The following is a 57522-nucleotide window of genomic DNA, read 5'->3' as shown; positions in this document are numbered from 1 at the left end:
TTGGCAGGACTTCTACATGGGAAAAGCCCTCTGCCAGCCGCTGTGCACGCTGCTGTTCATGTATTGCACCCCACGGCAGCCTGATTTGCAGGCCGGTGGGCTGCAGCAGCCTGATCAGCTCACGCCAGTGCGCTTCCGGCCAGTGTTTATTGTCGCGGGTTGTGGCGTGCAGAAACACCAGCCAGGAGGGGGCTGCTTCGATCCGGGGGGTCAGAAAATGTGCCGCGATGGCGTAATCGCCCTGGGTGGCAGGCTTTTCATAGCCCAGACTTTTCGCAAACAGCTCACGCGTGCGCTCAACGGCGTGCTGCTGCTTGCTGACCTCATGGCGCCTGTCGTACCACCAGCTCGCAAAAGGCTCACGCGCGCTGCGGCTGTCCAGACCATGCTTCGTGCCGGTTGCCAGACGCGTCACCAGGGCTGCGCTTTTAATCAGGCTCTGTGCGTCAATAACCACATCATACTGGCGCGACTGCAAATTGCGCTTAAACGCGACGCGCTCTTCGCGCTGCTGACTGCCAAACCAGTGTTTGCGCCAGCGACGGATTGCAACCGGCAGGACTTTATCTACAGCAGGATGCCAGCCGGGGATCTGAGCAAAATTCTCTTCTACCACCCAGTCAAAGCGGATACCTGGCAGCGCCTGCATGGCGTCAGTAAGCGCGGGTAGCGTATGGAGAACATCTCCCATCGAAGAGGTTTTAACGATTAAAACGTGCATGTCTGCTCCTGCGCCGGCTGTAGCAGCGCGCTCAGGGTCTGATGCACGCGCGCAGGGGTAATGTCGATCAGGCTCTGATGATAACCCTCAGCGGCATCGCCTTTACGCACTTTGTGATAGCCGCTGATTAGCCGGATAACGCGGGCCTGACGGGAAAGCGGCGGCGTGAAATCCGGGCTGCTCGGGCCATACAGCGCGACCAGCGGCCGGTTGAGCGCTGCCGCAATGTGCATCAGACCGGAATCGTTGCTGACCACGGCGCGACAGTGGGCGAGCAGGATCACGGCCTGCTCCAGCTGCGTCTCACCCGCCAGATTTTTGCCGTGCGCACGCAACGGCTCAGGCAGCGCCTGCAGAATCGACTCGCCGGTGTCGCGATCTTTGGCTGAGCCAAACAGCACGACCTGGTAGCCTTCTGCGATCAGCTGTTCCGCCAGGGCAGCATAGTGATAATGCGGCCAGCGTTTCGCCGGTCCAAACTCTGCTCCCGGACAAAAGCCGATAACCGGACGATCGGTGGAGAGGCCAAACTGCGCAGCCGTCATGCGCTTTTCGTCGTCCTCTACGCGCAGCTGCGGCCATAGCAGCGGCTGTGGCAGCTGCTGAGCGGAGGTTACCGGCGTGTCATACGCCAGGGCAACATAGCGCTCTACCATTAGCGGAAACGCCGCTTTGTCCAGTACCCGCACATCATTGAGCACGCCGTAACGCATTTCACCGCGCCAGCCGGTGCGGCGCGGTATGCCGGCGAAAAAGGGGACCAGCGCCGATTTAAACGAGTTCGGCAATACATAAGCGCGATCGTAACCGCTGGCCTGCAGGGTTTTGCCGAGACGACGGCGTTCGCCCAACGCCAGCGCGCCGTGCCCCAGCGGCATCGCCAGCGCCTGATTCACTTCCGGCATGCGTGACAGCAGCGGGCGGCACCACGCGGGTGCCATCACATCAATGACCGCATCAGGATGCGCCACCTTGAGAGTGCGATAGAGACTTTGCGACATCATCATATCGCCGACCCAGGAAGGGCCAATAACCAGAATTTTCATCGCTGATGCGGGTGTCCTTATGCGTTGCGATTCAGCCAGGCCATATACTCGCCCACGCCCTGTGCGACAGTTTTAAATGGCTTGTCATAGCCCGCCTCACGCAGTTTTGTCAGATCGGCCTGGGTAAATGCCTGATAGCGTCCTTTGAGTTTATCCGGGAAAGGAATGTACTCAATCTGGCCCTGCTGATGGAATTTAAGCACGGCATCAGCCACTTCCTGGAACGATTCCGCGCGTCCGGTGCCGCAGTTATAGATACCGGATACGCCGTTCTCCCAGCACCACAGGTTTACAGCCACAACATCATCTACATGGATAAAATCACGGCGGAAGCTGTCGCTGCCTTCAAACAGCTTAGGGTTCTCGCCGTTGCTGATTTGCGTATTCAGATGAAACGCCACGCTGGCCATACTGCCTTTGTGCCCTTCGCGCGGACCATACACATTGAAATAGCGGAAACCGCACACCGGCGAATCCGCTTCAGGCAGAATCTGACGCACGTAGTGATCGAACAGCATTTTTGAATAGCCGTAGACGTTCAGCGGCTCTTCATACTGACGTTCTTCGATAAAGTTCTCATTGCGGCCACCATAGGTCGCGGCAGAGGAGGCGTAGAGAAACGGGATCTCGCGCTCAAGGCAGAAATGCAGCAGATCTTTAGAGTACTGATAGTTGTTATCCATCATGTACTTGCCATCCCACTCGGTGGTGGCGGAACAGGCACCTTGATGGAATACCGCTTCAATCGGCCCCAGATCTTCGCCTGACATGATGTAAGAGAGAAACTCCTCTTTATCCATATAATCAGCGATATCCAGATCCGCCAGATTGACGAATTTGGTGCCATCTTTCAGGTTATCCACGACCAGAATGTCGCTATGACCGCGATCGTTAAGCGCTTTAACGATGTTGCTGCCAATCATGCCAGCGCCGCCGGTAACGATAATCATATGCTTAGCCTTTAATCAGTTAGGGTGAAACAGAAGGTTTCACGCACGAATACTCATCATCATAACATTTCAGCCCTGTCCGGACAGCCAGATGCGTGAGGCGTATCGCACAAACGCTGACTACGGCGTGAACTATGCTGCAAAACGAACATTTAACTGGCTGAAATATCGTCTGCCTGCTATTTGCTCAGTAAGATGCTCCGGTAATTTGCGATCTAAGGAGCAGAATCATGTCCAATCAGTTTTATTCGCAAATCCGTCAGCAGCTTGAGACAACGCGTCAGGACGGATTGTTCAAACAGGAACGTCGCATTACGTCAGCCCAGCAGGCGGAGATCAGCGTTGATCACGGCACGCCGGTCATTAACTTTTGTGCCAATAACTATCTCGGTCTGGCGAATCATCCGGCGCTGATTCAGGCAGCGAAAGAGGGTATGGATTCCCACGGCTTTGGTATGGCGTCGGTGCGCTTTATCTGCGGTACGCAGGATACGCATCAGCAGCTGGAGCGTAAGCTGGCTGACTTTCTTGGTATGGAAGCGTCTATTCTTTTCTCCTCCTGTTTTGACGCTAACGGCGGTCTGTTTGAGGCGCTGCTGGGTCCGGAGGATGCCATTATTTCCGATGCGCTGAATCACGCCTCCATCATTGATGGCATACGCCTGTGTAAGGCGCAGCGCTATCGCTACGCCAATAACGATATGCAGGCACTGCGTACCTGTCTGCAGGAGGCGCGTGATAAAGGTGCCCGGCATATCGCGATCGCTACCGATGGCGTGTTCTCTATGGATGGCGTGATTGCCAATCTGCAGGGGATTTGCGACCTGGCGGAGGAGTTTGATGCGCTGGTCATCGTCGATGACTCTCATGCGGTGGGCGTTATCGGCGCAGCAGGGCGCGGCACGCATGAATACTGCGACGTGATGGATCGCGTTGATATCCTCACGGGAACGTTAGGTAAAGCGCTGGGCGGTGCCTCCGGCGGCTATGTAGCCGCGAAAAAAGAGGTCGTGGAGTGGCTGCGTCAGCGTGCTCGTCCCTATCTGTTTTCTAACTCGCTGGCTCCGGCAATTGTCGCGGCCTCGCTGCGGGTGCTGGATCTGCTGAGTGAGGGTGACGGTCTGCGCCAGCGGCTATGGGATAACGCGCGCTTCTTCCGGGAGAAGATGACCGCGGCAGGCTTCACGCTGGCCGGCGCCGATCACGCCATTATTCCGGTGATGCTGGGTGAGGCTAACGTGGCGCAGCAGTTTGCCACGCTGCTGCAGCAGGAAGGCATTTACGTCACCGGCTTTTTCTATCCGGTGGTGCCGCAGGGTCAGGCGCGCATCCGCACGCAGATGTCTGCCGCTCACACGCAGGCGCAGCTGGAACAGGCTATCGCCGCTTTTATCCGCGTCGGCCAGCGGCTGGGCGTGATTGCTGCAGGAGCAGAAAAATGAAAGCACTTGCCAAACTGAAAGCTGAAGAGGGGATCTGGATGGTGCAGGATGCACCGGTGCCGGAACCGGGTCATAACGATCTGCTGATTAAGATCCGTAAAACCGCTATTTGCGGTACGGATATCCACATCTACAACTGGGATGAGTGGTCGCGTAAAACCATTCCGGTCCCGATGATCACCGGACATGAGTATGTCGGTGAAGTGGTTAGCATGGGACAGGAGGTGAAAGGCTTCGCCATTGGCGATCGCGTTTCCGGAGAGGGGCATATTACCTGCGGCCACTGCCGTAACTGCCGGGCAGGGCGAACGCACCTGTGCCGCAATACGGTGGGCGTGGGGGTCAATCGCCAGGGCTGCTTCGCAGAGTATCTGGTTATCCCGGCATACAACGCGTTTAAAATTCCCGATAACATTTCTGACGAACTGGCAGCCATCTTCGATCCGTTCGGCAACGCCGTACATACCGCGCTGTCATTTGATCTGCCCGGTGAAGATGTCCTGATCTGCGGCGCCGGGCCAATTGGTATTATGGCTGCCGCCGTCTGCAGGCACGTAGGTGCCCGTCACGTTGTGATCACTGACGTGAATGAATACCGTCTGAGTCTGGCTCGCGAGATGGGCGTGACCCGTGCGGTTAACGTGGCGCAGGAAAATCTGCGCGACGTGATGCAGGATCTCGGTATGACCGAAGGATTTGATGTCGGACTGGAGATGTCAGGCGCACCGGCAGCTTTCCGCACGATGCTGGAAACCATGAACCACGGCGGACGCATTGCGCTGCTGGGCATTCCACCCGGCGATATGTCGATCGACTGGAATCTGGTCATCTTCAAAGGCCTGTTTATCAAAGGTATCTATGGCCGTGAGATGTTTGAAACCTGGTACAAGATGGCGGCGTTAATCCAGTCCGGACTGGATCTTACGCCGGTGATCACCCACCGCTATCACATCGACGCGTTTCAGCAGGGGTTCGATGACATGCGCTCCGGACGGTCAGGGAAAGTGGTGCTGAGCTGGGATTAAACGGACTCCGGCCCGCAGGCCGGAGTAGTATCAGCCGCGTTTTTTCTCTTCATCCGTCAGGTAGCGTACTTTGCGCGTATAGTCCTGACCTTTAAACTGCAGCGGCTGCGCCGGGTCCTGCAGATACTTCTGCCATTCGCTTAACGGAAAACCGCCGTGTGCGCCAATGACCTCAGGCGGAATGACCGCTGCCGTTCCGCCGATGCGCTTGGAGACCGGCCAGTTTGCCCACTCGCCCAGGTTAACCGTAACCAGATCGAGCATATCCAGCAGCGCAGAGAGCGGCAGCTGATCGGTGGGGGGCTGATTATCATTCATCAGCTCCCAGGTATCCTGAAACAGCGTCAGCCACAGCGGGCAGATACGCTTCCAGGTCTGACGCGTGGCGGCCAGATAAGCGCCGTTGACATGGTCAACCAGATAGGGCCGGATGGCGGGTTTATAGTAAGCCGGGATCTGCTCCTCAGCCGCATTTTCAAGTTTGGCAATCATTCTGCCTTCTCTGAAGCTGGAGTAAAGATGGCCTTCACGCAGGCTGAGGGCAGGATCTTTAAGCAGGTTGAGGTCAGAGTCGATCATCAGAACCGCGTCACCGCTGGCCTGCAAAGGCGCCTGCAGTTTGATCAGCCGGCTGCGGTAAATCTGTTTATAACGGTAGCTCTCTTCACGGTGCGGAATGGTCAGCGTGGCAACGCGGGTCTTTGCCGGCAGCTCACCAAATTGTGTCGCGGGCTGGTCGCTGACGATAACAATCTCCGTGACGCTGGTGGCAAAACGGCTGGCAAAGCAGGCGCTGAGCAGCGCTTCTTCAATATAGTCCTCACCCGCACACGGGATCACCACGGAGGTGACAGGAGTCTTGCCCTGCACGCGACTCTGGCTGTAGGGAATATTGTGCCGCGCGCGAATATGGCGGAAACGTTTATTAAAAAAATTAAGCATGACTCTTTTCCTGAATAACATTAGCCAGAACCGTTTCTACGCCCTGAATATAGTTTTCAATAGCGTAATGTTCGCGTACCTTTCCGGCAGCCGTGTCGGTTAATTTCTGACGTAATTCTCTGTTCTCCCACAGAGCGATCAGCTGCTGTGTCAGCTCTGCAATATCACCATATTCAAACAGCAGACCGGTCTGGTTGTGTTCAATCAGCTCAGCTGTCCCGGTTACCCGCGATCCGATAACGGCAGTATTGACCAGCATCGCTTCAAGCACCACGCGGGGTAAGCCTTCACTTTGCGAGGCCAGTATGAACGTGTCGAACGCGGCCAGAAAATCCAGCGCATTATTTTTAAAACCGGTGAAAACGATGCGGTCAGCAATCTGCTCTTTTTCTGCCAGCTGTGCAAGGTTAGCCTGTTCCGGACCGGTACCGACAATCAGCATTTTCCAGTCAGCGTGAGGGTAAAGGCGGTGAAACCGGCCCAGTGCGCTCAGCGTATGGTGATTGGCTTTACGCGCTATCAGTGACCCAATAGAGCCAAACACAAAGGTTTCCGGGGCAATCTGCAGCGCCTGACGAACCGCGGTACGATCGGGTAACGGCTGGTGGATATCGATGGCATTGCTGACGGTATGACAGAGATGCTGATGGACACCATGACGCTGCAGCGTATGACTGACACCGTGCGAAACGCAGATAATCGCCTCACAGTCCCGGTTCAGCATCGCGACCAGCTGGCGATTCAGTACCGGGTCAATACGGCAGTGCTGAACCACCGGAATATTAAGCGGGCGGGCTGCCAGATAGCCTTCAGTGTTGGTACTGGGCTGATTATTCATATAAAGCAGGTCAAACTGCCCGGATTGCAGAAGCGCGCCAATCTTGTGCGCGTTCGGGATAATACGCCATCGGCGATCCACAAAATGAATCGCTTTTTTTCTGCTCTCTTTGCTGAAAAAAAGCAGCGTGCGGACTATTTCTTTGCTGATTTTTGCCCAGAGAGGTTGTCTGCGCTGCGGAATAAACGTCACCGGAATCGTTAACGATCCAAGAATTTGCTCAATGGTTTCGTTATTGCCGCGCGAATAATTATGATAAAAGCAGCAGGTAATATCGAACTGGTTACGATCGATCCGCTTCAGTAATTCCAGCATGCTATTCGTGCCGCCGCCCCACTCGCGACCATTATCAAGCAGTAGAATTTTTCGTTTATGCGGCGTCATTCCTGCTGATGTCCTTGTTCTGTGCCGTGAGTTTTCCGGCAAGAGTATAAACTTTCTGGCTGCAATGTGAATGTCAGCGGTGCGGTGGCCCACACCGCTGCTTTAAAACAGCGCTTTCAGTTTGAGCATGAAAGGGTTCTGCATCAGGCCTTCGCCGATAATTTCCACTGCCCGCTGCTGCGGCACTGGCGCGGCACTGACTTTACAGATGGCAGGCGCGCGGAAGCGCACGCTGGCGGGTTTAGCCGGAGAGGCTGCAGCAGGTTTTGCGCTGTGACGCAGCGGCTCATTCAGCAGCTGTCCTGGCGTAACCAGCGTAATATCAGCCGGAAGGGAAGGCAGCATCTGCTGCAGCACGCGCACTGTTGTCGGGTGCGGATGGCCGATAGCGATAGCAAACCCGTCCCGCTGTGCCAGCTTAACCGCCCGGGTAAACTGCTGTCGTACCATCGCTTCATTTTGATTATCATCAAGAAACACGCGGCGTTTCACGACTTTGACCTGCGTGCCCTGCGCCGCTGCAACGGCCTGACTATTGCCGATGGTCATGCTGTCGAGAAAATAGTAGTTGTAGTGATTCAGCACCTGCATCACTTTCTGCATGCCAGGCAGGCTGGAGGTCATTTTACTGCCCATATGATTGTTCAGGCCAACCGCGTAGGGAACTTTACCGCTGGCTTCACGGATAATACGGGCGATTTCGTCGCTGCTCATCTCCGGCGTCAGGGTATCTTTTTCCAGCGGCTGTTTGCTGAGCGGCGCCATCGGCAGGTGAATCAATACTTCATGACCGCGCTGATGGGCTTTGGTTGCCATCTCACGCGCATGCGGGGCGTTGGGCAGTACGGCAACAGAGATGGCTGCCGGCATCGCCAGCACTTTGTTCTCTTCGGTGGGACGGTAGCCAAAATCATCAATGACAATCGCTAATTTTGCCGCCTGCACGCTGAAACTCAGAAGCGAGCCGCATAGCAGAGCGGGTAACGTTCGGGATAAAAACAGCACTTATCTTCCTAACCACGGTAGTGGGTTAACAGCTTTGCCCTGACGGCGGATCTCAAAATAGAGCGACGGCGTACCGCGGCCGCCACTGGTGCCTACCAGCGCCACCGGCTGACCAGCTTTGACCTGTGCACCGACGCTTACCAGTGCGCTCTGGTTATAGCCGTACAGGCTCATATCGCCTTTACCGTGCTCCAGTACCACAACCAGCCCGTAGCCCTGCAGCCAGTCGGCCATCAGTACCCGTCCATCCGCAATCGCTTTCACTTCGGTGCCTTCCGGTGCGTCGATTACCAGTCCTTTCCAGCGTAGCTCACCCTGCATCGCCTCACCGAAGCGGTGTTCAATTCTGCCGCGTACCGGCCAGAAAGCCTGGCCGCCTGCGCGCCCCAGTCCGCCGGTACGCGCCATCAGCTCACGCTCGCTCTGCGTGGGGGCATAGCTGGAGCCTTTCGCTTTGGCCTGCGCCTGACGCTGGCGCACCTTCTCGGCTTCACGCGCCTCGCGCTCGGCCCGCTGACGCGCTTCGCGCTCTGCTTTGGCAATTTTATCCTGCAGACGGCTTTCGTTCTGACGCATTTCAACCAGGTCTGCCTGATCTTTTTCCAGCGCATTCTCCAGCGCGGAGAGGGTCTTTTTGCGGGCGGCGCTGGCGTTTTCCAGTTTGCTTTGCTGCGCCTGCTGCTGAACGAGCAGATTTTTTTGCTGCTGCTGTTTGCTCTGCATGGTCAGACGCTGCTCAGCCAGCTGCTGCCGGGTCTGCCGCAGCTCATCGATATTTTTTTGCCGCGCGGCGTTGAGGTAACCAAAATAGGCCAGGATGCGTTCACTGCGCTGCGCTTCTGCGCCGCCCAGCAGCAGCTGTACACCATTATGCTGCCCCTGGCGAAAAGCGGCGTCGAGCTGCTGCGCCAGCAGGCTTTCCTGCTGCGTCTGCTGCTTTTCAAGGCGGGAGATAGAGGCGGTAAGCTGAGCAACCTCTTTGTCGAGCGTGCTTAAGCTATTGCGCGTTTCGCGTAGCTGACGGCTCGCCTGGGCAATAATCTTCTCCTGGCTTCGGAGCTGATCGAGCAGTTTACTGCGCTCGACTTTCTGAGCTTTAACGCTCTTCTCTTTTTCCGCGATACTTTGCTGAATGGTTTTTAGCTGCGCTTTATTGTCGTCAGCGCTGTAACCGGTAACAGGCAGCAAAAAAATACCCGCACACAGCAGGCTGAGGGAGAGGGGGGACCAGCGGAATACCAGCTGAGAAGCCGGGCCGTTGTAATGAGTCCTTGTAGGTGTAATGCGCGCTTTTCCCTTCATAGTTGATAATTATTCCACGATGAACAGCCGCTTACCAGTTATCCCGGCCAGCTTTTAGATTACGAAACGTGTCGCTTTAAAGCTTAGCGCGATAAACATTGTCTGAATTTTGCGATTAAAACATTTTTTTTGGAAAATGACGCACAAATCGTATCTCTGCCCGCATCGCGACTGTACATGCGAAGTGGCGCAGGTATACTCAGAACCCTTGTTTTAGCTTATAAGCCCGGTCTGGAGTCGTTACCTCTCATGCAAGAAATCATGCAGTTTGCAAGCAATCACCCCATCCTTAGTCTGGCATGGGTCGTTTTACTTATTCTGGTGATTGTGACCACCGTTAAAGGGATGTTCTCTAAGGTAAAAACCATCAGCCGTGGCGAAGCGACCCATCTGATTAATAAAGAGAACGCGGTGGTAGTAGACGTGCGTTCACGCGACGATTATCGCAAGGGACATATTTCCGGCGCGGTTAACGTAGCAGCAGCAGATATTAAAAAAGGCAGCTTCGGCGAGCTGGAAAAGCACAAGTCGCAGCCCATAATTGTGGTATGTGCCACCGGTCAGAGCGCGGGCGATTCAGCAGCAACGCTGAGCGCAGCAGGCTTTGAACATGTCGCTGTCCTGAAAGATGGCGTCAGCGGCTGGAGTGGCGAAAACCTGCCGCTGGTTCGCGGTAAATAATCATCTGAGGTATTCCGCATGGCTAATGTTGAGATTTACACCAAAGTAACCTGCCCATACTGCCATCGTGCAAAGGCGTTACTGGATCAGAAAGGCGTTTCTTATCAGGAGATCCCTATTGATGGGGACGCAATGAAACGTGAAGAGATGATCCGGCGCAGTGGCCGCACCACGGTGCCGCAGGTTTTTATCGACGCTCAGCACATCGGTGGTTGTGACGATCTCTACGCGCTGGACGGGCGTCAGGGACTCGATCCTCTGCTTCAGGCTTAACTCTTCTGCACTGATAATTATCACTTAAGGACTTAGTAACATGTCAGAACAAAGCACCAACGAAATGCAGTTCCAGATCCAGCGCGTTTATACCAAAGATGTCTCTTTTGAAGCGCCAAACGCACCACAGGTTTTTCAGAAAGAGTGGGAGCCGGAAGTCAAACTGGATCTGGATACCGCCTCTTCTCAGCTGGCTGATGAAGTGTATGAAGTGGTGCTGCGCGTGACGGTAACCGCAACCGTAGGCGAAGAGACCGCATTCCTGTGCGAAGTACAGCAGGCGGGTATCTTTACCATCAGCGGTATTGATGGCACGCAGATGGCGCACTGCCTTGGCGCATACTGCCCGAACATTCTGTTCCCTTACGCACGTGAGTGCGTGACCAGCCTGGTTTCACGCGGTACGTTCCCGCAGCTCAATCTGGCTCCGGTTAACTTCGATGCGCTGTTCATGAACTACCTGCAGCAGCAAGGTGAAGGCGAAGCGCCACGTCAGGATGCCTGATGACAACAGATAACGCGTCTATCAGCGTACTCGGTGCCGGCTCGTACGGCACCGCTCTCGCTATCACGCTGGCTCGCAACGGGCATCCGGTTCTGCTCTGGGGCCACAATCCGCAAAGCGTCGCCCGCCTGCAGGCTGACCGCTGTAACACCGCTTTCCTGCCCGATGTTCCTTTTCCCGATAATCTGATCCCTGAAGCCGATCTCGCCCAGGTGGTTCGCGCGAGCCGCGATCTGCTGGTAGTAGTACCGAGCCATGTTTTTGGCGACGTGCTGCAGCAGATTAAACCTTACCTGCGTATCGATTCCCGTGTTGTCTGGGCTACCAAAGGCCTGGAAAAAGAGACCGGCCGTCTGCTGCAGGACGTTGCGCGGGAGATCCTGGGCGACGCTATTCCGCTGGCGGTAATTTCCGGGCCTACTTTTGCCAAAGAGCTGGCCGCCGGTTTACCTACCGCTATCGCACTTGCGGCGACCGATGCGGAGTTTGCTGACGATCTGCAGCAGAAGCTGCACTGCGGCAAAAGCTTCCGCGTTTATAACAACGCCGATTTTACCGGTGTTCAGCTGGGCGGGGCCGTTAAAAACGTTATTGCTATCGGTGCCGGCATCTCAGACGGTATCGGCTTCGGCGCTAACGCACGTACCGCACTGATCACCCGTGGCCTGGCAGAGATGAGCCGTCTGGGCGCGGCGCTGGGTGCCGATCCGGTAACGTTTATGGGCATGGCAGGACTGGGCGATCTGGTGCTGACCTGCACCGATAACCAGTCACGCAATCGCCGTTTTGGCATGATGCTGGGTCAGGGCGAGAGCGTTGAAGAGGCGCAACGCATTATCGGACAAGTTGTAGAAGGCTACAGAAATACCAAAGAAGTCAAAGCCCTGGCAGCGAGAATGGGCGTTGAAATGCCGATAACCGAGCAGATTTATCAGGTACTGTATTGCGAAAAAACGGCGCGAGAGGCAGCATTAAGCTTACTGGGTCGTGCAAGGAAGGACGAAAACAGCCCGGGCTAGAGCAGGATGCTCAGCACACCAACCTGTAGCGCCTCTGCGGCGCTTTTTTATGGGAGTAAACAGCAATGTCGTCTGAAGAGTTAGAACTGGTCTGGAACCATATCAAAGCAGAAGCCAGAGCGCTGGCAGATTGCGAACCGATGCTGGCCAGCTTTTATCACGCGACTTTGCTGAAACATGAAAATCTCGGCAGCGCGCTCAGCTACATGCTGGCGAACAAGCTGGCGAATCCGATTATGCCTGCTATCGCTGTGCGTGAAATTGTTGAAGAAGCGTATCGTCAGGATCCGGAGATGATTGTCTCAGCGGCCTATGATATTCAGGCCGTACGCCAGCGCGATCCGGCAGTAGACAAATACTCTACGCCGCTGCTCTACCTGAAAGGCTTCCATGCGCTGCAGGCCTATCGTATTGGCCACTGGCTGTGGAAAGAGGGTCGCCGCGCGCTGGCTGTCTATCTGCAAAATGAGATCTCCGTTTCCTTCGCCGTTGATATTCACCCGGCGGCCCGTATCGGGCGCGGGATCATGCTGGATCACGCTACGGGTATTGTGATCGGCGAAACGGCCGTAGTAGAAAATGATGTCTCTATCCTGCAATCCGTTACGCTGGGCGGGACCGGCAAAACCAGCGGCGATCGCCATCCTAAAATTCGCGAAGGCGTTATGATTGGTGCCGGCGCTAAAATCCTCGGCAACATAGACGTAGGTCGCGGAGCAAAAATCGGTGCCGGCTCGGTGGTACTGCAGCCTGTTCCCCCGCATACCACCGCCGCTGGCGTTCCGGCGCGCATTGTGGGCAAACCCGCCAGCGATAAACCCTCAATGGATATGGATCAGCATTTTACCGGCGCCGGTTTTGAATATGGTGACGGGATTTAATCTCTGATCAGCGCGCCGGCGAAATCGAGCTGGCGCCACGCTTCATACACCACCACTGATACGGCATTGGAGAGATTCATGCTGCGGCTTTCGGCGCGCATCGGGATGCGTATCTTCTGTCCGGCAGGCAGGGCGTCAAGGATTTCCGCGGGCAGGCCCCGGCTTTCCGGGCCAAACAGCAGGTAGTCCCCGGCCTGATAGCTGACGGCGCTGTGTGCTGGCGTACCTTTCGTGGTCAGGGCAAACAGACGCTGCGGCGCCTCAGACGCGAGGAAAGCGCTGTAGCTGGCGTGTTTTTTCAGCGCGGTATATTCATGATAATCAAGTCCGGCGCGGCGCAGCCGTTTGTCATCCCACGCAAAGCCAAGCGGCTCAATCAGATGCAGCTGAAAGCCGGTGTTAGCGCACAGGCGGATGATATTACCGGTGTTGGGTGGTATTTCAGGTTCGAATAAAACAATGTTCAGCATAAGGCCCCCGCAATCAGGGGCCGAAGCATAACAAATTACTGGCGGGCAGAGTATAGCGGGAGCCAGAGCGTCAGGCGCAGCCCGCCCAGCGGGCTGTTATCTGCTTTGACCCAGCCGCGGTGCTGCTGTACGGCCGTCTCCACAATCGCCAGCCCAAGCCCGGTGCCGCCAGACTCGCGATCGCGCGCTTCATCAGTGCGATAAAACGGGCGGAAAATCTGCTCGCGATCTTCTTCGCTGACGCCCGGACCGTCATCATCCACGTGAACGGTAATGCCCTGAATATCCACCGAGAAGCTCACGCTGATGTGTGAATCAGAATAGCGCAGCGCATTGCGCACGATGTTCTCCAGAGCGCTCTCCAGCGCATGCGGGTTGCCATACAGCGGCCACGGGCCAGGCGGATAGGGCACTTCCATGGTTTTACCCATCTGTTCCGCTTCAAAGCGCGCATCCTCCAGCACGCCGTTCCATAGCTGGTTTGCTTTCATCGCCTCGCTGACCAGGGCGTTTTTATGCTGGGTACGTGACAGCACCAGCAGATCGTTGATCATGCCATCCAGCCGCTGCGCTTCGGTCTCAATGCGCTGCAGCTCTTTCCCTTCGCCATGACGACGACGCAGCAGAGCCGTAGCCAGCTGGAGGCGCGTCAGCGGAGTGCGCAGCTCATGGCTGATGTCGGACAACAGGCGCTGCTGGGCAGTCATCATGCGCTCAAGCGCGCTGACCATCTGATTAAAACTGGATCCGGCCGCCAGAAACTCCTGCGGACCTGACTCCAGTTCAGGATGCTGACGCAGATTGCCGCTGGCCACTTCATCCGCCGCGTATTTCAGCTTGCGCGCCGGTCGAGCCAGGCTCCATGCCAGCCAGAGCAGCAGCGGAGAGCTAATCAGCATCGTGACAATCAGCAGCAGCAGCGGCCGGTCGAATAACAGGTTGATAAAATCGAGCTGAGAACTGGTGGCTGGTCGGATCAGATAGAGCTGATAGTTATCTTCACCGTCGCGTACGGCAAAGGGACCAACCATCTCAACGCGGCCATATTTTTTCTTCTGCGGGTGATCGGCGTTATCTGACTGACCGATAAAGTTGCGGATCACCTGCATTTCATTGTGCTGTGCGCCGATGACCCGGCCTTCACTGGTGACCAGCAGCAGGCGCTGACCCGGCGGCGCCCATTTGTCGATAGCGCGAAACAGCCGGCGCCACCACATCAGGTCATTAGGCGGATCCTGAGAGAGTTCCGCTTCCACATGCTGTTCAATCATGGTGCCCTGCCGCTGTTCGCTTTCCATCAGAGCGGTCATCTGACGCGAATCGAGCTTGGGCACCATCAGGACCAGCATCAACACCAGCGCCAGCGTAAGCCAGAAGATGGCGAAGATGCGGGTCGTCAGACTGCCTATCATGATGCAGAAACCATCAGATAGCCGCGTCCGCGCAGCGTTTTGAACCATGGATGGCCATCACGACGCTCAGGGAGTTTGCGGCGCAGGTTGGAGATATGCATATCGATGGCACGGTCAAAGGGCGTCAGGCGTTTGCCAAGCACTTCCTGACTGAGATGCTCGCGCGATACCACCTGGCCAAGATGCTGCGCCAGCAGGTAAAGCAGCGTGAACTCGGTGCCGGTGAGATCGAGCGTTTCGTTATCGAAGCTCGCCTCCTGGCGCCCCGGATTCAGACGCAGGCAGTCGACTTCAAGCGTCGGCGAACTGGTATCGTGCTGCTGTTGCTGCTGCTCGCTCCAGTTTGAACGACGCAGGATCGCACGAATACGCGCCACCAGTTCACGGTCGTTGAACGGTTTAGGCAGGTAGTCATCCGCCCCCAGCTCCAGCCCCAGAACGCGATCCAGTTCGCTGCCGCGCGCGGTCAGCATAATGACCGGCGTCTGATGCTGCTGACGCAGCTCTTTCAACGTATCGATACCGTTTTTCTTCGGCATCATGACATCCAGCAGCAGCAGGTCAACAGAGCTGTCCAGCAGAGTAAGTGCCTGCTCTCCATCGCTGGCTACAATGACTTCAAACCCTTCCATTTCGAGTAATTCTTTAAGCAGCGAAGTTAATTCGCGGTCGTCATCTACCAACAGGATTTTATTCATTTTTTATTGCCCTCCGCAGGCAAAATACCGTGTTCCCACACTGGCAATCCAACGCTTTACGTAGTTTTACACCCCCTGACGGTTGTTTGCAGCTGCCGCCGTAAACTGGGTCTCGTTGAATCGCAAAACAGAGCAAACCGGGAGTAAACGATGCGCAACTTAACCGTCATCGTCATTGCTTCAGCGATGGTTCTTAGTCACGCCAGCGCAGTTGCAGCAGAGACGACAGCGATTGAAGAGATGCATCAAAACGGCGGCTTGACGACAGGCAGTATGACGCAAAATCCGCAAAGTCACATGTTCGATGGTATTGAGCTTACCGAACAGCAGCGGCAGCAAATGCGGGACCTGATGCAGCAAGCACGTCATGAGCGCCCGGTGTTAAGCGTTCAGGATATTGAAACTATGCATGACCTTGTCACTGCAGACAAATTTAATGAATCGGCGATCCGCCAGCTGGCTGAAAAACAGGCCCGCGCGCAGGTTGACCTGCAGGTTGAGATGGCCCGGGTTCGTAATCAGATGTATCACCTGCTGACGCCTGTGCAGCAGGCAGCGTTAAAAAAGAATCATGAACGCCGGCTGAATGATGTTCGTCGGTTCTCAGGATTGCAGTCGTCGTCATCGCTGCAAGCAGTGAGTAGCACCAGTAGTAACCAGTAACATAGTATCCCTGTTTTTCCTTGCCATAGACACCATCCCTGTCTTCCCCCGCCATGATGGCGGGGTTTTTTTGCCCGCCGTATGCCGTTGCCAATGAATAGCGCATCGCAGACGCAGCTCTGCCGGACTGATGATAAACTTGTTTTCAGTTAAGGCGGGCACGCGCATCTGTTTAATAGGGCGAAACATGGATTCTGAGTACGCAACACTGGTCCGGCGCGCTGCGCTGGCCGCTACCTCACTGGCGCTGGCGCTGCTGCTGGTCAAAATTTTTGCCTGGTGGTACACCGGATCGGTCAGCGTGCTGGCGGCACTGGTGGATTCGCTGGTCGACATCGCCGCCTCGCTGACCAATCTGCTGGTAGTACGTTATGCGCTACAGCCCGCCGACGATGATCACACTTTCGGCCATGGCAAAGCAGAATCGCTGGCGGCGCTGGCGCAGAGCATGTTTATCTCCGGCTCCGCGCTCTTTCTGTTTCTGACCGGCATTCAGCACCTGGCAAAACCGGAAACGCTGCGCGCGCCGCTGGTCGGCGTTGTCGTAACCATTGTTGCCCTCTTTTCCACGCTGGCGCTGGTGGCTTTCCAGCGCTGGGTTGTACGGCGCACCCGCAGTCAGGCGATTCGCGCCGATATGCTGCACTATCAGTCGGATATCGTTATGAATGGCGCGATTCTGGTGGCGCTGGGTCTGAGCAGCTACGGTTTTGCGCGTGCTGATGCGCTGTTTGCGCTGGGGATCGGCGTCTATATCCTCTATAACGCGCTGCGTATGGGATATGAAGCCGTGCAGGCGCTGCTGGATCGCGCGCTGCCGGAGCAGGAAAAGCAGCAGATTATTGCACTGGTGACACAGTGGCCTGGCGTATGCGGCGCGCATGCATTGCGTACCAGGCAGTCAGGGCCGACGCGGTTTATTCAGCTGCATCTGGAAATGGAAGATGCGCTGCCGCTGGTTCAGGCGCATCACGTTGCTGATGAGATTGAACAGGCGCTGCGCCGGAAATTTCCAGGTTCTGACATTATTATTCACCAGGATCCCTGCTCGGTCGTCCCGGAACATCAGCAGGGCTTTTTCCGCTTTTAGCTTTTTTAATTCAGGCGCTTATATGTTAAAAATGACAAAACGCTAACAACTCTTTAAAAAATTAGCGAAAACTTGTCTGACCTGAATCAATTCAGCATTGAGCCTTTGATATACTATCTGCAACTATTAAGCCCCACGTTCGGGAGCAGGCATGACCCGGTCGATCGGCGGGAATAATCCTTAGTTTTGAACAATCCAGAGGTTGTCATGATCAAAAAAATCGGAGTACTGACCAGTGGCGGCGACGCCCCGGGCATGAACGCAGCCATTCGCGGAGTTGTCCGTTCCGCCCTGAGTGAAGGCCTGGAAGTTTTTGGTATCTATGACGGCTATCTGGGTCTGTATGAAGATCGCATGATCAATCTCGACCGCTACAGCGTTTCTGACATGATTAACCGCGGCGGCACTTTTCTTGGCTCGGCGCGCTTTCCTGAGTTCCGTAATGAAGAGGTACGCCAGGCAGCGATCGAAAACATGAAAAAGCGGGGTATTGACGCGCTGGTGGTGATTGGCGGTGACGGCTCCTACATGGGCGCCAAACGACTGACTGAGATGGGGTTCCCCTGCATCGGTCTGCCAGGCACTATCGATAACGACGTGGCTGGCACTGACTACACCATCGGGTATTTCACCGCGCTGGAAACGGTGGTGGAAGCGATTGACCGCCTGCGCGATACCTCCTCTTCGCATCAGCGTATCTCAATTGTGGAAGTGATGGGCCGCTACTGTGGCGATCTGACGCTGGCAGCGGCGATTGCCGGCGGCTGTGAATTTATTGTGCTGCCGGAAATCCCGTATACCCGTGAAGAGCTGGTTGAAGAGATTAAGGCGGGCATTGCAAAAGGGAAAAAGCACGCCATCGTGGCGATTACCGAGCACATCTGCGATATCGACGATCTGGCGCGCTTCATCGAAGAAGAGACAAAGCGTGAAACCCGCGCAACCGTGCTCGGACATATCCAGCGCGGCGGCGCGCCCTGTGCTTACGACCGCATTCTGGCGTCGCGTATGGGCGCTTACTCGATTGAGCTGCTGCTGCAGGGCTATGGCGGCCGCTGTGTCGGGATCCAGAATGAGAAGATGGTGCACCACGATATCATCGACGCGATTGAGAACATGAAGCGTCCGTTCAAGCGCGACTGGCTCGATACGGCGAAAAAGCTCTACTGATCTGCATGCAGGCGCGATCCCGTTCGCGCCTTTTCCTCTTTTTTATATTCCTGCAAGTTATAACTGCTTATTTTTAATTCTTTAATCCACTGTTCGCTTTGTGTCACTCTTGCGGCATAACCTACGCGGGAGAGCAGGAAATGAATAAGTGGAGTATCGGCATCACCTTGTTACTGGCATCGTCTGGTGCGCTGGCAAAGGATTATCAGCTGTTAAACGTCTCATACGATCCGACCCGCGAACTGTACGAACAATATAACAAGGCCTTCAGCGCCCATTACAAGCAGGAAACCGGTGATAACGTGGTGATCCGTCAGTCGCACGGCGGTTCCGGCAAGCAGGCGACCTCCGTCATCAATGGTATTCGTGCCGATGTGGTTACGCTGGCGCTGCAGTCCGATGTGGATGCGATTGCTGAGCGCGGCCGTATCGACAAAAACTGGATCAAACGCCTGCCGGATAACTCTGCGCCCTATACCTCCACCATTGTGTTTCTGGTACGTAAAGGCAATCCCAAAAATATTCATGACTGGTCAGATCTGACTAAGCCTGGCGTATCCGTGATCACGCCAAATCCGAAAACTTCCGGCGGTGCCCGCTGGAACTATCTGGCGGCATGGGGCTGGGCGCTTGATCAGAATCAGGGCGACCAGGCTAAAGCGCTCGCTTATGTGAAAGCGCTGTTTAAAAATGTTGAGGTGCAGGATTCCGGTGCGCGCGGCGCAACCAATACGTTTGTAGAGCGCGGAATAGGCGACGTACTGATCGCCTGGGAAAACGAAGCGTATCTGGCGGTGGAAAAACTGGGTAAAGATAAGTTTGAAATCGTGACGCCAGGCGAGTCTATTCTTGCAGAGCCAACGGTTTCTGTAGTGGATAAAGTGGTCGACGCGCAGGGTACACGCAGCGTGGCGGAAGCTTACCTGAAATATCTCTACTCGCCGGAAGGCCAGACTATCGCGGCGCAGAACTTCTATCGTCCGCGTGATGCAGAGGTCGCGAAGAAGTTCGCCAGTACCTTTGCACCAGTAAAACTCTTCACCGTAGATGAGAAATTTGGCGGCTGGAGTAAAGCGCAGAAAGATCACTTCGCCGACGGTGGCAGCTACGATCAGGTTATGAAGCCCTGATTACCCACTATGAGCGATAAAAAAGGTCAGCTTTTAGCTGACCTTTTTTTGTATAAAAATCGATATATGATAGTCATCACGCTGTGTAACTGATTAAAATAAGACCATTTCATCAGTGGCTAAGGGATTGATTATGAAAGAAAGGAATCGGTTTTTATCAGGCCTGGTGTGGAGTCTGGTTATCATTATTGTCATGCTGAGCATAGCCATTTTTTATTATTACCGGAATGGCGAGGCGCTGTGGCGGATTGTAAGCGAACAGTGCGTGCCCGCTATGGCGCAACACAGCAAACCAGCCCCTTGCAAAGAAGTTAATCTCCGGCAGGGTCATGTTATCTACAAAGATATTAAAGGCCCGCATCATTATCTGTTGATGCCCATCGAAAAAATATCTGGTATGGAAAGTCCGGTGTTGCTGGACCCGGACACGCCCAACTTTTTCGCGGCTGCCTGGCAGCATCGCGATCTGCTGGTTCAGGGCAGTCAGCCAGTCAGCGATAGCGCATTTTCTCTGGCGATCAATGCGCAGTATGGACGCTCTCAAAATCAGCTGCATATCCATCTCTCCTGTCTGCGTCCGGAGGTGCGTCAGCAGCTCGATAGTCAGGCATCTCACCTGCATGACGCGTGGCAGCCTGTGACAATAAACCGGCATCGCTATCTGGTTCGCGCAATCTCTGAAGCACACTTGTTCAATCAAAGTGCGTTTATCCGTCTGGCGAAAGAAGTGGCAGGGGCGCGCGAAAAAATGGGGCACTATGGGATGGCATTGACAGCATTACCGGATGGCCGATTAGCGTTGCTGGCGCTGGAGCGTAACTGGCTGATGCTGAATGGTGGATCGGCAGGCGAACTCCAGGATTATCAGTGTCAGCTGCTCAATAAGTAAATGTACAAAAAAGGCGGCCGTAAGGCCGCCCTGAAACAGGTTATAAAAAAGCTTATGCTTTTTTCGCTGCTGCCGCCGCTTTTACGATTACGGCAAAGGCGTCTGCTTTCAGCGACGCGCCGCCTACCAGCGCCCCGTCGATATCGGGCTGGGTGAAGAGTTCAGCCGCATTTTTATCGTTTACTGAGCCGCCATACTGAATAATGACCTGCTGCGCGACAGCGGCATCTTTCTTCGCAATATGGTCGCGAATAAATTTGTGCACCGCCTGCGCCTGCGCTGGCGTGGCCGACTTGCCGGTGCCGATAGCCCAGACGGGTTCATAGGCGATGACTGCACCTTCAAACGCTGCTGCGCCCTGAGTTTCCAGCACGGCATCCAGCTGACGCGCGCACACTTCTTCGGTTTTGCCTGCTTCATTTTCCGCTTCGGTTTCGCCGATGCAGAATACCGGCACCAGACCTGCCTCTTTCAGCACCGCAAACTTCTTCGCGATAAATTCGTCGCTCTCTTTGTGATAAGTGCGACGCTCAGAGTGACCGATGATGATGTACTTTGCGCCGATATCTTTCAGCATCTCTGCGGAGGTTTCACCGGTGAATGCACCTGAAAGGTTAACATCGACATTCTGCGCGCCCAGCGCAATGTGGCTACCGGAAATCGCATGTTTTGCCTGATCCAGATAAATTGCCGGTGGGGCAATCGCTACACCACAGCCGTCCACGCCTGACAGCGCGGTACGCAGACCTTCAATCAGCTCGCCGGTCATCTGCTTGCTGCCATTCAGTTTCCAGTTACCCATAACCAGTGGATGTCGCATTCGTTCCTCCGCATTACGCGATTCATGAAATAGCGCTGCCATCATGGCAGCGATGTCTGCCAGACAGTATAGAGATCAAAAGGGGCGCTGGCTTTGCTTTTCGTCACTTCTGCCTGCGATATCAGGGAGTAGCCAGCGTGAGCTTAATCGGCTCTACGGCAAACGTCAGGCCCTTGTCGCCATTGTCAGCCACCACAAAGCGCAGTGCGCCCTCCGTGCGGCTGAAATAGCGAACGCCTTTGCCGGCGCTCAGTAACGCGTCCAGCTTCTGGCGTCCCTCTTCGGGCGAGAGTCCCGGCACGAAATAGCGCAGCAGAGCGCTCATATAATTCATCGCCTGCAGCTGAGCCTGCTTCATCTCCGGACCCGGCACCGGCAGCCAGGTGATCTGCAGCGTTTTAATCTTTCCGGTGCCCTGTTCCAGCGCGGTGGAAGAGTAAAGCGTTTCGCTGATTTTGCTGGCTGCGCGCGTCAGATGGCTCTTGTCATCACGATTGTCTATTGCACGATATTCCAGCAGCGGCAGTGCAGGATTAGCCGCGTTATAGCTTTCACGAAACTGCGCGATCGTCATATCAAACGCAGGCGCGCCCGTCAGCAGATAAGGCGCCACCGGCAGATGCGCACTGCGATCGGGTGGCGGCTCGTCTGCCCGGGCGGGAGATGACAGCGCGCAGCTAAGCAGCAGCGCGGCTGACAGTTTCTTCATTGCATCGGCCCTGAATCATTCACTTATGGCAGATTAAAACGGTTTTTACCGCCGAAAGTCAAAACCCGCGCGGTGAAAAGCGTGGCGGGATGTTACGGCATCCTCACCAGTAGTGTTCGCTGGTCATGTGGCCCGGCTTGCGTTTGAAATGTTTGCGCATATTGCGGCTCTCTTTCAGCAGCTGCTGGGTATCGCGCACCATCTGTGGATTACCACACAGCATAACGTGGCTGCTCTCTGCGTCGAGCAACAGGCCCACGGCACGCTCCAGCTCACCGCTCTCAATCAGCTGCGGTACCCGGCCCTGCAGCGAACCCGGGCTGCTTTCACGGCTGACCACGGTCTGAATCTGCAGCTTGCCTGCATAGCGCTGCTGCAGCGTCTGCATCAGCGGCAGAAAGCTAAGGTCGCTGGCATAGCGCGCAGCGTGAACCAGGACAACATGGTCAAAGCGCTCCAGACCTTCGCCCTGCTGTAAAATTGACAGGTAGGGGCCGATGGCGGTGCCGGTCGCCAGCATCCACAGGGTGCGGCAGTCAGGGATTTCATCCAGGGTGAAAAAGCCGGCTGCCTCTTTGGTCAGCATGACGTGATCACCCGGCTGCAGCGCCTGCAGGCGCGGACTGAGTTTACCCTCCGGTACGGTGACCAGATAAAACTCCAGCAGCGGATCGTCGGGGGCGTTAACGTAGGAGTAAGCGCGCTGCACGCGCTCCCCCTCTATTTCCAGCGCCAGTTTGGCAAACTGCCCGGCGATAAACCGATCGATAGGGGCAGTAACGCGCAGGCTGAACAGCGCGTCGGTCCAGTTTTTCACCTCTTTAACTTCTGCATTAATCCACTCGGCCATAGGTGCTCCTGTTGAATTCTCCCGGTTATCGCTATCTTTACCAGCCCGCTCTGCGCTTGTCAGCCCGGCGGCGGCGAAAGCGCTCTTTGCGACAAATCTGCCGCACAGATCACTACCTGTAGCAACCTGTTTACAGTCTGGTACAGAAGATTGACGGCTGACAACCTGGCTTCCTGCAGCTCAGCTCTCGATTTGCCACGTAATCCTGATATTTTTGCCGCCATTCCTGCCGGCGAACCCTGAGTGCTGCCGGCGCGTTCTTTTTTCAGGCTGATATCGTGTTCCATGCAGATCGATAAAACTCAAAACCGTTTTCTGTTATTCATGCTGATTGTGCTGGTGGCCGTGGGTCAGATGGCACAAACCATTTATGTGCCCGCTATGGCAGTGATGGCAGAAGCGCTCAACGTGCGCAGCGGCGCAATGCAGCAGGTCATGGCGGCCTATCTGATCACCTATGGCGGATCGCAGCTGATCTACGGCCCGCTCTCGGACAGCGTCGGACGTCGCCCGGTGATCCTTACCGGCATGACGATCTTTGCCTGTGGTGCGCTGATCGCGCTGTTCGCCTCATCGCTGCAGATGCTGGTGCTGGGCAGCGCTATCCAGGGGCTCGGCACCGGCGTTGCCGGCGTTATGGCGCGCACGATGCCGCGCGATCTGTATGCCGGAACCGCGCTGCGGCGGGCCAACAGCCTGCTGAATATGGGCATTCTGGTGAGTCCGCTGCTGGCACCGGTAATAGGTGCGCTGCTGACCCGGCTGATTGGCTGGCACGCCTGCTTCGCCTTTCTGCTGCTGCTGTGCCTGGGCGTTACGGCATCTATGGCGCGCTGGCTGCCGGAAACCCGGCCGGGCGATGCACCGGCTACGCCTTTTCTGCGCCGCTACGCCACGCTGCTGAGCGACGGCAATTTTATCCGTTATCTGCTGCTGCTGGTGGGCGCGCTGGCGGGCATCGCCGTCTTTGAAGCGAGCTGCGGTGTGCTGATGGGCGGCGTACTGGGACTGGATGGCCTGACCGTTAGCATTCTGTTTATTCTGCCTATTCCGGCCGCCTTTTTTGGTGCCTGGTTTGCCGGCCGGGAAGAGACCTCCTGGCATACGCTGATGTGGTATGGGGTAAACAGCTGCCTGCTGGCTGGCCTGCTGATGTGGATCCCGTCATGGTTTGGCGTAATGAATATCTGGACGCTGCTGGTGCCGGCGGCGCTGTTTTTCTTCGGTGCCGGCATGCTGTTCCCGCTGGCAACATCGGGTGCCATGGAGCCTTACGCCTGGCTGGCGGGTAGCGCCGGGGCGCTGATTGGCGGCCTGCAGAACCTGGGCTCAGGAGTGGTCGCGTGGCTATCCGCTCTGCTACCGCAGCACGATCAGTCCAGCCTTGGCCTGCTGATGTTTGTCACGTCGCTGGTGATGCTGCTGTGCTGGTGGCCGCTCTCACGTCATCCCGAGAGCGGCAAGCAGACGGTTACAGGATAAACGGGTGCAGCGCCGTATCCTTGCGATCCAGATAGTGGATCGACTGGATGCGGCGAATGGTACGCGACTTGCCGCGTACCAGCAGCGTCTCGCTGGTGGCGATATTGCCGTTACAGGTAATGCCCTTCAGCAGATCGCCGCTGGTGATGCCGGTGGCCGCAAAAATCACGTTGTCGTTGCGCGCCATCTCATTCAGCGTTAACACGCTGCCCACCGCAATCCCCATTTCCGCGCAGCGCAACAGCTCCTGTTCGCCCAGTCGGCGATTCTCTTCGCTCTCTCCTTTAACCTGATGCCGCGCCAGCAGGCGTGCCTGCATGTCACCATCCATGGCGCGGATCACGGCTGCCGAGACGACACCTTCAGGCGCGCCGCCGATGCCATACAGCACATCGACTTCACTGTCAGGCATACAGGTGAGGATCGACGCGGCCACATCGCCATCGGGAAAAGCAAACACGCGCACGCCGAGCGCCTGCAGCTGGGCAATAACTGCGTCATGGCGTGGCTTCGCCAGAATGGATACCGTCAGCTGCGCGAGCGGCTTACCGAGCGCAATGGCGATATTTTTAAGATTGGTTTCCAGCGGCAGACTGAGGTCGATAGCGCCGCGCGCTCCCGGTCCGACGATCAGCTTCTCCATGTACATATCTGGTGCGTGCAGAAAGCTGCCTTTATCGCCGACTGCCAGCACCGCCAGCGCGTTAGCCTGGCCCAGAGCGGTCATGCGCGTGCCTTCAATCGGATCGACCGCAATGTCCACGGCATCACCCTGACCGGTGCCGACCTGCTCGCCGATATAGAGCATCGGCGCCTCATCAATTTCGCCTTCACCGATAACGATGCGGCCATCAATGTTGATGGTGTTGAGCATAATGCGCATGGCGTTAACGGCGGCGCCGTCGGCCGCATTTTTATCGCCACGTCCTAACCAGCGATAGCCAGCCAGCGCTGCCGCTTCAGTGACACGGGAAAATTCAATTGCGAGTTCGCGTTTCATGGTTTGCACCTGACAGAAAAACAGGCGGGCAGTGTAGCACAGCGGTAAAAGCGGGAGAGGGAGAAACCCGCGGCACGGACCGCGGGCAGGGGGTTACTTACGCTTCGTCTTCCCAGGCTTTGGCACGGGCAACCGCTTTCTGCCAGCCCGCGTAACGCAGGTTGCGCTCAGTGGTTTCGATGCCAGGGCGGAATTCGCGCTCCACGACGGCTTTAGCACGCACCTCGTCCAGATCGTTCCAGAAGCCGACGGCCAGGCCTGCCAGATAGGCTGCGCCCAGCGCCGTGACCTCACGCACTTCCGGACGTTCAACGCGGGTGCCGAGAATGTCAGACTGGAACTGCATCAGGAAGTTGTTCGCGACTGCGCCGCCATCAACGCGCAGCGACTGCAGGCGGGTGCCGGCGTCGTTCTGCATCGCTTCCAGTACATCGCGCGTCTGATAGGCGATCGACTCCAGCGTAGCGCGGATAATGTGGTTGGCATTGGCACCGCGCGTCAGGCCGAAGATTGCGCCACGGGCATAGGGGTCCCAGTAAGGCGCGCCCAGGCCGGTAAATGCCGGCACCATATAGACGCCGTTCGTATCTTTAACTTTCAGCGCAAAATATTCTGAGTCGGTGGAGTCGTTGATCAGCTTCATTTCGTCGCGCAGCCACTGAATCGAGGCGCCGCCGATAAATACGGCACCTTCCAGCGCATAGTTCACTTCGCCACGCGGGCCGCAGGCGATAGTGGTCAGCAGGCCGTGGGTAGAGGTTACTGCTTCAGTACCGGTATTCATCAGCATAAAGCAGCCGGTACCGTAGGTATTTTTCGCCATGCCAGGCTGTACGCAGAGCTGGCCATACAGGGCCGCCTGCTGATCACCCGCAATCCCGGCGATCGGAATACGCGTGCCGCCTTTACCGCCAATGTTGGTCTGACCATAAATTTCAGAAGAGCCTTTAACTTCCGGCAGCATTTCGCGCGGAATGTCGAGGATCTCCAGCATGCGTGCGTCCCACTCCAGCTTGTGGATGTTATACATCATGGTACGCGAGGCGTTGGTATGGTCAGTGATATGCACACGACCCTGCGTCATTTTCCAGACCAGCCAGGTATCCACGGTACCAAACAGCAGCTCGCCGCGTTTTGCACGCTCGCGTGCGCCTTCGACGTGATCGAGGATCCATTTCACTTTGGTGCCGGAGAAGTAAGGGTTAATGACCAGACCTGTGGTGTGCTGGATATACTCTTCCAGCCCCTCTTTCTTCAGCTTGTTACAGTAGTCAGCGGTACGTGGATCCTGCCAGACAATGGCATTGTAGATAGGTTTGCCGGTCTCTTTATCCCAGACGATGGCGGTTTCACGCTGGTTAGTGATACCGATAGCGGCGATCTGATCGGAGTTAATGTCAGCGTGTGCCAGCACTTCCACCAGCGTTGAGCTCTGTGAAGCCCAGATATCCATCGGGTCATGCTCAACCCAGCCCGCTTTCGGGTAGATCTGCGTAAACTCACGCTGTGAAACAGCAACGATGTTGGCGTCATGGTCGAGTACGACGGCACGGGAGCTGGTAGTACCCTGATCGAGCGCGACGATATATTTTTTATCTGGCGTAGTCATAATAATGTCCTGATGATTAAGAGTGAAACTTACGCTTTACGCTGTTCAGCGCGCGCTACAGGTTTTTCTGTTTTGCTGGTTTCTGCGATATTTACCGGCAGGTGGCGACCAATCAGCGCACGATAGCTAAAGGCACCCAGACATGCACCCACCAGCGGACCAAACACAGGCACCAGGAAGTAAGGAATATCTTTGCCGCCGGTGAAGGCTACGTCACCCCAGCCAGCGATAAAGGCAAACAGTTTCGGTCCAAAGTCACGTGCCGGATTGAGCGCAAAGCCGGTCAGGGGACCCATTGAACCACCGATAATAGCAACCAGCAGACCAATCAGCAGCGGCGCCAGCGGGCCACGCGGTACGCCATTGCCATCGTCAGTCAGCGCCATGATAACCGCCATCAGTACGGCTGTGATCACCATCTCTACCAGAAACGCCTGACCGACCGTGATGTGCGGATTAGGATAAGTAGAGAAGATACCCGCCAGGTCGAGGCTCTGCACGCTGCCACGCACCATCTGATGGCTCGCTTCATAATCGAAAAACAGATTGTAATAGAGGCCGTATACCAGTGCAGCGGCACAGAAGGCGCCGGCAACCTGCGCCAGAATGTAAGGTAAAACTTTACGCCCTTCAAAATTAGCAAACAGGCAGAGCGCCACGGTGACCGCCGGATTGAGATGCGCGCCGGAGACGCCCGCACTCAGATAGACCGCCATCGAAACAGCCAGACCCCAGATGATGCAGATTTCCCACTGACCGAATGCCGCACCGGCCAGCTTCAGCGCAGCCACACAGCCAGCGCCAAAAAAGATAATCAAACCGGTGCCGAGAAACTCGGCGATACATTGACCTTTGAGTGTGTTCGTTGTCTGACTCATAATGGAATTCCTGAAGCGAGGTTAAATGTTATCAGTTTTTGTTCTCAATCCCTGAGTCGCCCAGCGCTAATGTAGGGTTGATGTGAATTTATCGTTAACGAACATAAACGAGAAATAGCGAAATTGAATTCTGTGTACTGCGTCATAAAAATGCGCGTTTTCGCGTCTTTTACCTTTCTTTAAGGCCAATTAATCTGCCTCTTAACGCACTTAGCGCATCATGACTGGCAACGGGTTTGTTTTTTAAGCATTAGCTGAAAAGTGTTACAGACTGGCCGCCAATGCCCCGTGCCGCTGGACTTGCCGGGTTTGGCTACATACAATCGGGACAACATGGCTGTATGCGTCTTTATTGAGGCAGCTACAGCTTCATCAACGCCTTGCGAGTTTTAGGAGAGGTCAGAACGATGTCATTTGAAGTATTTGAGAAACTGGAAGCGAAAGTACAGCAGGCGATTGATACCATCACGCTGCTGCAAATGGAAATTGAAGAGCTGAAAGAGCAGAACAATACGCTGAAAAACGAAGTGAGCCAGGCTTCCGGCAATCAGGACGCGCTGGCGCGTGAAAATCAGCATCTGAAGGAAGAGCAGCATGTCTGGCAGGAACGTCTGCGGGCACTGCTGGGAAAAATGGAAGAGGTTTAAGCACCTGCGCTTAAACCTGCGGGTGCTCAGGCACCCGTTTTTGTTTGCGGTTTACTCAATATCAAGCGCATCTTCTGACAGAATGATGCCCGTGTTATCCGCATAGAGATGATCGCCGGAGAAAAAGGTTACGCCGCCAAAGTTTACGCGTACGTCGCTCTCACCAATGCCTTCACCGGCCGCACCAGCGGGGATCGCTGCAATCGCCTGGATACCAATTTCCAGCTCTTCCAGTTCATCAACCTGCCGCACCGAGCCGTAAACGACCAGACCTTCCCACTCATTTTGCGCCGCAAGCCGCGCCAGCTGGGCATCCACCAGCGCACGACGTACCGAGCCACCGCCATCTACCAGCAGCACTCGTCCACGCCCGTTCTCTTCCAGCAGGTCGTAAAGCAGGCCGTTGTCTTCAAAACATTTGACTGTGGTAATCTGCCCACCGAATGAGGTGCGTCCACCGAAGTTGGAAAAAAGTGGTTCAACCACATTCACTTCTTCATGGTAGATGTCACAGAGTTCAGATGTATCGTATTTCATAAGGATGCCGTCTGTTTGCCACAGGAAAGATAAGTATATCGCTATCTGAAGAGTGTTGGCAAAATCATCACCGGCAAAAAGCAGCGCCGCATCAATATGCTGCGCAAAAAAATGCCCGGCGCAGTGGCCGGGCAGCAGAAACGATCAGAATGGTGTTACAGGATGAAGCGGCTGAGATCTTCGTCTGCGACCAGTACATCCAGATGCTTGCCGACATACTCAGCGTCGATGGTAATGGACTCACCGTGGCGATCGCTGGCGTCATAGGAGATATCTTCCATCAGACGCTCCAGTACAGTATGCAGGCGGCGTGCACCGATATTTTCAGTGGTCTCATTAACCTGCCAGGCTGCTTCAGCAATCCGGCGGATACCATCCTCGGTGAAGTCCACATTAACGCCTTCCGTACCCATCAGCGCTTTGTACTGCACGGTGACGGAAGCGTTAGGCTCAGTAAGGATGCGCTCGAAGTCGTTCACGGTCAGCGCCTGCAGCTCAACGCGAATCGGCAGACGACCCTGCAGTTCCGGGATCAGATCGGACGGGCTGGCTACCTGGAATGCGCCGGAGGCGATAAACAGGATATGGTCGGTTTTAACCATGCCGTGCTTGGTCGAAACGGTACAGCCCTCAACCAGCGGCAGCAGATCGCGCTGCACGCCTTCGCGTGAAACGTCCGGACCAGAAGACTGGCCGCCGCGCTTACAGATTTTGTCGATCTCATCGATAAACACGATACCGTGCTGCTCTACCGCGTCGATAGCGTCCTGCTTCAGCTCTTCCGGGTTAACCAGTTTTGCCGCTTCTTCTTCAATCAGCAGCTTCATGGCATCTTTGATCTTGAGCTTGCGCGGCTTCTGTTTCTGACCGCCCAGGTTCTGAAACATGGACTGCAGCTGGCTGGTCATCTCTTCCATGCCCGGAGGCGCCATGATCTCTACGCCAGCCGGCGCGGCGGCAAGGTCGATCTCAATCTCTTTATCATCCAGCTGACCTTCGCGCAGTTTTTTGCGGAAAGACTGACGCGCAGCTGATGGCTCGGCGTTCTGCTCTGGCTGGCCCCAGTTGTTTTTAGCCGGTGGGATCAGCACGTCGAGAATGCGCTCCTCGGCCATCTCTTCAGCACGATATTTATTCTTTTCAATCGCCTGGCTGCGCACCATTTTGATGGCGGAGTCGGTCAGATCGCGGATAATCGAATCGACCTCTTTACCGACATAGCCAACTTCGGTGAATTTTGTCGCTTCAACTTTAATGAACGGGGCGTTGGCCAGCTTCGCCAGACGACGGGCAATTTCGGTTTTACCGACGCCGGTCGGGCCAATCATCAGGATATTTTTCGGGGTCACTTCGTGACGCAGCTCTTCGTCAAGCTGCATGCGGCGCCAGCGGTTACGCAGCGCAATGGCAACCGCTTTTTTAGCGCCGTCCTGGCCGATGATAAAGCGATTAAGCTCGCTGACAATCTCGCGTGGAGTCATCTCAGACATGATTCAGGTCCTTACGCCTTAGACGGTAATTCTTCGTAGTTAATATTATGGTTGGTGTAGATACAGATATCGCCGGCGATGTTCAGCGCTTTCTCAACAATATCGTGTGCACCAATGTCGGTATTTTCCAGTAGCGCGCGTGCCGCTGCCTGGGCGTAGGGGCCGCCGGAGCCGATCGCTATCAGGTCGTTTTCCGGCTGAATAACATCGCCGTTACCGCTGATGATCAGCGAAGAGTTCTCATCCGCTACCGCCAGCAGCGCTTCAAGACGGCGCAGCATGCGATCGGTCCGCCAGTCTTTTGCCAGCTCAACCGCGGCTTTAACCAGATGACCCTGATGCATTTCCAGCTTACGCTCAAACAGTTCAAACAGGGTAAAGGCGTCGGCAGTGCCGCCCGCAAAGCCCGCAATCACTTTATCGTTGTAAAGACGACGCACTTTTTTGACGTTGCCTTTCATTACGGTGTTGCCAAGCGTTGCCTGGCCATCACCACCAATAACGACCCGGCCGTTGCGTCGTACACTTACTATTGTTGTCACGGGCAGACCCCTTGTTGCAGTTGAAAAAAGACACCGCGCACCCGGCGCGGCGTATCATGCAAACAGATATGGGGTGGGTTAAGAAGGTTTCAACCCCTCAGGGCGATGGGGTTTGTCTTAATTCGGCTGCGCCTGCTCCCGGCGGTAGAGTGAGGCCGGGAGCAGGGCTCAGGCTATCAGGGCAGGGCGAGCGGAATACAGCTGCCGTGACCGGAACTGTGCAGCCGCTTCACGGTACTGTCAGCTTTACTCCGATCTTTAAACGGACCAATCACCACGCGATTCCAGCCGCCGCCGGTCGTGATACGGCTTTCAAAACCTTCAAAAGCGAGACCGGCGCGCACAGATTCCGCCTGATCGCTGCCTTTAAAGGAGCCACACTGCACCATCCAGCGCTGTGTGGAGGCTTTCTCTTCCGGCTTCACTTTGGTGGTTTCTGGTTTTGCCTGCTGTACCGGTGCCGGTCGTTCAGCCTGCTGCTGCTGCTGGCGCTGCTGAGCCTGCAACTGCTGCTGACGCTGCTGCTGTGCCTGTATCTGCTGCTGACGTTGCTGTTGCTGCTGTTGTCGTTGCTGAGTCTGCTGTTGCAGCAACTGCTGCTGCTGTGCCTGTATCTGCTGCTGACGTTGCTGCTGCTGTACCTGCTGACGCTGTAATGTCTGCTGACGCTGAGCCGGCGTCTGCTCGTTCCACGGCACTTCGTTCAGCTGCGTAGGCTGCTGGCGCATATCCGCCTGCATCTGCTCCAGCAGCTGGCGCTGTTCATCGGTCAGCTGCGTCTGCGACTGCACTTCGCCGCCGGCTGAAGGCTCAGTCGGTGAGGGAACCGTAATTTGCCGGTTTTCCAGCTCTTTGATGTATTTCCAGCGCTCTTCCGGCTTGGGCGGCAGGCCATTACCACTAACTTTATGATTCGGGATAACCGGCGTCTCTTCTTTTTTATGGTGCGCGATGAACCATAAACCACCGGCAAAAGTGACCAGTACTGCGGCAGCGAGCACTACCATCAGTTTCGATATACCCGATCCGCCTTTGCTTTTTTTGCTGCTGCTGCGACCGGCGGGTTTTTTGCGACGCGTCCCTGTTGAACGCCCGCGGCCTACATAATCTCTCTGTGCCACTTTCGTCCTGATACCTTCAAAATGCCTGCGGGCGTAGACCCTGAACAGTGTGAGTTGCAGCCAGCCTGGCTACAGCTTGAAAAATGACGGGTATAAATGAGGTGTAAACCGCCCGGCAATGAATGCGCCATGTTACTCAAGGGTGCGAACTTTGACCAGCAGAGTCTGCCTTCAGAATCTGCTGAAAATGTGCAGTGCGGCACGTGTGACCTAACGCTTTTTAGCCGGTGCTGTACTGCCGCGCACGCGCAGTTCTGCATCCAGCAGGCGCGAACCATTATTTACCCGCTTGCCCTGCAGCTCATCCAGCAGCAGCAGCATCGCTTCGCGGCCAATATCAAAGCGCGGCTGCGCCACGGTAGTCAGGGGCGGTTCGTAATAGCGCGCCAGCTCAATATCATCAAAGCCAACGATGGAGAGATCCTGCGGAATGCGCATCCCCAGTTTGCGCGCCTGATTCATGGCGCCCAGCGCCATCAGATCGCTGTGACAGAATAGCGCTTCCGGGGGCTGCGGCAGACTCATCAGCTGTTTCAGGGCGCGGGCACCGGCTTCAAACGAGAAATCACCGCGTACGATAAACATCGGTTCAACGGGGATGCTGCTGCGGCGCAGCGCCTGAATATAACCCTGCAGCCGATACTGGCTGAGCGGAACCGATTCAGGCCCGGTAATACAGGCGATACGACGATGCCCGAGCTGCAGCAAATGGTTAACGGCTTCAAACGCCGCGGTCAGGTTGTCAATGTGCACGGTGGGCAGCGCCATCTCCGGCGCGAATTCATTTCCCATAACCATGGGCGGCAGGCTGCGCAGCGCTTCAGGATCGGCGTCAAACGGCAGCTGTGAACCCAGCAGCACCATGCCGTCAATCTGTCGCGTCAGCATCAGATCAAGAAAGGTTTTTTCCTGATGATCCTGATGCGCGCAGTCGCCAATCAGCACCAGGTACCCCTGCTGCGCGGCGGTGACCTCAATGCCGCGGATAATTTCGCTAAAAAAGGGATCGCAGATATCGGGCACAATCACCAGGATAGTCCGGGTTTCATTGCGTCTGGCATTGCGCGACAGGCCATGCGATGCATAGCCTGTCGCAATGACCGCCTGCTCGACTTTTTGCCGGGTTGCGGCTGACACTTTCTCCGGATTCATCAGCGCCCGGGAAACGGTCGCCGTAGAGACGCCTGCGTGCTCAGCCACATCTTTCATCGTGGCAGCAGATGAAGTTTGCTTCGGGTCCAACGTGTTACTCCTGGCGTGATACAGCGTACAGTTTGTCTGCAAGGGCCGGTCCTGGCCGGGTGATCCTATTGATAACGCATTGGCGGGCAGGGCCGTTACTTAATTTGCATAAAAACTGTGACTTGTTCGACTTTTTTCGATCTGGCTCGCAGATGCGGATGCCATCAGCTCTCGCCGGGATCGATATCCAGCGTCCATTTTACTTTGCGTGCAGCGGGCAATGTGCTCAGCAGCGGCAGCGAACTGCTTAATAACTGCTGCAGGCGTTTGCGTGACGGATGCTGCAGCAGCAGCTGCCAGCGCCACCGACCGCTGCGTTTTGGCGCCAGCGCCGGCACCGGGCCCATCAGCCAGGTGGCTTCATCTTTCAGCGGGCTCGCCTCCAGCAGATTACGCAGCTGGACGAGAAAAGCGGCAGCCTGCTGATTATCCATATCTTCGGCACGAAATAGCGCGTGGCTGGTCCAGGGCGGCAGCTGCACCGACTGGCGTTCAAGCAGCGCCTGGTCAGCAAAGGCGAAGTAGCCGCGATGCAGCAGCGTCTGCAGCAACGGATGCTCCGGATGGTGCGTCTGCAGCAGCACTTCACCCTGTTTGCCGGCGCGTCCGGCGCGACCTGCAACCTGGGTATAGAGCTGCGCGAAACGTTCTGCGGCACGAAAATCAGCCGAGAAGAGCGCGCCGTCAACGTCCAGCAGCGACACCAGCGTAACATCAGGAAAATGATGGCCTTTTGCCAGCATCTGCGTGCCCACCAGAATACGCGCGCCGCCGCGATGCACATCCGCCAGATGCTGCTCCAGCGCACCTTTACGGCTGGTAGTATCACGATCGATGCGCGAAACTGGCACGTCCGGAAACAGCGTGCCCAGCTGCTGCTCCAGCTGTTCTGTGCCTACGCCAACCGGCATCAGATGGGTTGAACCGCAGCCGGGACACTGCAGCGGCAGCGGACGCTGGCTGTCGCAATGGTGGCAGCGCAGCTGGCGGTGATGCTGGTGCAGCGTGTAGTAGCTGTCGCAGCGCTGGCATTCCGCCAGCCAGCCGCAGTCGTGGCACATCAACGCCGGTGAAAAGCCGCGCCGGTTCAGAAACAGCAGCACCTGATTATCCGCCTGCAGGTGCTGGCGCATTTTACTGAGCAGCGCCGGCGCCAGACCACCCTTAAGCGGCTGTCCTTTCAGATCGATCAGCTGCTGCAAAGCGGGCTTTGCATTACCGGCGCGCTGGGTGAGATTAAGCTGCCGGTATTTGCCGACGCGCACGTTATGCAGCGTCTCCAGCGCGGGCGTGGCCGAACCCATGACAATCGGGATGTTCTCTTCATGTGCACGAAACACCGCCAGATCGCGGGCCTGATAACGCCAGCCCTCCTGCTGTTTATAGGAGCTGTCATGCTCTTCATCGATAATGATTACGCCAGGCCGCGCCAGCGGGGTGAACAGCGCAGAGCGCGTACCAATAATAATCGCGCTTTCGCCGCGCCGGGCGCGCAGCCAGACCGCCAGCCTTTCGCTGTCATTCAGCGCAGAGTGCAGCACATCAATCGGGGCATCAAAACGTTCCCGGAAGCGCGCAATGGTCTGCGGCGTGAGGCCAATCTCCGGCACCAGCACCAGTGCCTGCATGCCGCGTGACAGAATGTTTTCCAGGATAGTGAGATAGACCTCGGTTTTACCGGAGCCGGTGATCCCGGCCAGCAGCCACGGAACGTAGCGATCGTCTTCCGCCCGGATAGCCCCGACGGCCATGGCCTGATCGGTATTGAGCCGCAGACGCTCGCCTTTAATGGCAAAATGCGTCCGCCAGTCCGCGGCAGATGGCGCATGCTCGCGCAGCTCGCACAGCCCTTTGGCTCTGAGCGCCTGCAGAGCGGCGTCGTTAAAGCTCTGTTCGTTTACCTGATGACGATAGAGCGGTTGCTGACGCAGCGCGGCCAGCGCCTGCTGCTGCTTTGGTGCACGCTTCAGACTTTCCGGCGCCACTTCCCGTCCGGCCTCCGTGATCGCCCACTGCCACAGCGGCGCTTCCTGTGCCGGTTTCCCCTGGCGGAGCAGAACCGGTAACGCATGACTCAGCACTTCCCCGACGGGTGAATGATAGTAACCGGCCGCCCAGTTGAGGATGCGCCACAGCGCGGGCGAAAACAGACTGCTGTCATCCAGCACGGCTTCTATCGGTTTCAGCTGCTTCAGCGGCAGATCGCTGCTTTCGGTCACGCCGGTCACAATGCCAGTCAGCTTACGGTTGCCAAAAGGCACGCTGACGCGACTGCCGGTTGCCGGCTGCGCAGCGTCAGCAGGGAGCAGATAATCAAACAGGCGCGGTAGCGGGACGGGCAGGGCAACCTTTACGACGGACATTGCGATCTCTATCCAGTTCTGTAATCAGGGACGGTAGTGTACACGCTGGGGCCGCAGGCGTGTATGGCTGAGCAATGTTTGCCTCGGGCGGTTAAATTCTGTATACTATGCCGCCTCTGGTGAGATAGCTCGTCAGAGATACATATAATGTTCAACCGCGTGTGGTGCTGTGCAGGTTCGCCTGGCATGGAGAGCGACACGGCCTTTTATGAGGTTTTCCCATGAAACAAGGTATTCACCCGAAGTACGAAGCAGTGACCATCACTTGCTCTTGCGGTAACGTGATCAACACCCGTTCTACCATGAACCACGACCTGAATCTGGACGTGTGCGGCAAATGCCACCCGTTCTATACTGGTAAGCAACGTGTTGTTGACACCGGCGGCCGCGTTGATCGCTTCAACAAGCGTTTCAGCATTCCGGGCAGCAAAAAATAAGATTTATTTGCCGCCGGGTTATCCCGGATGCAAAAGAAAACCCAGCCTCGGCTGGGTTTTTTTATACCAGAATTTAATATTCCCAGCTATCCGGGTCGATGCCCATCTCGCGCATAATCTGCTTCGCTTCTTCCGGGATCTCATCGCTGCGCTCTTTGCGCAGGTCAACGTCGTCGGGCAGAGGCTGACCGGTAAACGCGTGCAAAAAAGCTTCACACAGTAGCTCACTGTTCGTGGCGTGACGCAGATTGTTCACCTGACGACGTGTACGCTCATCGGTTAAAATTTTAAGCACTTTCAGCGGGATAGAAACCGTTATTTTTTTAACCTGCTCGCTTTTTTTACCGTGCTCAGCGTACGGGCTGATATATTCGCCGTTCCATTCAGCCATGAGTTACCTTAATTAATAAAAGTGTTATAGGGGATGATCCGTGGATTATGCCCGATTTTTGCGTGCCTGACCGCCTGCGCCGTGGATTTTGTGCTTCAGCGCCGCGTTAATGAAGCGCATGCGCTGCTCAGCAGGCAATAACCTATAATTTTAGCGGTTATTCGCTCTGCGCTCAATCTATACGCAAAGACATTTAGATGTCCAGATGTATTGACGTCTGTTAGCGGAATGTTATCCTGTGGGCACTTTACCCCTCTTCAGGAACAGCAGAGCCCATGACGCGCAAACAGGCAACCATCGCAGTACGCAGCGGTTTGAATGATGACGAGCAGTATGGCTGCGTAGTCCCGCCGATTCATCTCTCCAGCACCTATAATTTTCTCGACTTTAATGAGCCGCGCGCCCACGACTATTCGCGCCGCGGCAATCCGACGCGCGATGTGGTGCAGCGCGCGCTGGCCGAGCTGGAGGGCGGGGCGGGTGCCGTACTGACAAATACCGGCATGTCTGCGATTCACCTGGTGACCACTGTATTCCTGAAGCCCGGCGATCTGCTGATCGCACCCCACGACTGCTATGGCGGCAGCTACCGCCTGTTTGACAGCCTCAGCAAGCGCGGTGCTTACCGTGTGAAGTTTGTCGACCAGGGTGACAGCGCAGCGCTGGCCGCAGCGCTGGCCGAAAAGCCAAAACTGGTGCTGGTGGAAAGCCCGAGCAATCCTCTGCTGCGCGTAGTGGATATTGCGGCAATCTGTCAGGCGGCGCGCGCGGCGGGTGCCGTCAGCGTGGTGGATAACACCTTCCTGAGCCCGGCGCTGCAAAATCCGCTCGCCCTCGGGGCCGACCTGGTGATCCACTCCTGTACAAAATATCTCAACGGCCACTCTGACGTGGTGGCCGGGACGGTGATTGCAAAAGATCCGGCCGTTGCCACCGAGCTTGCCTGGTGGGCCAATAACATCGGCGTGACCGGCGCGGCGTTTGACAGCTATCTGCTGCTGCGCGGTCTGCGGACGCTGGCACCCCGCATGGCAGCGGCCCAGCGCAACGCGCTGGCGATAGTGGACTATCTGAAGCAGCAGCCGCTGGTGAAGAAGCTGTATCATCCTTCTCTGCCGGAAAATGCCGGTCATGAATATGCGCGACGTCAGCAACGCGGCTTTGGCGCCATGTTAAGCTTTGAGCTGGATGCAGATGAAGCGCGGCTGCGTCGTTTTCTGAAAGCGCTGCAGCTGTTTACGCTGGCGGAGTCGCTGGGCGGAGTAGAGAGCCTGATTTCACATACGGCCACCATGACACATGCCGGCATGTCTGCGGAAGCACGCGCAGCCGCCGGCATCTCTGAAACACTGCTGCGGGTCTCCGTCGGCATTGAAGATCACGAAGATTTAATTGCCGATTTGGATAACGCCTTCCGAATCGCAGCCGGGGAGTAATCATGACCAGTACAGCAGGCGCGGGAACGCCGACGAAGCAGCTGCATAAATTTGGTGGCAGCAGCCTGGCGGATGCCAGCTGCTACCAGCGCGTAGCGGCCATTATGGCTGATTACAGTCAGCCAGGCGATCTCATGGTGGTCTCTGCCGCAGGCAGCACCACGAATCAGCTGATCGGCTGGCTGAAGCTGAGCCAGAGCGATCGCCTCTCGGCGCACCAGGTGCAGCAGACGCTTCGCCGCTACCACAGCGAGCTGATTGCTGCGCTGCTGCCAGCGGAGGCGGCCGACCGGCTGACTACCCTTTTTATCCGCGATCTGGAGCGCCTGGCGGCGCTACTGGATGGCGCGATAACTGAAGCGGTATATGCAGAAGTGGTCGGGCATGGCGAAATCTGGTCGGCGCGGCTGATGGCTGCGGTACTGAGTCAGCGCGATGTTGACGCCGCCTGGCTGGACGCACGTGATTTTCTGCGGGCGGAGCGCGCGGCTCAGCCGCAGGTGGATGAGGGAAAATCCTGGCCGCTGCTGCAGGCGCTGCTGGCGCAGCATCCGCATAAGCGTCTGGTCGTCACCGGTTTTATCAGTCGTAATGAGGCAGGTGAAACCGTGCTGCTGGGGCGCAACGGTTCTGACTATTCCGCTACCCAGATCGGGGCGCTCGCGGGTGCGGGGCGCGTGACCATCTGGAGCGATGTGGCTGGCGTCTATAGCGCCGATCCACGCAAAGTTTCCGATGCCTGCCTGCTGCCGCTGCTGCGGCTGGATGAAGCCAGCGAGCTGGCGCGACTGGCGGCGCCGGTACTCCATACCCGTACGCTGCAGCCGGTCTCCAGCAGCGATATCGATTTACAGCTGCGCTGCAGCTATCAGCCTGAGCAGGGTTCAACCCGTATTGAGCGCGTGCTGGCCTCCGGCACCGGCGCGCGTATTGTCACCAGTCACGACGATGTCTGTCTGGTGGAGATCCAGCTTGCTGAAGGTCACGATTTTGCTACGCAGCAAAAAGAGATTGATCAGCTGCTGAAGCGCGCCCAGCTGCGTCCGCTGGCAAGCGGCCTGCATCCCGATCGTCGCCTGCTGCAGCTCTGCTATACCGCAGAAGTGGTTAACAGTGCCTTTACGCTGCTGCAGGATGCGGCGCTGCCGGGCCATCTGCAGCTGCGCGATGGCATGGCGCTGGTGGCGCTGGTGGGAGCTGGCGTAACGCGCAATCCGCTGCACAGCCACCGTTTCTGGCAGCAGATTAAAGATCAGCCGGTTGAGTTTGTCTGGCAGTCAGAAGAGCATATCAGCCTGGTCGCGGTGCTGCGCACAGGACCGACCCGCCATCTGATTCAGGGACTGCATCAGTCGCTGTTTCGCGCAGAAAAACGTATCGGCCTGATGCTGTTCGGAAAGGGCAATATCGGCGCGCGCTGGCTGGAGCTGTTCGCCCGCGAGCAGGAAACGCTCTCCGCCCGTACCGGCTTTGAGTTTGTGCTGGCTGGCGTGGCTGACAGTCGTCGCAGCCTGCTGAGTTACGAAGGGCTGGATGCCAGCCGCACGCTGGCTTTTTTCGACGATGAAGCGCAGGCGCTGGATGAGGAGTCGCTGTTTCTGTGGATGCGCGCGCATCCGTTTGATGACCTGGTGGTGCTTGACGTAACCGCCAGCGCGCCGCTGGCGCAGCAGTATCTCGATTTTGCCAGTCACGGTTTTCACGTGATCAGCGCAAATAAAGTGGCTGGCGCATCAGACAGCCAGAGCTGGCGTCAGATCCGCGATGCCTTCGCCAAAACCGGGCGCCACTGGCTTTATAACGCGACGGTCGGTGCCGGTTTGCCGGTTAACCACACGGTACGCGACCTGCGCGAAAGTGGCGACTCAATACTCTCCATCAGCGGAATTTTCTCCGGCACGCTGTCGTGGCTGTTTTTGCAGTTTGACGGCAGCGTTCCCTTCAGCGAGCTGGTGGATCAGGCGTGGCAGCAGGGGCTGACTGAACCCGATCCGCGCGTCGATCTCTCCGGGCAGGATGTGAAGCGCAAGCTGGTGATCCTGGCGCGTGAGGCGGGCTACGATATCGAGCCGGATCAGGTGCGGGTAGAGTCGCTGGTACCAGTCGACTGTGAGGCGGAATCGGTTGATCACTTTTTTGAAAACGCAGACGAGCTGAATAACCAGATGCTGCAGCGCTACGAAGCGGCGCAGGAGCTGGGCCTGGTGCTGCGTTATGTGGCGCGCTTTGATGCCAGCGGTAAAGCCCGCGTCGGCGTGGAAGCGGTGCGGCCTGAACATCCACTGGCAGCGCTGCTGCCGTGCGATAACGTCTTTGCCATTGAGAGCCGCTGGTACCGCGATAATCCGCTGGTGATCCGCGGACCCGGTGCCGGACGTGATGTTACCGCGGGTGCGCTGCAGTCGGATCTGAACCGTCTCGCCCAGCTGCTTTAATCCGGACTGCTGCAGAGAGAATAAAAAAGGAGCCTGAGGCTCCTTTTTTTGTATCGGCTAACCGGTGTTGCGCATGCCGGCGGCCACGCCGGCGATGGTTACCATCAGCGCCTGCTCAACCCGCGCGTCCGGTTCGTCACCGCGTACTTCCTGCGCACGGGCGCGCAGCAGCAGCTCTGCCTGCAGCACGTTCAGGGGGTCGGTATACACGTTGCGCAGCGCAATGGATTCGGCAATCCACGGCTGATCCGCCATCAGATGCGCATCATTTGCAATGGTCAGCACCGCTTTAATATCCGCCTCCAGCTGGTCGCGCAGCTGTTTACCCAGCGGCCAGAGCGCTTTATCAACCAGGCGCTGATCGTAATACTCGGCCAGCCACAGGTCAGCTTTGGAGAAGACCATCTCCAGCATCCCGAGGCGGGTTGAGAAGAACGGCCAGTCGCGGCACATCGTTTCCAGCTGATCCTGATGGCCTTCATCCATCGCTTTCTGCAGCGCCGCGCCGGCGCCGAGCCAGGCTGGCAGCATCAGACGGTTTTGCGTCCAGGCAAAAATCCACGGAATGGCGCGCAGGGATTCAACGCCACCGGTCGGACGACGTTTAGCCGGACGTGAGCCCAGCGGCAGTTTGCCCAGCTCCTGCTCCGGTGTGGCAGAGCGGAAGTAGGGAACAAAGTCAGCATTTTCACGGACATAGCCGCGATACATGGCGCAGGAGTGCGCAGAAAGGCCGTTCATGATCTCCCGCCACTCCTGTTCAGGCTCCGGCGGCGGCATCAGGTTCGCTTCCAGAATGGCCCCGGTATAGAGCGAGAGGCTGGCGATGGTGACTTCCGGCAAGCCATATTTAAAGCGGATCATTTCGCCCTGTTCTGTCACGCGCAGGCCACCTTTAAGACTGCCCGGCGGCTGAGAGAGCAGTGCGGCGTGCGCAGGTGCGCCGCCACGGCCAATGGAGCCGCCGCGACCGTGGAACAGCGTCAGGGTAATGCCCGCTTTTTCACAGGTTTTAATCAGCGCGTCCTGCGCCTGATACTGTGCCCAGCTGGCCGCCATCACGCCGGCATCTTTTGCCGAGTCGGAATAGCCAATCATTACCATCTGTTTGCCGTTGATAAAGCCGCGATACCAGTCGATATTCAGCAGCTGCGTCATAACATCATTGGCGTTGTTCAGGTCATCCAGCGTTTCAAACAGTGGCGCGACTGGCATAGCGTACGGAATGCCCGCCTCTTTCAGCAGCAGATGAACCGCCAGCACGTCAGAAGGCGTTTTCGCCATAGAGATCACGTAGGCCGCGATGGAACCCTGCGGCGCTTCGGCGGCGACTTTACAGGTTTCCAGCACTTCGCGCGTGTTGTCGCCCGGCTCCCACTGACGCGGCAGCAGCGGACGTTTTGAATTGAGTTCGCGGATCAGAAACGCCTGTTTGTCCGCTTCTGACCAGCTTTCGTAGTCGCCGAGGCCGAGATAGCGCGTAACTTCCGCAATCGCTTCGGTATGACGGGTGCTCTCCTGGCGGATGTCGATGCGCACCAGCGGAACGCCAAAGCATTTTACCCGGCGCAGCGTGTCCAGCAGCTGGCCATTAGCGATAATGCTCATACCACACTGCTGCAGCGACTGATAAATAGCAAACAGCGGCTGCCAGAGCTGCTCATTGGAGACCAGCAGATCGGTCGGGCGCGGCAGGCGTTCGCCTTTCAGGCGCTGCTCCAGATATGCCTGCGTGTTCATCAGCTGGCTGCGCATGCGTTTCAGGATCATGCGGTAAGGTTCAATCGCGTCCGGATCGCCGCACATTACGCGCACTTCGTCGCTGCACTCCGACATCGACAGCTCAGAGATCAGCACCCCCACATCGCGCAGGAAGAGGTCGGCTGCTTTCCAGCGGCTCAGCTGCATAACGTGGCGGGTAATGGGCGCAGTCACGTTCGGGTTGCCGTCACGATCGCCGCCCATCCACGACGTGAATTTAATCGGCACAAAATCCACCGGCAGCTGAATGCCAAACGTCTCTTCAACCTGCTCATTCAGTTCACGCAGAAACGCGGGAACGCCCTCCCACAGGCTATTTTCCACGACAGCGAAGCCCCATTTCGCTTCATCGACCGGGGTAGGGCGATATTTACGGATCTCATCCGTATGCCACGCCTGCGCTACCAGCTGGCGCAGACGGCGCATCACCTGATTGCGCTCATAATCGGTGATATCAGCATGATCGAGCTGCTCAAGGCAGCTGTTCACTTCGCCGAGCTTGTGGATCAGGGTGCGGCGGGTAATTTCAGTCGGGTGTGCGGTCAGGACCAGCTCCAGCGACAGCTCTTCAATCGCCTGACGGATAGCCATTTCGCTGAGATCGTTATGCTGCTTCAGGCGCTCAAACGTCTTTTTCAGCAGCTCCGGATGGTTAGCGCCATCGCCGCTGCGTGAAATGGTCTGATACTGTTCAGCCACGTTAGTAAGGTTAAGAAACTGACTAAAGGCGCGGGCCACCGGCAGCAGCTCATCGTTAGAAAGGTTCTGCAGCGTTGACAGCAGCTCCCGGCGATGAGAGTCATTGCCTGCACGGGATGACTTAGAGAGTTTGCGGATGGTTTCCACCCGATCGAGAATGTTCTCTCCCAGTGCATCCTTTATCGTATCCCCGAGCAGTTTGCCGAGCATACTGACATTACTTCGCATTGCGGAATATTGTTCGTTCATTTGACCCTGACACCCTTATCGTCTTTTAACCCCTCTGGACCCAACCAGCGGGTATAACATCATCTTTTATCTAGCCACGATTTGTGAACTCCGTCAATTAGCCTGAACTGACGAAAACAGGCAGCTAACGTGCGGAAAGTGATAAGTTTTATCGGGGATAGAGAGAGATAAGTTATTCTTATCAGCAAACACCAGATAATGACGGGGCATTTTGCTGATTAAACAGTGAAATGCCCCGCAGATTATCTATCAGTGACAAAAATGCTGCACAACCTGCGTGATCAGGGCGTGAGTTGGCTTAATGAATGCGGTATCGATAAATTCATCCGGCTGATGCGCCTGCTCGATTGAACCTGGTCCCAGCACCAGCGTCGGGCAGATCTGCTGAATAAAAGGCGCTTCGGTACAGTAGTTGACCACTTCCGTCGGCACGCCCAGCAGCTTCTCCACCACCGTAACCAGTTCATGATCGGCCGGACACTCATAACCCGGAATAGGCGGATGCAGTTCGCCTACGGTCAGGCGGCCAGGCCAGCGGGCGCTCACCGGTGCCAGCGCTTCATTCAGCAAGCCATCCAGATCGTTCAGGCTCAGGCCCGGCAGCGGCCGGATATCCATATGCAGTTCGCAACAGGCGCAGATGCGGTTAGCCGCGTCACCACCATGAATATGACCAAAGTTCATAGTCGGATAAGGAATGGCAAAGCCATCATGGTGATAGCGCTCTTTCAGGGTATGGCGCAGCTTCATCAGTTCTGTAATAGAGGCGTGCATCAGCTCAATCGCATTCACGCCGCGCGCCGGATCGCTGGAGTGGCCTGACTGGCCCTCAATGCGGATAGCGTGTGAAAGGTGGCCTTTGTGGGCGCGCACCGGTTTGAGCGAAGTAGGCTCACCGATAATGGCGCAGTCGGGGCGCAGCCGGGCTGACTCAGAGAAATATTTGGCACCTGCCATCGTGGTCTCTTCGTCAGCGGTCGCCAGCACATAGAGCGGTTTTTTAAGCGTAGTGACGTCAACATCGCGCAGCGCATCGAGAATAAAGGCGAAGAAGCCTTTCATATCTGCCGTGCCCAGCCCGTAAAGTTTATTGTCATGTTCAGTCAGGACAAACGGATCGCGTGTCCAGCGTCCGTCATCAAAGGGTACGGTGTCAGTATGACCCGCCAGCAGCAGTCCGCCTGCGCCTTCACCGCTGCGCGCCAGCAGGTTGAACTTATGTCGCGTGCCCGGCACCGGCTGAACTTCAACGCTGAAGCCCAGATCGCGGAACCAGCCCGCCAGCAAATTGATTAAACTTTCGTTGCTCTGGTCAAGCGCGCTGTCGGTTGCGCTGATTGACGGTGAGGCGATCAACTGGCGGTAGAGTTCGATAAAAGGTGGAATTTTTGACTTCACTGTTGACGGTCCTTAGGTTAGGATGTATCAATATTCATGCACTAATAGTGAATAAAAATACATTAACGTCGTCTGCATGTGAACTGAAAAAGTGCAAACGGCATCGTGGGCAACGGGGCACGGCCGCGACCCGATACGTTGACTGTAAAAAGGTATACAGCCTGATGTTGAATACGCTGATCGTTGGTGCCAGTGGTTATGCTGGCGTAGAGCTTGCCACTTACCTGAATCGCCATCCGCATATGAACATAACCGCTTTAGCGGTTTCAGCGCAAAGCCCGGATGCCGGAAAATTGCTCTCCGATCTCCATCCGCAGCTGAAAGGTATCGTGGATCTGCCGCTGCAGCCGCTGAGCGATCCGGCGGCGTGGGCAGAGAAAGTAGATGTGGTGTTCCTCGCGACGGCGCATGAAGTCAGCCACGATCTGGCACCTGAATTTCTGAAAGCAGGCTGCGTGGTCTTCGATCTCTCAGGCGCCTTCCGGGTCAACGATGAGGCGTTCTACACCCGCTATTATGGCTTCAGTCATCAGCATCAGGCGTGGCTGGATAACGCGGTATATGGTCTGGCCGAATGGAATCACGAACGTATTAAAGAGGCCCAGCTGGTGGCCGTGCCTGGGTGCTATCCCACCGCAGCGCAGCTGGCGCTGAAGCCACTGCTCAAAGCGGATCTGCTGAATGACGCGCAGTGGCCGGTAATCAATGCCACCAGCGGCGTCAGCGGAGCCGGGCGTAAAGCCAGCGTCGCGACCAGCTTTTGCGAAGTGAGCCTGCAGCCCTACGGCCTGTTTAACCACCGTCATCATCCGGAAATAGTTGCCCATCTTGGCGCGCCGGTTATTTTTACCCCGCATCTGGGTAATTTTCCCCGCGGTATTCTCGCAACCATCACCTGCCGTCTGAAAGCGGGCATTACGCAGCAGGATGTGACCGATGCGTTTTATGCGGCCTATCACGACAAGCCGCTGGTGCGCCTCTATGACAACGGCGTACCGGCGCTGAAAGCGGTAGTGGGCCTGCCGTTCTGCGATATCGGTTTTGCCGTACAGGATGAGCATCTGATTGTGGTTGCGGCAGAAGATAACCTGCTGAAGGGTGCGTCATCACAGGCGATTCAGTGTCTGAATATTCGTTTCGGTTTCCCTGAAACGCTCTCTCTGATTTAACGGACGGATAACGTAACCATGAGCAATCCACTGATCATTAAACTGGGCGGCGTACTGCTGGATAGCGAAGAAGCACTGGCCCGGCTGTTTGATGCGCTGCTGGCGTATCGTAATGAACATCAGCGTCCGCTGGTGATTGTGCACGGCGGCGGCTGTCTGGTCGACGAACTGATGAAAAAGCTCGCGCTGCCGGTGAAAAAGAAAGATGGCCTGCGCGTTACACCCGCCGATCAAATCGACATTATTACCGGCGCGCTGGCGGGCACTGCGAATAAAACGCTGCTGGCGTGGGCAACCCGTTACGGCATTAATGCTGTCGGGCTGTGTCTGGGCGATGCCGGACTGGTCAGCGTCGCGCAGTTTGACGAAGAGCTGGGGCATGTCGGGCAGGCCACGCCGGGCAACCCTGCGCTGCTGAATACGCTGCTTAATGCAGGCTATATGCCGGTTATCAGCTCAATTGGCATCACTGCCGGCGGAGCGCTGATGAATGTGAATGCCGATCAGGCAGCGACGGCGCTGGCAGCCACTATCGGAGCCGATCTGGTGCTGCTCTCTGACGTCAGCGGCATTCTCGACGGCAAAGGCCAGCGCATCGCTGAAATGACCGCAGCGAAAGCGGAACAGCTGATTGCGCAGGGCATTATTACCGACGGTATGATTGTTAAAGTCAACGCTGCGCTGGATGCGGCACGCACGCTGGGCCGTCCGGTCGATATCGCCAGCTGGCGCCATGCTGAGCAGCTGCCCGACCTTTTCAACGGCGTGTCGATTGGCACCCGGATTCTCGCATAATCAAGGATTAAGACATGAGCACGCAAAACATTAAAAAAATCGTTCTGGCCTACTCAGGCGGCCTCGATACCTCAGCCATTATTCCATGGCTGAAAGAGAACTACGGCGGCTGCGAAGTTGTGGCGTTTGTCGCCAATATTGGTCAGGACCCGGCCGACCTGGAAGGCGTTGAGAAAAAAGCGCTGCAGTCGGGCGCATCTGAATGTCACGTAGTGGATCTGCGTGAAGAGTTCATCAGCGATTACGTCTATCCGGTGCTGCAGACCGGTGCCCTGTATGAAGGCACCTATCTGCTGGGCACGTCAATGGCGCGTCCTATCATTGCTAAAGCGCAGGTTGAACTGGCGCTGAAAGTGGGTGCTGACGCGCTGTGCCACGGCGCAACCGGTAAAGGCAACGACCAGGTGCGTTTCGAAACCACCTATACCGCGCTGGCACCACAGCTTAAAGTTGTTGCGCCATGGCGCGAGTGGGATCTGCGTTCGCGTGAGGCGCTGCTCGACTATCTGAAAGAGCGCAATATCCCGACGACCGCGTCGCTGGAGAAGATCTACAGCCGCGATGAGAACGCGTGGCACATCTCCACCGAAGGTGGCGTGCTGGAAAGCCCGTGGAATGCACCGAATAAAGATTGCTGGGTATGGACCGTGGATCCGCTTGAAGCGCCGGACCAGCCGGAAAATGTCACCGTGACCGTTGAAAAAGGCTGCGTGGTTGCCGTAAACGGCGAGCAGCTGAGCCCGTTCCAGTGCCTTGAAAAACTCAACGTACTGGGTGCTAAACATGGCGTTGGCCGGATCGATATCGTGGAAAACCGCCTGGTTGGCATCAAATCACGCGGCTGCTATGAAACCCCCGGCGGCACTATCATGGTAAACGCGCTGCGTGCGGTTGAGCAGCTGGTTCTGGATCGCGACAGCTTCAAATGGCGTGAGCAGCTGGGCCAGGAGATGTCTTACGTGGTATATGATGGCCGCTGGTTTGCACCGCTGCGCCAGTCTATTCAGGCGGCGGCGGCATCGCTGGCTGAAGAGGTCAACGGCGAAGTGGTTCTGCAGCTTTACAAAGGTCAGGCTACGGCGATTCAGAAGAAATCGGCTAACAGCCTCTACTCAGAAGAGTTCGCCACCTTTGGTGAAGATGAGGTGTATGACCATCGTCACGCGGGCGGCTTTATTCGCCTGTTCTCCCTCTCTTCGCGCATTCGTGCGCTAAACGAGCAGAAGAAGTAAGCACGCGGCAGCAGTTATATAAGGGCGGCTCAGGCCGCCTTTTTCAACACGATTTCAGGAGCAAGCAGATGGCACTTTGGGGCGGACGGTTCTCGCAGGCAGCAGACCAGCGGTTTAAACAGTTTAACGATTCACTGCGTTTTGATTACCGCCTGGCGGAGCAGGACATTACCGGCTCTGTGGCGTGGTCAAAAGCGCTGGTGACCGTGAACGTTTTAACCCCGACGGAACAGCAGCAGCTTGAAGCGGCGCTGAACGAGCTGCTGGCGGACGTACGCGCGAATCCGTCACAGATCCTGGAAAGCGATGCAGAAGATATTCACAGCTGGGTCGAGGGCAAGCTGATCGATAAGGTCGGGGCGCTGGGTAAAAAGCTGCATACCGGACGCAGCCGTAACGATCAGGTTGCCACCGATCTGAAGCTCTGGTGCAAAGAGCAGGTTGCCCTGCTGCTGGACGCGACGCGTCAGCTGCAGAGCGCGCTGGTGGCGACGGCAGAAGCGAATCAGGATGCCGTCATGCCGGGCTATACGCATCTGCAGCGCGCGCAGCCGGTTACATTCGCCCACTGGTGTCTGGCGTATACTGAAATGCTGGCGCGCGATGAGAGTCGTCTGCAGGATACGCTGAAGCGGCTGGATGTCAGCCCGCTGGGCTGTGGTGCGCTGGCCGGTACCGCTTATGAGATTGACCGCGAGCAGCTGGCAGGCTGGCTCGGTTTTGCTTCGGCAACGCGTAACAGCCTGGATACCGTATCCGATCGCGATCATGTGCTGGAGCTGCTCTCCGACGCGTCAATTGGCATGGTGCATCTGTCGCGCTTTGCAGAAGACCTGATTTTCTTTAACACGGGCGAGGCGGGCTTCGTCGAGCTGTCTGATAAAGTCACCTCAGGTTCATCGCTGATGCCGCAGAAGAAAAATCCGGATGCGCTGGAGCTGATTCGCGGTAAATGCGGCCGTGTCCAGGGCGCACTGACCGGCATGATGATGACGCTGAAAGGCCTGCCGCTGGCCTACAACAAAGATATGCAGGAAGATAAAGAAGGGCTGTTTGACGCGCTGGATACCTGGCTCGACTGTCTGCACATGTCAGTGCTGGTTCTGGATGGTATTCAGGTTAAACGTCCGCGTTGTCAGGAAGCGGCTGAACAGGGCTACGCTAATGCCACCGAGCTGGCAGACTATCTGGTCGCGAAAGGCGTGCCGTTCCGCGAGGCGCATCATATTGTGGGAGAAGCGGTCGTCGCGGCTATCCAGCAGGGTGTGGCGCTGGAAGCGCTGAGTCTGGCTCAGCTGAAGCAGTTCAGTGACGTCATCGAAGAGGATGTCTATCCGGTGCTTTCGCTGCAGTCCTGCCTCGACAAGCGTAACGCGCGCGGTGGTGTTGCGCCGCAGCAGGTAGCCCAGGCGATTCGCGAAGCACAGGCGCGTCTGCAATAGCCGCTCCCGGACGCTGGCCGGTTTGATATGCCATAAAAAAGCGGGCTTTATAAAAAGCCCGCCAACCTCTGGCTTCGGAATTGCATATTTTTATAGGCACATCATCAGCGTACCGGCACTCCCCGCCAGCACAGTGATTGGGTTCAGCAAAACAGATTTGCTGCGTAAAAAGCGTTTTTTGTAAAAGCGTTCAGCCCCGGCACATGTTCAGCAAATAAATAAATTTCTCTACAAATGCATGGGCTTAAATCAGTGAGCGCTATTATTCCCGTGCATAGCTTGATAGGGCCAATCGTTCGTTGCTATTCTATCTATCGCCACGGGCTATCGTGGTTTGGAGGATATTAATGAACATTCGCGATCTCGAGTATCTGGTTTCACTTGCGGAACACCGCCATTTCCGTCGCGCTGCTGATGCCTGTCATGTCAGTCAGCCGACTCTGAGCGGACAGATCCGCAAGCTGGAAGATGAACTGGGCGTCATGCTGCTGGAACGTACCAGCCGTAAAGTGCTGTTCACCCAGGCAGGATTACTGCTGGTTGATCAGGCGCGAACCGTACTGCGTGAGGTTAAGGTGCTGAAAGAGATGGCCAGCCAGCAGGGTGAAGCGATGTCCGGACCGCTGCATATCGGACTGATCCCCACGACCGGCCCCTATCTGCTGCCCAATATTATCCCTATGCTGCATCAGACTTTCCCGAAGCTGGAGATGTATCTGCATGAAGCACAGACTCAGCAGCTGCTGGCACAGCTCGACAGCGGGAAACTTGACTGCGCTATTCTGGCGCTGGTTAAAGAGAGTGAAGCCTTTATTGAAGTGCCGCTATTTGATGAGCCCATGAAGCTGGCGATCTACAAAGATCACCCGTGGCACGATCGCGATCGCGTGCCGATGTCCGATCTGGCGGGTGAAAAACTGCTGATGCTGGAAGATGGTCACTGCCTGCGCGACCAGGCGATGGGCTTCTGCTTTGAGGCGGGTGCGGACGAAGATACCCATTTTCGCGCCACCAGCCTGGAAACGCTGCGTAATATGGTGGCGGCCGGCAGTGGCATTACGCTACTGCCTTCACTGGCGGTGCCTAAAGAGCGCGTGCGCGATGGTGTCTGCTATCTGCCCTGTTATAAACCGGTACCGCAGCGCACTATCGCGCTGGTTTACCGGCCAGGTTCGCCTCTGCGCAGCCGCTATGAGCAGCTGGCAGAAGCAATCAAAACCCATATGCAGGGCCATTTTGACGCGGCGTTAAAACAGGCGGTTTAATCCGTTCAGCGCGGCCACGCGATAGGCTTCAGCCATGGTGGGGTAGTTAAAGGTGGTATTCACGAAATACTCAATCGTGTTACCGCCATTTTTCTGCTCCATAATGGCCTGACCGATGTGAATGATCTCCGCTGCGCGCTCACCAAAGCAGTGGATCCCCAGAATCTCTTTTGTCTCGCGGTGAAACAGGATTTTCAGGCTGCCGACGTGCATGCCAACAATCTGCGCGCGTGCCAGATGCTTAAACTGCGCACGACCCACTTCATAAGGCACTTTCATCGCGGTTAGCTGCTGCTCTGTTTTTCCTACCGAGCTGATTTCAGGAATGGTGTAGATACCGGTCGGAATATCTTCGATCAGATGCGCACTCGCTTCACCTTTGATGATCGCCTGAGCAGCAATACGCCCCTGATCGTAGGCGGCGGAAGCCAGGCTTGGATAGCCAATCACATCACCCACGGCATAAATATGTGGCTGCGCGGTCTGATACATACTGTTGACTTTGAGCAGGCCGCGTCCATCCGCTTCCAGACCCACGTTCTCCAGCGAAAGCGAGTCGGTGTTTCCGGTGCGGCCGTTCGCATACAGCAGACAATCCGCTTTGACTTTTTTGCCGGACTTCAGGTGCATGATCACGCCATCGCTGACGCCTTCAATCTTCTCAAACTCTTCGTTGTGACGGATCACCACACCGCTGTTCCAGAAGTGGTAAGAGAGAGAGTCGGACATCTCCTGATCGAGGAACGCCAGCAGACGATCGCGGGTGTTGATGAGATCGACCTTGACGTTAAGACCGCGGAAGATAGAGGCGTATTCGCAACCAATCACGCCGGCACCATAGATGATCACATGACCCGGTTCATGATGCAGGTTCAGGATAGAGTCGGAATCGTAGATGCGCGGGTGTGTAAAGTCGACGTCGGCCGGGTGATAGGGACGTGAGCCGCAGGCAATGACAAATTTTTCTGCCGTAAGCTGCTCGCGGGTGCCATCAGGCTGCTCCACCTCTATCGTGTTGGCATCAACAAAATGCGCGTCGCCCTGATAGAGTTCACAGCGGTTACGCTCATAAAAGCCCTGGCGCATGGCAGTCTGTTGACTGATAACATTTTCGGTGTGGTTAAGGATATCAGCGAACGAGGAGCGGAGAAGACGGGTATGATCGCTGTAGAGCGGGTTCTGATTGAATTCAATGATGCGGCTGACGGCATGACGCAGCGCTTTGGAAGGGATGGTTCCCCAGTGTGTACAACCGCCGCCAATGTTGTGGTAGCGTTCGATCACTGCGATGCGCGCTCCCTGCTTGACCAGCCCCATCGCCGCACCTTCGCCGCCCGGACCGGAGCCAATTACAATGGCATCGTAATCGTAAGACTTTTGCATACCAGTACGTCCTATTCTTCTATACATTTTTACAACGAGATTCTAACATCTCGCCGCGCACATCTGAATTCTAACAGTGAAAAATGCAGAAGTTTGACATTCAGTGAGGTTAACAGGCGGTGACAAAGTTTGCCCGGCTGTACGCTGAAAAGTTTGTTATAGTGAGCGCCTGATTACTCACAAGGCCGCAAAAATGGGCGTTCGGGCGCAACAAAAAGAACGTACAAGACGTTCGCTGATTGAAGCTGCATTCAGTCAGCTTAGTGCAGAAAGGAGTTTTGCCAGCCTGAGTTTACGCGAAGTGGCACGTGAAGCCGGCATTGCCCCAACCTCATTTTATCGTCACTTTCGCGATGTGGATGAGCTTGGACTGACCATGGTTGATGAGAGCGGGCTGATGCTGCGCCAGCTGATGCGCCAGGCGCGCCAGCGTATCGCGAAAGGCGGCAGCATCATTAAAACGTCGGTGGCAACCTTTATGGAGTTCATCGGCAACAACCCGAATGCGTTTCGGCTTCTGCTGCGCGAACGTTCCGGCACGTCAGCCGCCTTCCGCGCTGCTGTCGCCCGTGAGATCCAGCATTTTATCGCCGAACTGGCTGACTACCTTGAGCTGGAAAGCCGTATGCCGCGCAGCTTTACCGAAGCGCAGGCTGAGGCGATGGTGACCATTGTCTTTAGCGCCGGCGCTGAAGCGCTGGATGTCGACTCTGACCAGCGGCGTAAGCTGGAAGAGCGGCTGGTACTGCAGCTGCGTATGATCGCTAAAGGCGCCTACTACTGGTATCGCCGGGAACAAGAGCGGCTGGCCGTGACCCTGGAAATCCCTGACAAATAACGTGATAAGGATAATGAAATGATTGAGCAGCATCCTCGTGATAAAGGAACGTTATTACTCTCTTTTATCACTGGTTTAGCAATCAACGGCTCCTTTTCGGCGCTGTTCAGTAGCTTTGTGCCGTTTTCCATTTTTCCGCTGATAGCGCTTGGGCTGTCAGCATGGTGCCTGCATCAGCGTTATCTCAATCGCAATATGCCGGACGGCATGCCGTCACTGGCCGCGGCATTTTTTCTGCTGGGTATTCTGGTCTATAGCGCCATGGTGCGCGCAGAATATCCGGATATCGGCTCGAACTTCATTCCTGTCATTCTGATGACGGGACTGGTGTTCTGGATTGGCACGCGCTTCCGCCGCGCCAGAAGCCGGCAGTAAAAAAAACGGGAACCTGCGGGTTCCCGTTTTTTTATGCTTTGCGCGTCAGCAATACGCCGCATTCCATATGGTGGGTGTACGGGAACTGATCGAACAGCGCCAGCCGCTCAATCTGATGCGTGCCTGACAGCGCGGCCAGATTGTCGCACAGGGTCTGCGGGTTACAGGAGATATACAGAATACGCGGATACGCCTGCACCATTTTTACCGTTTCATCATCCAGCCCGCTGCGTGGCGGATCGACAAAAATTGTCTCGCACTGATAGCTGCTGAGATCGATGCCTTCCAGCCGGTTAAAGCTGCGCACGCCGTTCATGGCCTGGGTAAACTCTTCCGCTGCCATACGTATAATCTGCACGTTATCGATCTGATTCACGGCGATATTGTACTGAGCCGACGCCACCGAGGGCTTGGCTATCTCTGTGGCCAGTACGCGGCGGAAATTGCGCGCCAGCGCCAGCGAAAAGTTACCGTTACCGCAGTAAAGCTCCAGCAGGTCGCCACGCGACTGCTGCGTAACATCCAGCGCCCACTCCAGCATCTGAATATTCATGGCGGCATTAGGCTGGGTAAAGCTGTTTTCCACCTGGCGGTAAATCAGCTCTTTGCCCGCCACTGGCAGACGCTCATCCACGTAGTCGCGATCCAGACAGATTTTGGTTTTGGTCGCGCGTCCAATCAGCTGTACATCAAATCCTTCAGCGCGCAGCTGGTCACGCAGCGCGCTGGCGGCGGCATGCCACTCTTCTTCCAGTTTGCGATGATAAAGCAGGGAGATCACAATCTGGTTGCTCAGCGTGGAGAGATAATCGATCTGGAACAGCTTAAAGCGCAGCACCTGATTATCACGTACCGCTGCTATCAGCCTGGGCATCATCTGATTAATCAGCTCGCTGGCGGCCGGAAAGCTGTCCACGCGAATGCGCTGTTTGGTCGCCTGGTCGAAGATGATGTGATAGAGGTCGTCACCGTCGTGCCAGATGCGAAACTCTGCGCGCATACGGTAGTGACTGACCGGCGATCGGAACACCTCCACGTCAGGCGCGGTGAAAGGGGTCATCATCGTCTGTAAACGGCTGACTTTTTCAGCGAGTTGCGCGTCATACTGGTCAATCGGGAGCTGTTCGGGTGTCATCTTCAATCCTGGTAATAAGCCTGCTTGCCGGGCGATTGTAGGCATTCAACTGCTGATGTCCAGCCCAACCGAACGTCAGAAAGCGGGAGGGGTGGATCGGCGGCGGGCTTAACCGTAGACTGCGACCGCCGGCCTCATTGAGTTAAAAGGGAATCCAGTGCAAATCTGGAGCTGACGCGCAGCGGTAAAAGAATGTCGTGGTGATCGCCCAGGCAGACACTGTCCTGACGGATGGGAAGTCTTCACCATTTATGGTTCTCAGCCCGAAGACCTGCCGGTGTATCGTCGCAAACGCTGAGATCATCGCGTGCTATCGATCTCAGGCCTGCGGCATCCGGCTCGATCCTTTGGATGCTATAACAATGAAAATAACCTCTGCTTCGCTGTTCGCCCTGAGTGCAACAGCGCTGTCGCTCTGGGCGCCCTCTGGCTATGCCCGGCAAAATGATAATACGCAACTTGTCACCGCTAACCGTTTTCAGCAGCCGGTCAGCAGCGTGCTGGCACCGGGTGAGGTGATCACGCGGGAAGATATCGATCGCTGGCAGGCTAAATCGCTGACGGATGTCATGCGGCGCCTGCCGGGCGTGGATATTGCGCAAAACGGTGGTCCGGGCCAGACCAGTTACATCTATATTCGCGGTGCGGAAGCGCGTCATACGCTGGTGCTGATTGATGGGATCCCGCTGGCGAAGTCGGGGATCACCGGCATCGCTGACTTTAGCCAGATTCCGCTGGCGTTGATTCAGCGTATTGAGCTGATCCGCGGACCACGCTCCGCCGTTTACGGCGCCGATGCCATTGGCGGCGTGGTGAACATCATTACTGAGAACAGTGAGCCAGGCGGGCAGATAACGGCGGGCCTCGGGTCGAATCGCTATCAGGAGTATGATGCGGCGCTGCGACACAAGGTGGGCGAGGATACGCTGGTAACCGTAGCGGGGGCCTTTCAGTCGACGCGCGGCTATAACATCCAGCCGCAGTCGGCGTACGCAGTGGATGGCGATCGGGACGGCTTTCGCAGTAAAACATTCTGGGCCGGTGTGAATCACCGTTTCAGCGACAGTTTATCCGCCTTCTTTCGCGGCTACGGCTACGGCAATAATAGTGCGTATGATGCAGGCTATCAGGACGGCAGTGATAAACGGCAGATTTATAATCATACCTATGAAGGCGGTATGAAGTTCAGTGAAGAGCGCTACTCTTCGGAACTGAGCTACAGCTACCAGCGCTATAAAGATTACAACTATGCCAGTACGCTCGGCCTCTATCGTCCGGGCACGTCGCTGGATGATATGAGCCAGCGCAATCTGCAGTGGGGTAACAGTGTTGCCATGGCGCATGGCACACTCAGCGCCGGCATCGACTGGCAGCAGCAGAAACTGGCGTCCAGCGATCGGTTCAGCGCTGACAATTACACGCGTAACAGCACCGGTTACTATCTGACTACGCAGCAGCAGTTCAATACGCTTACGCTGGAAGGTGCGCTGCGCGGTGACGATAACAACCAGTTTGGCTGGAACGGCACGTGGCAGGCAGCGGCGGGATGGGCGTTTATGCCCGATTATCGCCTCATCCTTTCGTATGGCACCGCTTTCCAGGCACCTACACTGGGGCAGATGTATGGGCAGAGCCGTCTGTTTATTGCATCCAATCCCGATCTCCGGGCTGAGAGGTCACATCAGATTGAAACCGGTCTCGAAGGACTCAGCGGTCCGGTCGAATGGCACCTCTACCTTTACCAGAATAAAATCAATAACCTGATCGACTACAGAGCTGACGAAAACTTTACTGGCACCTACTACAACGTACAGTCAGCGACGATTAAAGGCGTGGAGTGGAGCGGCAGTGCAGATACCGGTATTTTTACCCACCGTATCACGCTGCAATATATCGATCCGCGCCGCGATGACGATAATGAGGTGCTGGCACACCGTTCCCGCCAGCAATATAAGTATCAGCTGGACTGGACCGCACTGGATATCGACTTTGATCTCGCCTGGCAATATTTTGGTAAAAGCTACAACAACAATACCAACCAGTACGCAGCAACACAGCGTCGCATGCCGGGTTATAGCCTGGTTGATTTCTCAGCTGCGTATCCGGTCACGTCTCATCTGACAGTTCGTGGTAAAATTGCCAATCTGTTGGATAAGGATTATGAGACGGTTTATGGCTATCGCACACCTGGACGAGAATACTACCTTAGCGCCAGCTACAGCTTCTGATCTCCGTCCCACCGTGCTGGTGTTTGATTCCGGCGTAGGTGGGCTTTCCGTCTATGATGAAGTCCGGCAGCTGCTGCCGGACCTGCACTATCTCTACGCTTTCGATAATGAAGGGTTTCCCTATGGCGAGAAAACGGAAACGTACATTGTTGAACGCGTAGTGGCAGTGGTCACGGCCATTACGCAGCGTTTTCCGCTCGCATTAGTCATCATTGCCTGTAACTCGGCCAGTACCGTCTCTTTACCTGCACTGCGCGAACGCTTTGCGTTTCCGGTCGTCGGCGTGGTGCCGGCAATTAAACCGGCGGCTCGCCTGACACGTAACGGGGTAGTCGGGCTGCTGGCAACGCGGGGAACGGTAAAGCGTCCTTATACCCATGAACTGGTGAAACAGTTTGCCCGGGAGTGCACCATTGAGATGCTGGGGTCTGCTGAGCTGGTGGAACTGGCAGAGGCGAAGCTGCATGGTGAACCGGTATCACTGAATGATGTTCGCCGGGCAGTGCAACCCTGGTTACGTATGAAAGAGCCGCCGGATACGGTCGTGCTGGGCTGCACGCACTTTCCACTGCTGCGCGATGAACTGCAGCAGGTTCTGCCGGATGGAACCCGGCTGGTTGATTCCGGTGCTGCTATAGCCAGGCGTACCGTCTGGCTGCTTGAGCACGAGGCGCCTGATGCGGCTTCTGCTGACAGCAACATCGCGTTTTGCACGTCTATGGATGAAGAAGCGGTACAGTTATCCGGCGTTTTACAGCGTTATGGCTTTCCGTTGCTCGAAAAACTGGCAGTTTGAGGCGGTTTCGCTGAAAAAAACAACACTCAGAAAATAATTCAAAATTAGCACTTGTCAGCCCGGAAGAACTCCCTATAATGCGCCTCCACTGACACGGCACAACGGCTTACGAAGCGTCGCGTTAAGCAGGTGGCTTTTACAGCAACCTTCAGAAAAGCAAAAATAAATGCTTGACTGAAAATGCGGAAAGCGTAATATACGCATCCCGCGCCGCTTGAGAAATCGCGGCACT

General features: G+C 56.2%; 55 protein-coding genes and 1 riboswitch (1 of these 56 only partly in view). Of the genes, 26 read left to right on the top strand and 29 right to left on the bottom strand.

All coding sequences use genetic code 11. The annotated features are described in order from the left end of the window. The 3 genes in view from rfaC to rfaD are tightly spaced (at most 17 nt apart) and all read right to left on the bottom strand, a layout consistent with a single transcriptional unit that may run on beyond the window. Positions 1-721, bottom strand: the 5' portion of a protein-coding gene (gene rfaC / locus HA43_RS10595) for a lipopolysaccharide heptosyltransferase RfaC (RefSeq protein ID WP_094111634.1). 242 nt of this gene lie to the left of the window's left edge; 721 of the gene's 963 nt are visible here — the first part of the coding sequence; the start codon lies at positions 719-721; the stop codon falls past the left edge of the window. After that, the gene (gene rfaF, locus HA43_RS10590; protein ID WP_071668642.1) at positions 709-1767 is read right to left on the bottom strand and encodes an ADP-heptose--LPS heptosyltransferase RfaF; all 1059 of its coding nucleotides are present in this window, start codon (positions 1765-1767) and stop codon (positions 709-711) included. The genes rfaC and rfaF overlap by 13 nt, the downstream gene beginning before the upstream one ends. A gap of 17 nt (positions 1768-1784) precedes the next feature. Then, positions 1785-2717, bottom strand: coding sequence for an ADP-glyceromanno-heptose 6-epimerase (rfaD, locus tag HA43_RS10585; protein ID WP_039381236.1), 933 nt, complete (start codon positions 2715-2717; stop codon positions 1785-1787). Positions 2718-2947: 230 nt separating this feature from the next. On the opposite strand from rfaD, the gene HA43_RS10580 reads away from it, so the two are divergent. Together HA43_RS10580 and tdh are read left to right on the top strand one after the other, a co-directional pair. Then, positions 2948-4159 carry a glycine C-acetyltransferase gene (locus tag HA43_RS10580; RefSeq protein WP_039381234.1) on the top strand — a complete coding sequence of 404 codons (1212 nt, stop codon included), beginning with the start codon at positions 2948-2950 and terminating at the stop codon, positions 4157-4159. Continuing rightward, complete coding sequence (gene tdh / locus HA43_RS10575) at positions 4156-5184, top strand: L-threonine 3-dehydrogenase (protein WP_071668639.1); 1029 nt, start codon at positions 4156-4158, stop codon at positions 5182-5184. Before HA43_RS10580 ends, tdh begins: the two co-directional genes overlap by 4 nt. 30 nt (positions 5185-5214) lie before the next feature. Here tdh and HA43_RS10570 read toward each other — a convergent pair whose 3' ends face one another. From HA43_RS10570 to envC, 4 genes are all read right to left on the bottom strand, one after another. Continuing rightward, positions 5215-6126: a hypothetical protein gene (locus HA43_RS10570; RefSeq protein WP_094111633.1), complete on the bottom strand. Its 912-nt coding sequence runs from the start codon at positions 6124-6126 to the stop codon at positions 5215-5217. Continuing rightward, positions 6119-7348 carry a glycosyltransferase gene (locus HA43_RS10565; RefSeq protein WP_094111632.1) on the bottom strand — a complete coding sequence of 410 codons (1230 nt, stop codon included), beginning with the start codon at positions 7346-7348 and terminating at the stop codon, positions 6119-6121. The genes HA43_RS10570 and HA43_RS10565 overlap by 8 nt, the downstream gene beginning before the upstream one ends. Positions 7349-7450: 102 nt before the next feature. Continuing rightward, positions 7451-8350 (bottom strand): divergent polysaccharide deacetylase family protein, encoded by a 900-nt coding sequence (locus tag HA43_RS10560; RefSeq protein WP_071668660.1) that lies wholly within the window; start codon positions 8348-8350, stop codon positions 7451-7453. Between the two features lie 3 nt (positions 8351-8353). After that, positions 8354-9655, bottom strand: a complete 1302-nt coding sequence (gene envC / locus HA43_RS10555) for a murein hydrolase activator EnvC (RefSeq protein ID WP_039381228.1) — start codon at positions 9653-9655, stop codon at positions 8354-8356. A 249-nt stretch (positions 9656-9904) separates the two neighbouring features. Here envC and HA43_RS10550 point away from each other — a divergent pair, with 249 nt between their 5' ends. The 5 genes from HA43_RS10550 to cysE all read left to right on the top strand — a co-directional run bounded on the left by HA43_RS10550 (position 9905) and on the right by cysE (position 13014). Then, the gene (locus HA43_RS10550) at positions 9905-10336 is read left to right on the top strand and encodes a rhodanese-like domain-containing protein (RefSeq protein WP_039381227.1); all 432 of its coding nucleotides are present in this window, start codon (positions 9905-9907) and stop codon (positions 10334-10336) included. Positions 10337-10354: 18 nt separating this feature from the next. Next, positions 10355-10609, top strand: a complete 255-nt coding sequence (grxC, locus tag HA43_RS10545; RefSeq protein WP_039381226.1) for a glutaredoxin 3 — start codon at positions 10355-10357, stop codon at positions 10607-10609. A gap of 40 nt (positions 10610-10649) precedes the next feature. After that, the gene (secB, locus tag HA43_RS10540) at positions 10650-11114 is read left to right on the top strand and encodes a protein-export chaperone SecB (protein ID WP_039381225.1); all 465 of its coding nucleotides are present in this window, start codon (positions 10650-10652) and stop codon (positions 11112-11114) included. Next, on the top strand, positions 11114-12133 hold the full coding sequence (gene gpsA / locus HA43_RS10535) for an NAD(P)H-dependent glycerol-3-phosphate dehydrogenase (protein WP_039381224.1): 1020 nt from the start codon (positions 11114-11116) through the stop codon (positions 12131-12133). Before secB ends, gpsA begins: the two co-directional genes overlap by 1 nt. 65 nt (positions 12134-12198) lie before the next feature. Further along, a complete protein-coding gene (gene cysE / locus HA43_RS10530) occupies positions 12199-13014 on the top strand; it encodes a serine O-acetyltransferase (RefSeq protein ID WP_039381223.1) in 816 nt (271 codons plus the stop codon). Here the strand turns inward: cysE and trmL are convergent. From trmL to cpxR, 3 genes are read right to left on the bottom strand one after another with little or no spacing between them, the layout of a single operon-like run. Continuing rightward, on the bottom strand, positions 13011-13484 hold the full coding sequence (gene trmL, locus HA43_RS10525) for a tRNA (uridine(34)/cytosine(34)/5-carboxymethylaminomethyluridine(34)-2'-O)-methyltransferase TrmL (protein ID WP_039381222.1): 474 nt from the start codon (positions 13482-13484) through the stop codon (positions 13011-13013). The genes cysE and trmL overlap by 4 nt on opposite strands. A 35-nt stretch (positions 13485-13519) precedes the next feature. Next, positions 13520-14896, bottom strand: coding sequence for an envelope stress sensor histidine kinase CpxA (gene cpxA, locus HA43_RS10520; protein WP_039381221.1), 1377 nt, complete (start codon positions 14894-14896; stop codon positions 13520-13522). Next, positions 14893-15594: an envelope stress response regulator transcription factor CpxR gene (gene cpxR / locus HA43_RS10515; protein ID WP_039381220.1), complete on the bottom strand. Its 702-nt coding sequence runs from the start codon at positions 15592-15594 to the stop codon at positions 14893-14895. Before cpxR ends, cpxA begins: the two co-directional genes overlap by 4 nt. Before the next feature lie 150 nt (positions 15595-15744). Here cpxR and cpxP point away from each other — a divergent pair, with 150 nt between their 5' ends. The 5 genes from cpxP to HA43_RS10490 all read left to right on the top strand — a co-directional run bounded on the left by cpxP (position 15745) and on the right by HA43_RS10490 (position 20536). After that, positions 15745-16257 (top strand): cell-envelope stress modulator CpxP, encoded by a 513-nt coding sequence (cpxP, locus tag HA43_RS10510; RefSeq protein WP_039381219.1) that lies wholly within the window; start codon positions 15745-15747, stop codon positions 16255-16257. Positions 16258-16444: 187 nt separating this feature from the next. Next, on the top strand, positions 16445-17347 hold the full coding sequence (fieF, locus tag HA43_RS10505; protein WP_039381218.1) for a CDF family cation-efflux transporter FieF: 903 nt from the start codon (positions 16445-16447) through the stop codon (positions 17345-17347). A gap of 207 nt (positions 17348-17554) precedes the next feature. Then, a complete protein-coding gene (pfkA, locus tag HA43_RS10500; protein WP_039381217.1) occupies positions 17555-18517 on the top strand; it encodes a 6-phosphofructokinase in 963 nt (320 codons plus the stop codon). 140 nt (positions 18518-18657) lie between these two features. Next, positions 18658-19647: a sulfate ABC transporter substrate-binding protein gene (locus HA43_RS10495; protein WP_039381216.1), complete on the top strand. Its 990-nt coding sequence runs from the start codon at positions 18658-18660 to the stop codon at positions 19645-19647. A 133-nt stretch (positions 19648-19780) separates the two neighbouring features. Then, positions 19781-20536: a CDP-diacylglycerol diphosphatase gene (locus HA43_RS10490; RefSeq protein WP_094111631.1), complete on the top strand. Its 756-nt coding sequence runs from the start codon at positions 19781-19783 to the stop codon at positions 20534-20536. Positions 20537-20588: 52 nt separating this feature from the next. Here the strand turns inward: HA43_RS10490 and tpiA are convergent, their stop codons facing one another. The 4 genes from tpiA to HA43_RS10470 all read right to left on the bottom strand — a co-directional run bounded on the left by tpiA (position 20589) and on the right by HA43_RS10470 (position 23202). Then, complete coding sequence (gene tpiA, locus HA43_RS10485) at positions 20589-21356, bottom strand: triose-phosphate isomerase (RefSeq protein ID WP_094111630.1); 768 nt, start codon at positions 21354-21356, stop codon at positions 20589-20591. A 121-nt stretch (positions 21357-21477) separates the two neighbouring features. Continuing rightward, positions 21478-22065, bottom strand: a complete 588-nt coding sequence (locus HA43_RS10480; protein ID WP_039381214.1) for a YiiQ family protein — start codon at positions 22063-22065, stop codon at positions 21478-21480. A gap of 103 nt (positions 22066-22168) precedes the next feature. Then, on the bottom strand, positions 22169-22915 hold the full coding sequence (gene fpr, locus HA43_RS10475; RefSeq protein ID WP_094111629.1) for a ferredoxin--NADP(+) reductase: 747 nt from the start codon (positions 22913-22915) through the stop codon (positions 22169-22171). A 59-nt stretch (positions 22916-22974) separates the two neighbouring features. Further along, complete coding sequence (locus HA43_RS10470) at positions 22975-23202, bottom strand: hypothetical protein (RefSeq protein ID WP_094111628.1); 228 nt, start codon at positions 23200-23202, stop codon at positions 22975-22977. Here HA43_RS10470 and emrD point away from each other — a divergent pair. Next, positions 23201-24397 (top strand): multidrug efflux MFS transporter EmrD, encoded by a 1197-nt coding sequence (gene emrD / locus HA43_RS10465; protein ID WP_039381210.1) that lies wholly within the window; start codon positions 23201-23203, stop codon positions 24395-24397. The two genes, HA43_RS10470 and emrD, sit on opposite strands and share 2 nt — an antisense overlap. On the opposite strand, the gene glpX is transcribed toward emrD, so the two are convergent. The 3 genes from glpX to HA43_RS10450 form a co-directional block, all read right to left on the bottom strand. After that, positions 24387-25397, bottom strand: coding sequence for a class II fructose-bisphosphatase (gene glpX, locus HA43_RS10460; protein ID WP_071668634.1), 1011 nt, complete (start codon positions 25395-25397; stop codon positions 24387-24389). The two genes, emrD and glpX, sit on opposite strands and share 11 nt — an antisense overlap. A gap of 97 nt (positions 25398-25494) precedes the next feature. Beyond that, the gene (glpK, locus tag HA43_RS10455) at positions 25495-27006 is read right to left on the bottom strand and encodes a glycerol kinase GlpK (protein WP_039381204.1); all 1512 of its coding nucleotides are present in this window, start codon (positions 27004-27006) and stop codon (positions 25495-25497) included. A 29-nt stretch (positions 27007-27035) separates the two neighbouring features. Then, on the bottom strand, positions 27036-27884 hold the full coding sequence (locus tag HA43_RS10450; RefSeq protein WP_039381201.1) for an MIP/aquaporin family protein: 849 nt from the start codon (positions 27882-27884) through the stop codon (positions 27036-27038). Positions 27885-28291: 407 nt separating this feature from the next. Here HA43_RS10450 and zapB point away from each other — a divergent pair, with 407 nt between their 5' ends. Beyond that, complete coding sequence (gene zapB / locus HA43_RS10445) at positions 28292-28531, top strand: cell division protein ZapB (protein WP_039381198.1); 240 nt, start codon at positions 28292-28294, stop codon at positions 28529-28531. A 51-nt stretch (positions 28532-28582) separates the two neighbouring features. Here the strand turns inward: zapB and rraA are convergent, their stop codons facing one another. From rraA to priA, 6 genes are all read right to left on the bottom strand, one after another. Further along, positions 28583-29068, bottom strand: coding sequence for a ribonuclease E activity regulator RraA (gene rraA, locus HA43_RS10440; protein WP_039381195.1), 486 nt, complete (start codon positions 29066-29068; stop codon positions 28583-28585). A 155-nt stretch (positions 29069-29223) separates the two neighbouring features. Then, the gene (gene hslU, locus HA43_RS10435; protein WP_039381194.1) at positions 29224-30558 is read right to left on the bottom strand and encodes an ATP-dependent protease ATPase subunit HslU; all 1335 of its coding nucleotides are present in this window, start codon (positions 30556-30558) and stop codon (positions 29224-29226) included. Positions 30559-30569: 11 nt separating this feature from the next. Further along, on the bottom strand, positions 30570-31100 hold the full coding sequence (gene hslV / locus HA43_RS10430; protein ID WP_071668633.1) for an ATP-dependent protease subunit HslV: 531 nt from the start codon (positions 31098-31100) through the stop codon (positions 30570-30572). Positions 31101-31276: 176 nt separating this feature from the next. Continuing rightward, positions 31277-32221 carry a cell division protein FtsN gene (ftsN, locus tag HA43_RS10425; RefSeq protein ID WP_094111627.1) on the bottom strand — a complete coding sequence of 315 codons (945 nt, stop codon included), beginning with the start codon at positions 32219-32221 and terminating at the stop codon, positions 31277-31279. Between the two features lie 210 nt (positions 32222-32431). Continuing rightward, on the bottom strand, positions 32432-33463 hold the full coding sequence (gene cytR, locus HA43_RS10420) for a DNA-binding transcriptional regulator CytR (RefSeq protein WP_094111626.1): 1032 nt from the start codon (positions 33461-33463) through the stop codon (positions 32432-32434). Positions 33464-33627: 164 nt separating this feature from the next. Further along, positions 33628-35826, bottom strand: a complete 2199-nt coding sequence (priA, locus tag HA43_RS10415) for a primosomal protein N' (RefSeq protein ID WP_039381185.1) — start codon at positions 35824-35826, stop codon at positions 33628-33630. A 221-nt stretch (positions 35827-36047) separates the two neighbouring features. Between priA and rpmE the strand changes: the two genes are divergently transcribed. Next, a complete protein-coding gene (gene rpmE, locus HA43_RS10410; RefSeq protein WP_039381182.1) occupies positions 36048-36263 on the top strand; it encodes a 50S ribosomal protein L31 in 216 nt (71 codons plus the stop codon). A gap of 73 nt (positions 36264-36336) precedes the next feature. Here the strand turns inward: rpmE and metJ are convergent, their stop codons facing one another. Continuing rightward, on the bottom strand, positions 36337-36654 hold the full coding sequence (gene metJ / locus HA43_RS10405; RefSeq protein WP_065648453.1) for a met regulon transcriptional regulator MetJ: 318 nt from the start codon (positions 36652-36654) through the stop codon (positions 36337-36339). 275 nt (positions 36655-36929) lie between these two features. Here metJ and metB point away from each other — a divergent pair, with 275 nt between their 5' ends. Further along, on the top strand, positions 36930-38090 hold the full coding sequence (metB, locus tag HA43_RS10400) for a cystathionine gamma-synthase (RefSeq protein WP_039381178.1): 1161 nt from the start codon (positions 36930-36932) through the stop codon (positions 38088-38090). 2 nt (positions 38091-38092) lie between these two features. Further along, on the top strand, positions 38093-40525 hold the full coding sequence (locus HA43_RS10395) for a bifunctional aspartate kinase/homoserine dehydrogenase II (protein ID WP_039381176.1): 2433 nt from the start codon (positions 38093-38095) through the stop codon (positions 40523-40525). Positions 40526-40582: 57 nt separating this feature from the next. Here HA43_RS10395 and ppc read toward each other — a convergent pair whose 3' ends face one another. Together ppc and argE are read right to left on the bottom strand one after the other, a co-directional pair. Next, a complete protein-coding gene (gene ppc / locus HA43_RS10390; RefSeq protein ID WP_094111625.1) occupies positions 40583-43234 on the bottom strand; it encodes a phosphoenolpyruvate carboxylase in 2652 nt (883 codons plus the stop codon). A 249-nt stretch (positions 43235-43483) separates the two neighbouring features. Then, complete coding sequence (gene argE, locus HA43_RS10385) at positions 43484-44632, bottom strand: acetylornithine deacetylase (RefSeq protein WP_039381171.1); 1149 nt, start codon at positions 44630-44632, stop codon at positions 43484-43486. A 164-nt stretch (positions 44633-44796) separates the two neighbouring features. Here argE and argC point away from each other — a divergent pair, with 164 nt between their 5' ends. The 5 genes from argC to oxyR all read left to right on the top strand — a co-directional run bounded on the left by argC (position 44797) and on the right by oxyR (position 50535). After that, positions 44797-45801 (top strand): N-acetyl-gamma-glutamyl-phosphate reductase, encoded by a 1005-nt coding sequence (gene argC / locus HA43_RS10380; RefSeq protein ID WP_039381168.1) that lies wholly within the window; start codon positions 44797-44799, stop codon positions 45799-45801. An 18-nt stretch (positions 45802-45819) separates the two neighbouring features. Continuing rightward, complete coding sequence (gene argB, locus HA43_RS10375; protein WP_039381166.1) at positions 45820-46596, top strand: acetylglutamate kinase; 777 nt, start codon at positions 45820-45822, stop codon at positions 46594-46596. 14 nt (positions 46597-46610) lie between these two features. Continuing rightward, positions 46611-47828: an argininosuccinate synthase gene (locus HA43_RS10370; RefSeq protein WP_039381164.1), complete on the top strand. Its 1218-nt coding sequence runs from the start codon at positions 46611-46613 to the stop codon at positions 47826-47828. A gap of 68 nt (positions 47829-47896) precedes the next feature. Then, a complete protein-coding gene (gene argH / locus HA43_RS10365) occupies positions 47897-49270 on the top strand; it encodes an argininosuccinate lyase (protein ID WP_094111624.1) in 1374 nt (457 codons plus the stop codon). A gap of 347 nt (positions 49271-49617) precedes the next feature. After that, complete coding sequence (gene oxyR / locus HA43_RS10360) at positions 49618-50535, top strand: DNA-binding transcriptional regulator OxyR (protein WP_039381159.1); 918 nt, start codon at positions 49618-49620, stop codon at positions 50533-50535. On the opposite strand, the gene sthA is transcribed toward oxyR, so the two are convergent. Next, complete coding sequence (gene sthA, locus HA43_RS10355) at positions 50518-51918, bottom strand: Si-specific NAD(P)(+) transhydrogenase (protein ID WP_039381156.1); 1401 nt, start codon at positions 51916-51918, stop codon at positions 50518-50520. The genes oxyR and sthA overlap by 18 nt on opposite strands. Positions 51919-52111: 193 nt before the next feature. Here sthA and fabR point away from each other — a divergent pair, with 193 nt between their 5' ends. Together fabR and HA43_RS10345 are read left to right on the top strand one after the other, a co-directional pair. Further along, a complete protein-coding gene (fabR, locus tag HA43_RS10350; RefSeq protein ID WP_094111623.1) occupies positions 52112-52756 on the top strand; it encodes an HTH-type transcriptional repressor FabR in 645 nt (214 codons plus the stop codon). An 18-nt stretch (positions 52757-52774) separates the two neighbouring features. Beyond that, positions 52775-53131, top strand: a complete 357-nt coding sequence (locus tag HA43_RS10345; RefSeq protein ID WP_039381151.1) for a YijD family membrane protein — start codon at positions 52775-52777, stop codon at positions 53129-53131. Positions 53132-53162: 31 nt separating this feature from the next. On the opposite strand, the gene trmA is transcribed toward HA43_RS10345, so the two are convergent. Then, entirely contained in the window at positions 53163-54266 is a 1104-nt protein-coding gene (trmA, locus tag HA43_RS10340) for a tRNA (uridine(54)-C5)-methyltransferase TrmA (protein ID WP_094111622.1), read from the bottom strand. Positions 54267-54379: 113 nt separating this feature from the next. Then, positions 54380-54559: riboswitch (cobalamin riboswitch) on the top strand. A gap of 69 nt (positions 54560-54628) precedes the next feature. On the opposite strand from trmA, the gene btuB reads away from it, so the two are divergent. Further along, positions 54629-56494, top strand: a complete 1866-nt coding sequence (gene btuB, locus HA43_RS10335) for a TonB-dependent vitamin B12 receptor BtuB (protein WP_094111621.1) — start codon at positions 54629-54631, stop codon at positions 56492-56494. Further along, entirely contained in the window at positions 56439-57290 is an 852-nt protein-coding gene (gene murI / locus HA43_RS10330; protein WP_094111620.1) for a glutamate racemase, read from the top strand. Before btuB ends, murI begins: the two co-directional genes overlap by 56 nt. A 44-nt stretch (positions 57291-57334) precedes the next feature. Here the strand turns inward: murI and HA43_RS19060 are convergent. Continuing rightward, the coding region (locus tag HA43_RS19060; RefSeq protein WP_211279577.1) for a hypothetical protein at positions 57335-57522 on the bottom strand (188 nt) is incomplete at its 5' end.

Source organism: Pantoea eucrina (assembly GCF_002095385.1).
GTDB lineage: Bacteria > Pseudomonadota > Gammaproteobacteria > Enterobacterales > Enterobacteriaceae > Pantoea > Pantoea eucrina.
This window is presented reverse-complemented; position numbering and strand designations above follow the sequence as displayed.

Coding starts and splice junctions, on each gene's coding strand:
- argC (WP_039381168.1), top strand. CDS start 44,797: ATGTTGAATACGCTGATCGTTGGTGCCAGTGGTTATGCTGGCGTAGAG.
- hslU (WP_039381194.1), bottom strand. CDS start 30,558: ATGTCTGAGATGACTCCACGCGAGATTGTCAGCGAGCTTAATCGCTTT.
- HA43_RS10470 (WP_094111628.1), bottom strand. CDS start 23,202: ATGGAACACGATATCAGCCTGAAAAAAGAACGCGCCGGCAGCACTCAG.
- rpmE (WP_039381182.1), top strand. CDS start 36,048: ATGAAACAAGGTATTCACCCGAAGTACGAAGCAGTGACCATCACTTGC.
- rfaD (WP_039381236.1), bottom strand. CDS start 2,717: ATGATTATCGTTACCGGCGGCGCTGGCATGATTGGCAGCAACATCGTT.
- HA43_RS10370 (WP_039381164.1), top strand. CDS start 46,611: ATGAGCACGCAAAACATTAAAAAAATCGTTCTGGCCTACTCAGGCGGC.
- metB (WP_039381178.1), top strand. CDS start 36,930: ATGACGCGCAAACAGGCAACCATCGCAGTACGCAGCGGTTTGAATGAT.
- HA43_RS10395 (WP_039381176.1), top strand. CDS start 38,093: ATGACCAGTACAGCAGGCGCGGGAACGCCGACGAAGCAGCTGCATAAA.
- HA43_RS10570 (WP_094111633.1), bottom strand. CDS start 6,126: ATGCTTAATTTTTTTAATAAACGTTTCCGCCATATTCGCGCGCGGCAC.
- murI (WP_094111620.1), top strand. CDS start 56,439: ATGGCTATCGCACACCTGGACGAGAATACTACCTTAGCGCCAGCTACA.
- HA43_RS10565 (WP_094111632.1), bottom strand. CDS start 7,348: ATGACGCCGCATAAACGAAAAATTCTACTGCTTGATAATGGTCGCGAG.
- trmL (WP_039381222.1), bottom strand. CDS start 13,484: ATGCTGAACATTGTTTTATTCGAACCTGAAATACCACCCAACACCGGT.
- cysE (WP_039381223.1), top strand. CDS start 12,199: ATGTCGTCTGAAGAGTTAGAACTGGTCTGGAACCATATCAAAGCAGAA.
- grxC (WP_039381226.1), top strand. CDS start 10,355: ATGGCTAATGTTGAGATTTACACCAAAGTAACCTGCCCATACTGCCAT.
- HA43_RS10490 (WP_094111631.1), top strand. CDS start 19,781: ATGAAAGAAAGGAATCGGTTTTTATCAGGCCTGGTGTGGAGTCTGGTT.
- btuB (WP_094111621.1), top strand. CDS start 54,629: ATGAAAATAACCTCTGCTTCGCTGTTCGCCCTGAGTGCAACAGCGCTG.
- metJ (WP_065648453.1), bottom strand. CDS start 36,654: ATGGCTGAATGGAACGGCGAATATATCAGCCCGTACGCTGAGCACGGT.
- fabR (WP_094111623.1), top strand. CDS start 52,112: ATGGGCGTTCGGGCGCAACAAAAAGAACGTACAAGACGTTCGCTGATT.
- rraA (WP_039381195.1), bottom strand. CDS start 29,068: ATGAAATACGATACATCTGAACTCTGTGACATCTACCATGAAGAAGTG.
- argH (WP_094111624.1), top strand. CDS start 47,897: ATGGCACTTTGGGGCGGACGGTTCTCGCAGGCAGCAGACCAGCGGTTT.
- secB (WP_039381225.1), top strand. CDS start 10,650: ATGTCAGAACAAAGCACCAACGAAATGCAGTTCCAGATCCAGCGCGTT.
- HA43_RS10550 (WP_039381227.1), top strand. CDS start 9,905: ATGCAAGAAATCATGCAGTTTGCAAGCAATCACCCCATCCTTAGTCTG.
- tpiA (WP_094111630.1), bottom strand. CDS start 21,356: ATGCGACATCCACTGGTTATGGGTAACTGGAAACTGAATGGCAGCAAG.
- HA43_RS10495 (WP_039381216.1), top strand. CDS start 18,658: ATGAATAAGTGGAGTATCGGCATCACCTTGTTACTGGCATCGTCTGGT.
- emrD (WP_039381210.1), top strand. CDS start 23,201: ATGCAGATCGATAAAACTCAAAACCGTTTTCTGTTATTCATGCTGATT.
- rfaF (WP_071668642.1), bottom strand. CDS start 1,767: ATGAAAATTCTGGTTATTGGCCCTTCCTGGGTCGGCGATATGATGATG.
- HA43_RS10450 (WP_039381201.1), bottom strand. CDS start 27,884: ATGAGTCAGACAACGAACACACTCAAAGGTCAATGTATCGCCGAGTTT.
- HA43_RS10345 (WP_039381151.1), top strand. CDS start 52,775: ATGATTGAGCAGCATCCTCGTGATAAAGGAACGTTATTACTCTCTTTT.
- gpsA (WP_039381224.1), top strand. CDS start 11,114: ATGACAACAGATAACGCGTCTATCAGCGTACTCGGTGCCGGCTCGTAC.
- cpxA (WP_039381221.1), bottom strand. CDS start 14,896: ATGATAGGCAGTCTGACGACCCGCATCTTCGCCATCTTCTGGCTTACG.
- zapB (WP_039381198.1), top strand. CDS start 28,292: ATGTCATTTGAAGTATTTGAGAAACTGGAAGCGAAAGTACAGCAGGCG.
- cpxP (WP_039381219.1), top strand. CDS start 15,745: ATGCGCAACTTAACCGTCATCGTCATTGCTTCAGCGATGGTTCTTAGT.
- HA43_RS10580 (WP_039381234.1), top strand. CDS start 2,948: ATGTCCAATCAGTTTTATTCGCAAATCCGTCAGCAGCTTGAGACAACG.
- trmA (WP_094111622.1), bottom strand. CDS start 54,266: ATGACACCCGAACAGCTCCCGATTGACCAGTATGACGCGCAACTCGCT.
- envC (WP_039381228.1), bottom strand. CDS start 9,655: ATGAAGGGAAAAGCGCGCATTACACCTACAAGGACTCATTACAACGGC.
- oxyR (WP_039381159.1), top strand. CDS start 49,618: ATGAACATTCGCGATCTCGAGTATCTGGTTTCACTTGCGGAACACCGC.
- priA (WP_039381185.1), bottom strand. CDS start 35,826: ATGTCCGTCGTAAAGGTTGCCCTGCCCGTCCCGCTACCGCGCCTGTTT.
- argB (WP_039381166.1), top strand. CDS start 45,820: ATGAGCAATCCACTGATCATTAAACTGGGCGGCGTACTGCTGGATAGC.
- HA43_RS10480 (WP_039381214.1), bottom strand. CDS start 22,065: ATGAAGAAACTGTCAGCCGCGCTGCTGCTTAGCTGCGCGCTGTCATCT.
- glpK (WP_039381204.1), bottom strand. CDS start 27,006: ATGACTACGCCAGATAAAAAATATATCGTCGCGCTCGATCAGGGTACT.
- pfkA (WP_039381217.1), top strand. CDS start 17,555: ATGATCAAAAAAATCGGAGTACTGACCAGTGGCGGCGACGCCCCGGGC.
- tdh (WP_071668639.1), top strand. CDS start 4,156: ATGAAAGCACTTGCCAAACTGAAAGCTGAAGAGGGGATCTGGATGGTG.
- glpX (WP_071668634.1), bottom strand. CDS start 25,397: ATGAAACGCGAACTCGCAATTGAATTTTCCCGTGTCACTGAAGCGGCA.
- cpxR (WP_039381220.1), bottom strand. CDS start 15,594: ATGAATAAAATCCTGTTGGTAGATGACGACCGCGAATTAACTTCGCTG.
- fpr (WP_094111629.1), bottom strand. CDS start 22,915: ATGGCCGAGTGGATTAATGCAGAAGTTAAAGAGGTGAAAAACTGGACC.
- ppc (WP_094111625.1), bottom strand. CDS start 43,234: ATGAACGAACAATATTCCGCAATGCGAAGTAATGTCAGTATGCTCGGC.
- fieF (WP_039381218.1), top strand. CDS start 16,445: ATGGATTCTGAGTACGCAACACTGGTCCGGCGCGCTGCGCTGGCCGCT.
- sthA (WP_039381156.1), bottom strand. CDS start 51,918: ATGCAAAAGTCTTACGATTACGATGCCATTGTAATTGGCTCCGGTCCG.